Source organism: Exiguobacterium sp. s152 (genome assembly GCF_018618335.1).
GTDB lineage: Bacteria > Bacillota > Bacilli > Exiguobacteriales > Exiguobacteriaceae > Exiguobacterium > Exiguobacterium chiriqhucha.
Map to the genome: position 1 here is coordinate 170,961 of NZ_JACSLX010000002.1, position 56,767 is coordinate 227,727.

Genomic DNA, 56,767 nt, shown 5'->3' on the forward strand with positions numbered 1-56,767 from the left:
GGGCCTCGCTGTTCTTCATCCTGCTTCAAGTCGGCACGGGTGCGTGGATCGTCCTTGGGGGACACGCCACGTACGTCCCGCTTCTCCACGCCTTCTTGATTACCTGCTATTTCGGGATTATCTCGTACTTGGCATATCATGCGTATCGGAGTCAGAAACAGACGACCGAGGCCGCACGACAACAATCCATTTAATCACGTACAAAAAAAGGAGCGACGGCATCGCTCCTTTTTTTGATGCCTATTTACTGCGCGTCCTTGAACCGCTCGAGTGCCCGGGCACGCGCTTCCTTATGGTCGACGATTGGGTCGACGTATCCATCCCGCTCGGTCAAGTCAGGGAAATGAATCGCTTTTTTGTCGAGATTCGCGAGTTCGGGCACGTACTTCCGGATGAACGTCCCGTCCCCATCGAACTTCTCGGATTGCGTCGTCGGATTGAAGATACGGAAGTACGGCACTGCATCCGTCCCGACCGAAGCCGCCCATTGCCAACCCCCGATATTCGAGGCTGCTTCATAGTCGATCAGCTTCTGTTCGAAATAGCGTTCCCCTTTCCGCCAGTCTATCATCAGATGCTTCGACAAGAACGAGGCGACAATCATGCGAAGCCGGTTATGCATCCAGCCCGTCTCATTCAATTGCCGCATCGCCGCGTCGACGATCGGGTAGCCCGTCTTTCCGTCACACCACGCCTGGAAGTTCTCGTCATCGTTCTCCCAATCGAGATGCTTATACTTGTCGTTGAACGGACGGTCTTTCAGTCCCGGGAATTGGACCATGATCATATAGTAAAATTCGCGCCATAACAACTCATCGTAATATGTGTCGCGTCCGCTCGATTTCGGCGCCTTCAACACCGCTTCCGTCACGGTCCGGATGGAGAGCACCCCGGTCCGGAGATACGGAGACAGACGGCTCGTGCCGGCGATGGCCGGGATGTCGCGGTCTTCATCGTACGCATCGATCCGATTCGCGACGAAGTCGCTCAAACGACGTTTGGCTGCTGCTTCGCCAAGCGCTTTCCACGAACGCTCACAGCGATCGAACTGACGCTTCAATTCGACCGGGACTTCATGCCCTGTCGTCACGTGACGCTTCAACGCATTCACGTCGACCTCATACGGCGCGGGCGGCGCCTCGGCATAGGCTGCTTTTTTAAATGGCGTGTATACCTTATACGGATCGCCGTCTTTTTTCGTGAACGCATTCGGGGCGAACAAATGGCGGTCGAGCAGGCGGATGACTTTGACCGCTTCCCCGAGCGCCTGGATGACGGCGTCGTCCCGCTGTTTGAACGGTTCGACATACTCGGCGTTGAAGTAGAGCACATCGAGCTCACCGAGCACTTCGACGAACTGTTCTGCCGTATCGGCCACGATGACCCGAAGTCCGAGCCCGCGTTCTTCCAACTCGTCCATGAATTGACGCATCGTCGCGAAAAAGTAATCGTGGCGCGTCTCGAACGGCTCGCAATAGTTAGGGTTGAGCCAAAAAACGAACTCCATCTCATCGTCGGAATCAGCGTCTTTCAAGGCCCGGTGTAACATATGATTATCTGTCAATCGAAAATCCGATCGAAACCAGCATACTCGTCTCATCTCTCCCACTCCTATCTAAAAAAGAAGCATAGCGCGGCTATGCTTCTTTTCATTATACAAACTCAATCAATAAGTCGTCACTTTGGATTGTGTCGCCTTCTTTAATATGGACCGCTTTGACTTCTCCGTCTTGCGCGGCTTGGACCGTCGTCTCCATCTTCATCGCTTCCGTGACGAGGAGCTGTTCCCCGCGGTGGACACGGCTACCCGGTTCGACGAGCACTTTCAACACTGAACCTGGCATCGAAGCGCCGACTTGTTTCGGGTTCGCCCGGTCTACTTTCGGACGGCTCGTCGTCGCCGACTTCACGTTCACGTCTTTAATCTCGATTTCACGAGGGACGCCGTTCATCTCGTACGAGACGAGACGGATGCCGTCCTCGTTCGCCGCACTGATTTGAACGAGTTTGATGATGAGTGTCTTCCCGGTCTCGATTTCAACTTGAATCGTCTCCCCGACGTTCAATCCGTAGAAGAACGTCAACGTGTCAAGAACCGATACATCGCCATACGTCGTCGAATGCGTGACATAGTCTTCAAACACTTTCGGATACAATGCGTTCGAGAGCAATTCGAAGTCCGTCACCGGACGATCAAGTTTCTCGAACAGTTTCAACTGGGCCGCTTCAAAATCATACGGCTCAATCAACTTACCTGGACGTACGTCAAGCGGCTTCTCACCTTTAAGAATTGCTTGCTGGACATCGGTCGGGAACCCTCCTGGAGGCGTCCCGAGTTCGCCGCGCATCATCTCGACGACCGAATCCGGGAAGTCGAGTTGGTGACCGCGGTCAATCACATCTTGTTCGCTCAAGTTATGCTGGACCATGAATAGCGCCATGTCGCCGACGACTTTCGACGACGGTGTCACTTTGACGATATCCCCGAACAACATGTTGACACGGGCATACATCGACTTCACTTCGCTCCAACGGTCACCCAATCCGACCGCTTTCGCTTGTTGTTGCAAGTTCGAGTACTGTCCGCCCGGCATCTCATGCTCATAAACCGATGGGTTCGAAGCACGCATATCGCTTTCGAACGGCTCATAGTTATGACGCACGTCTTGCCAGTAGTCGCTGATGACCTCGTAATGCTTCACATCGATTTTCGGTTGACGCTCGTGATGGTCGAGCGCATAAATCAAGCTGCCGCCTGAAGGTTGTGACGTCATGCCTGACATCGAGCTCGCAGCCACGTCGACGATGTCGACGCCCGCATCCGTCGCCCGGGCATACGTGAAGATTCCGTTGCCGGAAGCGTCATGCGTGTGCAAGTGGATCGGCAAGTCGACGGCATCTTTCAAGGCTGAGACGAGCGCGTATGCCGACTCTGGCTTGAGCAGGCCGGCCATGTCTTTAATCGCAAGAATATGAGCCCCGCTCGCTTCGAGTTTCTTCGCCAAATCGACGTAGTACGGCAAGTGGTACTTCGGACGGTTGCCATCGTACAGGTCGCCCGTATAACAAACGGCCGCTTCCGCGACTTTTCCAGTCGGTAACGTCGCGTCGATCGCAAGTTGAATCGACTCGAGGTTGTTCAAGCTGTCGAAGATCCGGAACACGTCGACACCCGCATAGGCCGCCTCATGGACGAACTGTTCGATGACGTTGTCGGCATAGTTTTTATACCCGACCGCATTCGCGCCGCGAAGCAACATTTGAATCAAGACGTTCGGCATCTTCTCGCGGAGCCGCATGAGGCGAACCCATGGGTCTTCCGAGAGGAAACGATAGGCGACGTCGAACGTGGCCCCGCCCCATGCCTCGACCGAGAATAGCTCTGGCATGAGTTTACTCGTCGGTTCGGCGATATTGACGATGTCTTGTGTCCGCATCCGCGTCGCAAGAAGCGACTGGTGCGCGTCTCGCATCGTCGTATCCGTCAACAACAGTTCAGGTTGACGTTTGATCCAATCGGCAAGGCCGTCCGGACCGAGCTCCGTCAAAATCTGTTTCGTACCTGGTTTGGCTTCAGCCGGAAGGTCTTGCGGAATCCGGACCGAGCGGCTAATCGGCTTATCTTTCAATCCGACACCCGGGAATCCATTCACGGTGACGTCGCCGATATAGTTGAGCAACTTCGTTCCACGGTCTTTCCGTTTCGGGAAGACGAACAGTTCTGGCGTCTCGTCGATGAACGACGTGTTGTAGTCACCGCTGATGAAGTTCTGGTGCTTCATCACGTTAATCAAGAACGGAATGTTCGTCTTGATGCCGCGAATCCGGAACTCGTTCAAGTTACGGACCATTTTCGAAGCCGCTTGTTCGAACGTCATGCCGTGTGTCGACAGCTTCACGAGAAGCGAGTCATAATACGGTGAAATCTCGGCCCCGACGTAAGCGTTCCCGCCGTCGAGTCGGACCCCGAAGCCGCCCGGAGAGCGGTACGCCATAATTTTGCCTGTGTCCGGCATAAAGTTGTTGCCCGGGTCTTCTGACGTGACACGTGACTGGATCGCGTAACCGAGCAATTTGATGTCTTCTTGTTTCGGCATATGGATGACGTCGCCGTGGAGCGACTCGCCTTGCGCGATCATGAGCTGGGTCTGCACGATATCGAAGCCGGTCACCATCTCTGTGATCGTGTGCTCGACTTGGATACGCGGGTTGACCTCGATGAAGTAGAACGACTCGTCTTCCGTGACGAGGAACTCGACCGTCCCGGCGTTGATGTAGCCGACGTGGCGCATGAGCTTAACCGCCGCGTCACAAATCGCTTGGCGCGATTCCTCAGACAACGTCACACACGGTGCGACCTCGACGACTTTTTGGTGTCGGCGTTGGACCGAACAGTCACGTTCGAACAAGTGGATGATGTTGCCGTGGTCGTCCCCGAGGATTTGGACCTCGATGTGTTTCGGACGCTCCACTAATTTTTCTATGTACACTTCGTCTGAACCGAACGCTTGCTTCGCCTCTGACTTGGCACGTTCAATCAAATCTTTCATCTCAGCTTCCGTGCGGATGACACGCATCCCGCGGCCGCCGCCGCCCATCGCCGCTTTGACCATGAGTGGGAACCCATGCTCGTTCGCAAACTCGAGCGCGTCTTCGTATGATGTGAGCGGTCCGTTCGAACCTGGAATGACCGGGAGACCGGCCGCGATTGCGCTTTGACGGGCCCGAACTTTATCCCCGAACGCATGAAGATGCGATTCATTCGGACCGACGAAGATGATACCTTCTTCACGGCAACGACGTGCGAGCTCGATGTTCTCAGATAAGAAACCGTATCCTGGGTGAATCGCGTCAGCCCCCGACTGTTTCGCGATTCGAATCACGTCCTCGATATCGAGATAGGCGTCAATCGGCTTTTTATCGAGACCGATCAAATATGCCTCGTCCGCTTTAAAGCGGTGTAACGAGCCGCTGTCTTCTTGTGAATAGACGGCGACTGTGCGCATTCCTAGTTCAGTGGCTGCCCTAAATACACGAATGGCGATCTCTCCACGGTTGGCTACAAGTAATTTGCTAATTGGTTTCAACATAAATCCCCCCATTTAAGTAGTTCGAACCTTCTTACCTGACAACATGTAACGATGAACCTTGCACGTTTTCGGCTGATTTCTCACGAATCTCAGCCCGTCTTGTTGCTTCCCGGTGCCGGTTTCGCATCGAGATGCTACTGAGCACTCCGAGAATGCCCATCGTCATGATGAGTGACGTCCCGCCGTAACTGACGAGCGGGAGCGTGACCCCCGTCCCCGGGAACCAGCCCGACATCGCCCCGATATTGATCCCGGTTTGGACCATGATTTGGGCAGCGATGCCAAATGAGACGAACATCGCGAAGTGATTATCGCTATGATTGGCGATATTGACGGCGCGGAACGCGATGAAAAAGAGCAGGAAGAGGACGACGACGACACCGACAAAGCCGAGCTCTTCCGCGATGATGGACATGATGTAATCCGTCTCCGGTTCGGGCAGATACCCATATTTCTGATAACTGTTCCCGAGACCGACACCGGTCACTCCTCCGTGCACGATCGAGATGATCGACATGAGCAATTGGTGACCATAGCCTTCAGGGTCCATGAACGGATTGAAGACGACTTCGATTCGACTGCGCTGGTTTTCCGAGAAGATGGTCGTGAACATCAAATAGACGGCCCCGATCCCAGCGAGCACCGACGGGATGATGATTCGGAGCGGCGCCCCGACAGCGAGCCACATGAGGAACATGATGGCGCCGAGAACGAACAACCCCCCCATATCCGGTTGGCCGTTGATGGCAATCGCATACGGGAGAAAGAAGTAGATGACCGGAATCACGAAGAAGGCACCGGCTTGGGCCCGTAATCCTTTTTTCGTGATCGCGGCTCGGCCGAGTCGTCCCGGCAACCCTTTCAGTTCATTGTTCCACAGCTGGTGATAATAGTTCGCGAGCAATAAAATCAACACGAACTTGGCGATCTCGACCGGTTGCATCGTGAATCCGCCAATGATGAGCCACGCCCGCGCCCCGTTGAGCGGTATCATCGCCCACGTGATGAACAAGAGCACGACCGATACGAAATAGAGGCCGTACAAAATATTAGGTTTTCTAAAGTTCTCATAGCGGAACATCGTCGCAATCAAATAGACGACAATCCCGAGTCCGGCGTAGAAGAGTTGCCGATAGAACAAACCGCTGTTCGCGTAATCCCCGCGATTCCATACGCTCGCACTGTAAATCATGATCGAGCTGATTCCGACAAGCATGAGCACTGCAATGAACAACGAGAAATCAAAATACCGAAACCGAGTTTTCATGTTTTCACTTCCTTATGTACAACAATCACTGACCCATTATAAAAAAATACTCAAACAGCGCCGCTTGCACAGTTTGAGTATAAGGTTCATAAATCTGAAGCTTCCGCGAGGGCGGACAGCTTTTGTTCCAATGAATCGAGCAGTCCTTTACCTTCAATGTCTGAAATGAGTCCAAGACGGACCGCAAAATCAATTTGGCGTGATAGACCGAACATATGTGTATCAAGCACCTCTTCATAAAGCGGGCACTTCGGCATTTTTAGGTTTTCTAACTGCACTTCAATCAAACAACGGATTTTTTCTGCGTCTGCCTCTAATAGTTGAAGCGCTTGCTCCCGTTGGACTGCAGCCAAATTTGTCGCCACTACGACCCCTCCTCCGTACAATGACAGACTGTTTGTCATAACTCAACTGTACATTATATTTCATCATAATTCAATGAACAGTCTGGATTCGCGGCGAGTTTCTCGCAGTTTCCCTTTTTCTGAGAAAGAGCTGTATAATGTACAGTGTATTGTGAATAAAGGGGGCGTATCCATGATTTTTCCACTAGACGGAGCGGTTCGTCACGCGCTGACGATCGACCCGACCGTATGGATTTTTGATGACCGCAAGCGAAACGTCGAGGATCTCGACCGCGCGGTAGAAAGTGACAACGACGCATACTATGCCAAGATGGGGAAGGCATGGGATGACGGCTTGACGCAAGGGTCACGCGTCGACCATAACAAACCGATGTCTCGGGCTGATAAGGATGCGGCGCTGCGCGACTCGTTCGCGATGCCGTTCGCGCCATTCCTTCAAAATGCCGAACCGATCGCCACGGCGACGCACGTCAGTTTTTATGGGGAGACGGTGCTCACGTTGCCAATCGACGAGGCCAGAAGCGTTTACTTACAGTTCTCTCGAGACGGAAAAGTACTCGCGGACGGTCCGGTGTACGTCTTGCACAATCAACAAGTATGGCGCGGTGTCCATCACATCGCCGTGCGAACAGAGGCATGATAGAGAAGGCACAGCGCCTTCTCTTTTTTTAGACTTTTTACTTCATAAAGTGTAACATATAGGGTATCGAAAAACTTCAATCTCGAAAGGTCGTGACGCTTACGTACCCTTTATGGAAGAAAAACTTAATCATCGTCTGGATCGGTAGCTTTTTGACGGCGGCCTCGATGAGTCTAGTCCTACCGTTCCTCCCCTTGTTCATCGAAGAACTCGGGGTCACCGATCCCGACCAAGTCGTTACGTGGTCCGCGGTCGCATTCGGCGCCACTTTCCTCGTGGCTGCCATCGTCTCCCCGCTGTGGGGACGGCTCGCCGACCAAAAAGGCCGCAAATTGATGCTCATCCGCGCTAGTCTCGGTATGGCCGTCGTCATGACGCTCATCAGTTTCGTCCAAGACGTGTATCAGCTCGTCGGTTTACGGCTCTTAATGGGTGCCGTATCCGGATTTATCTCGGCGGGGATCACCCTCGTCGCTTCACAAACGCCTAAAGAGAAAAGTGGCTGGGCGCTCGGCACACTGTCGACCGGTGGCATCACCGGCGGACTCCTCGGTCCCTTGATTGGAGGACTCCTTGCAGACTTGATTGGGCTTCGACCCGTTTTTCTCTTGACCGGCAGTGCCTTATTCATCACGTTCCTCATCACACTCGTGTTCGTCAAAGAGGACTTTGTGCCGGTGGCGCGCGAGCGGCTTGATTCGACGCGATCGATGATCGCCTCGCTCCGTAACCCGCAACTCATATTTAGTCTGTTTCTGACGACGTTCTTAATCACGTTCTCGGCCCAATCGATTGGCCCGCTGTTGACGCTGTATGTCCGGGAATTGAACCCGTATACGACGTCGCTCGCCTTTATCGCAGGGATCGTCGCGTCAGCTCCTGGTGTGGCCGCCCTCATTTCCGCACAACGTCTCGGTCGGCTCTCCGACCGCTACGGGGCCGAACGCATCCTGTTCTGGGCGCTCATCGTCTATAGCGCCTTCTTGATTCCACAGGCGTTCGTGACGTCGACGACACAACTCGTCATCATGCGATTCGGTCTCGGCTTCGCCACAGCGGCGCTCATGCCGTCGGTACAGTCGTTACTCCGCCAACATACGCCGAGCCAGGCGACCGGCCGCATCTTCTCTTATAACCAATCGGCCCAGTTCATGGGCAACTTGCTCGGACCGTTGTTCGGTTCGCAAGTCGTCGCCCACTTCGGATTCTCGGCACTGTTTATCGTGACCGGTCTGATTATGCTGATGAACGCCTTCCTGGAAAAATCGAACGTGCAAGTGGCACTCCATCCGAATACGAAATAAACGCCGAGCGGCCGCTCGGCGTTTTTCGTTATAGTAAATCGGCAGCCAACCGGGCGAGCGACGAGCGCTCCCCTTTGATGAGTTGGACGTGTCCGAATACGTTTTGACCTTTGAAGCGTTCGACGGCGTACGTGAGACCGTTCGAATACTCGTCCAAATACGGATGGTCGATTTGATACGGGTCCCCGACGAGGACGATTTTCGAGTTCTCGCCGACCCGGGTCAGAATCGTCTTAATCTCATGTTTCGTCAAGTTTTGGGCCTCGTCGATGATAATGAACTGATCCGGCATGCTGCGACCACGGATATACGTGAGCGCCTCGAGCTGAATAGATTTGATGCCGGCCAAGATGTTCCCGAGTTCGTCTTTCGAGTTGGCGTTGAACAAGAACTCCAAGTTATCATAAATCGGCTGCATCCATGGCCGGAGCTTCTCTTCCATCTCACCGGGCAAATAACCGATGTCGTTCCCCATCGGGACGACCGGCCGGGCCACGACGAGCTTGTTGAAGCGACGTTCGTCTTCGACGAGCGACAGGCCTGCCGCGAGCGCGAGCAACGTCTTCCCGGTACCGGCCTTCCCGAGCAGTGTCACGAACGGAATATCGTCCCGCAACAACAAGTCGAGCGCCATCCGTTGCTGGACGTTACGGGGATGGATGCCCCACACGTGTTCGACGTCTAGCGAGAGCGGACGGAGGATCGGTTGCAACCCATCGACGACCGCGAGTGCGCTCGCTTTCGAGACGTTACTCTTTAAGACGACGAATGAGTTCGGATATAGCTGATTTTTTGAAACGGCTTCTAGCGGAAGCTGTCGGACTTTATAAAATTCATCGATGATGGCTTGATCGACTTCGATTTCACGATAGCCGGCGTATAAATTCGTCGTATCGACGATATGGTCGGTCAAGTAATCCTCGGCTTCAATGCCGATGGCGTCCGCTTTGACACGGACGAGTATATCTTTCGAGACGACCACGACTTTACGGGTCCGGTCGTGCTCGTATTGTTTCATCAGTCCAAGTGCCACGGTCAGGATACGATTGTCGTTCGTCATGACGTCGAACGGAAAATCGACGGTATGCTCGTGACCGATCTCGACGAACAATCGTCCGCCGTTCTCGAGCGGGACCCCGTCGTGCAGTTTACCGGTCGTCCGCAATTGATCGAGCACGCGGGCCGTTTCTCGGGCGTTGCGGCCGACTTCATCCATATTACGTTTTTTACCGTCAAGCTCTTCTAAAACGATGGCGGGAATGACGACATCGTGCTCATCGAATTGGAACAAGGATAGTGGGTCGTGTAAGAGTACGTTCGTATCGAGCACATACGTTTTTTTCATAGACTTTGCCGCCCCTCGAAAATTGTTGGTGATCAAGAATTCAAACTCTCCTTGACTTCACGGTCCAACTTTTCTGCTGCTTCGACATCGTACGTCTTGACGATGTCCGGTTGTCCATATGTCGCCCCATAAAAGGATATATTACGGACCTCCTCGACTTTCCCTTCAAAAAAGCGAAGGTGTAACGCCGGCTTCACGCTCGGCTCGAACTCGTGTACGTGTGACAGGGCGATGCTGTAGGCAAGTCCTCCTTCAAGAAAGATGAGACTCGCTGTCTTTTCCTGCGAGAGCAACGTGATCACATGCGAATTCTTCGTCAACGCCAAGCGAATCGTCCTCTCGTTCGGCGCTTGCACCCAGCTGATCGCATGGGTGATCGGCCACCGTTTCGGCTCATCAAACGTGACTAAAAACGTCAACGGCATCTCGTTCAATACGTCTTGTTGCGCCCTCGAAAGTTCGAACGCAGCTTTACTCGCCATAGACTCCCCTCCTCCCGAACGGGTATACGAAATGGATTCGCCCTTACAATCCTCTTTCCCTGCTTTTCCCTCCTGAAATCATGCTATAATCAACGAAGAGGAAGGTGAGACCATGCGCGTAAAGTGCTCTCTTTGTGACAAAATCGATACGATTGATTCGTGGTCGTTCGAAGCGAAACGACTTCGTAATAAACCTGCTAAAACGTATATGTGCCAGACGTGTCAAGAACGCATCACCGCGCGAACCGCGGAACGTGTCGCGACCGGCCAATTCCACCTATATCCATCGTTCCGGCAAAAACGGAGATGGTAATCAAAAATGGACGTATCGCCCGAGGGCGTTACGTCCATTTTTTAATGTGATTCGATGCCTTGTCGACGGTTCCACCAGAGGCGACCCCGGTAGATTGCCAAGACGACAGCCATGACAAGGAGAACTTCTGGAATCGGCCATGTGAAGAAGACGAGCGCCATCGTGCCTGCACCGAGTGCGAGCAACATATAGACGACGAGTGACTTCCACCACGTCAATTGTTTCGCAAAACCTAATTTAAACACAAGGATTGTCAATAAGATGACCGTGATGATTAACGCGTTGAACCCGACCGAGAAGTCGTTCGCGTCACTGCCGACGCCAAGTAGCGAGGCAATCCACGGCACATCGATTTGTGTGATGTCCATCGTTTGAGAAGCTTTCAAGCTGATAATCCCCCTTTATTTCCTACACAACCATTCTACACTATCCAAAACAAAAGGGAACGCCTAGGCGCTCCCTTTTTTCCGACTTATTCTTTACCAAGTTTACGACGCTTGTCAGCTTTCTCGCGCTCGTTCTTGTTCAAGACTTTTTTACGGAGACGGATCGACTCCGGCGTGATTTCACAGTACTCGTCATCGTTCAAGAACGTGAGGGACTCTTCGAGTGAGAAGACGCGTGGACGTTTCAAGACTTGTGTCGAGTCTTTTGATGAAGCACGCATGTTCGTCAACTGTTTCCCTTTGACGGCGTTGATGGCGAGGTCGACGTCACGGTTACATTCACCGATGATCATGCCCTCGTATACATCTGTACCTGGCTCGATGAAGATCGTTCCACGGTCTTCAAGTGCACCGATCGAGTAAGCCGTAGACTTACCAGGTTCGATACAAACCATGACACCACTGCGGCGTCCGCCGATGTCAGCAGCGATGAACGGACGGTACTCTTCGAACGTGTGGTTCAAGATTCCGTATCCGCGTGTCGCTGACAAGAACTCGTTACGATATCCGATGAGACCACGTGAAGGAACGATGAATTCCATACGTGTTTGACCGTTGTCGTTCGTGTTCATGTTGGCAAGTTCACCTTTACGGAGACCGATTGACTCCATGACTGAACCTGTGTACTCTTCTGGCACGTCGATGATGACGCGTTCGAACGGCTCGATTTTCGATCCATCTTCGTCTTCACGAATGATTACTTGTGGTTTCGAAACTTGAAGCTCGTAGCCTTCACGACGCATGTTCTCGATCAAGATCCCGAGGTGAAGCTCACCGCGTCCTGAAACGACCCATTGGTCAGGTGAATCTGTGTTCTCGACACGGAGTGAAACGTCCGTCTCAAGTTGTTTCATCAAACGCTCTTCGATTTTACGTGCCGTCACGAAATCGCCTTCGCGTCCTGCAAATGGAGAGTTGTTCGTCATGAAACGCATTTGAAGCGTCGGCTCATCGATACGGAGGAGCGGAAGTGGCTCTTCTTTACCGACTGGCGTGACCGTCTCACCAACGTTGATGTCTTCCATCCCGGCGATGGCAATCAAGTCACCAGCTTTGGCTTCTTCGATTTCAACACGCTTGAGGCCGAAGTAACCGAACAATTTAGTGACGCGCAATTGTTTGATTGATCCGTCTGTTTTGCAAAGTGAGACTGACTCGCCAACTTTGATTTTCCCACGGAAGACGCGACCGACACCGATCCGGCCAAGGTAGTTGTCATAGTCGAGCATCGTGACTTGGAACTGAAGCGGCTCATCCGAGTTATCGATTGGTGCCGGTGTGTTCTCAAGAATCGTGTCGAGCACGTACGTGATTGTATCTTCTTGCTTCTCTGGATCAGGATCGAACGAACTTGAACCGCTGACGGCAGACGTATAGACGACAGGGAATTCAAGTTGATCTTCATCTGCTCCAAGGTCGATCAACAAGTCGACAACTTCGTCGACGACGTCGAGTGGGCGTACCATCGGCTTGTCAATTTTGTTAACGACAACGATTGGACGGAGACCTTGGTCGAGTGCTTTCTTCAATACGAAACGCGTTTGCGGCATGCAGCCTTCACGTGCATCGACAACGAGGATAACGCCGTCAACCATGCGCATGATCCGCTCTACTTCACCACCGAAATCGGCGTGACCTGGTGTATCAACGATGTTGATGCGTGTATCTTTATAATCGATTGCCGTGTTTTTCGCGAGAATCGTGATTCCGCGTTCACGTTCGATGTCGTTCGAGTCCATGGCGCGTTCTGCGACCATTTCGTTTGTCCGGAATGTACCAGACTGTTTCAATAATTCATCGACGAGCGTTGTTTTACCGTGGTCAACGTGGGCGATGATGGCTACGTTCCGAAGGTTAGTTCTTACATTCATGTAGTTAGTCCTCTCTTATTTAAAAAAGTTTCATCTTTTATTCAACTTTAAGAGTATAGCACACGTCCCACCACCTTTGTCGAGTGTTATCAACTGTTAACGTTTTCAAACGCATCATTTTTGACTACAATGAAGAAGACCAGCGAAAGAAGGGGGAATCTCCATGCAACTCATGTTCGTTTTAATCGCGACCGCGGTCGTCGCCGGCTTCGTCGGTATCGGCATCGGTGTCGCTGAAGGAAGTGCCGCCATCATCATCGGCAGTCTCGCCTTGAGCGGTATCGCCACATTTTTTGGAATCAACTTGCGCCGCCGGGTCCTCTCGAACCGACGTCCATAACACAAGGCCCGGGCAAAACGCCCGGGCCTTCTCTATGATTTTGTCCTTTTTGCACCCACGCTTATAGGTCGCGCGTCAGACAGATGCGGTCACGCAGGGCGAGCCCGTCCTCTTCGATTGGCGGATACCCGTGGTCCGGGAAGTAGTCGCGCTCGATCGATTCAAAGCGGAAACCGGCTTGTTGATAGAAGCGCAACTGGACGATGCTCGAGTTGCCTGTACAGACGAGCATTTGCTTCGCCCCGCTGCTCTCGGCCCGACGAATCGCGTCTTGTAGCAGACGCTGCCCGATCGTCTGGTTCTGCCGTTCCGGTTTGACGGCAATATTGACGAGCTCGATTAACGTCTCATTGCGTCTGACGAGCATGTACGCTCCGACACGTTCCCCGCCGAGCGTGGCTTCATATGTCGTCCCTGCTTTGTATTGATCGCGGACCATCGCCTCATTCGGGTTGGCCAGGACGAGCAAGTCACGGACGCGGTCGTAAGACCCGTTGATTCCAATTTGCAAGTCTGGCTTCACTTCAGGTGTTGCGCCCTTTGCGATGACGTAATGCTTCACGACGTCTTTGACGAACGTCTCGCTCCCCGCAAGAACGGACGTCTTCCCGTCATAGCGGACTGGCTCCCCATAAATCGAGACGAGCCGTCCCCCGACTTCTTCGACGAGCAGTTTACCGGCAGCATAGTCCCACGGCATATTGCGCATCGTAATATACCCGTCGACTCGTCCCGCTGCGAGCCAGGCGAGTTCGAGTGAGGCGGCCCCATGCGCCCGCGTGCCGACCGAATCGCGCACAATTGGCGCGAGAACTTCTGGTGCGATTTGCTGGTTCGGCGTCACCCATGTCGCGTTCATACTGAGGAAAGCATCCCGGACATGGTGCTCTTTGATGATCGGGAGTTTTCGGCCGTTCAATGTCGTCCCGACTCCACGGCGTGCGACGAACAGCTCGTCCGCCATCACATCATAGACGAAACCGTACTCGATAACCCCATCGACCATGATGGCAATCGAAATGGCGAACATTCGCTTTTGATGGATGAAGTTTAATGTGCCGTCAATCGGGTCGACGAACCAGACCGTGCCCGACAAATCATCCGGTTCCGTCGAGATGCCCTCTTCCCCGATAATATGATGCTCGGGATACGACTCACGAATCCGGTCGACAATCAACTGTTCGACGGCCCGATCGATTTCCGTGACCAAATCACCTTTCCCCGTCTTGCGTTCGATTCGATAGCTCTCGTCAATCTGTAAGCGGATATACTCCCCTGCCTGTTTAATCAAGTCAATCGCGAACCATTCCAACATGTTTATCACCTCTATTATGTATTGTACCAAACAAAAACCAGTATCCGCATGGAATACTGGTTGAATGGGTGGTTGTGGGTCAGGCTTCGAGACGCAATAGTTCTTGGCGATATTTCTCTAACCGATGCTTGCTAGCCTGGACAGTGGCATCATCTTGTGACGCCATTGCATCGAAGAGCGTTGCCAATTCATAATCAATCTCTAAGCGCAGCACCGGAATCCGTTTTTCTGCGTCTTTTCTTTTGAATGCCTCGATCACTTGTTTCATGAGATGCCACACTCCTTTAGTTGGGCTACAAGTTACGGTTTAGTGAGTTGAATTGAGTATATCAGATGAGATTCAAAAAAGAAAGATAATTGTCTGACTATTTTGAATTTTTTATCTTAGTGAGTATATTCCCATTTCAACTGAGCCTAAACCTGATTGAACTGTTAATGATATATACCCTATTTATAAGAGAAATAACAAAAAAAGCATGAGAAAACGGTTACGTCCTCCCATGCTTTCCAGCAGTTACAACTTTATAATCTTTGCATTTGATTTTAGGGCCGCTTGGACCGTACGATAGGTAGAGTATCCGGTCTGCTCATCGTGAACGGCACTCAGCTGTTTCTCTTCTGACTTCGACGTCACGATTTGTTTGAACGACCGATACGCGTCCAAAAACGATTCCCGGTCGACACCGCCTTCATTGGCCAAGGCGACTTGGTTATAGAACTCGACGACTTCAATCAGTTCATCTGTCGTCCAGTCCGGATTGATCGGATAGTTGATTTGCATATTCTTCACCTCGACAACCATTGTATCAACAAAAAAAACTATTGCAAGTTGGGATAGAAATCACTATAGTTTTTTTGTTGCATTGTTTTTGAATCGAAATGTTCAGATTGCCCAAAGCTTGAAACCAAACCGACAACCCATATACACACTGTTATCAAGGAGGACTTACTATTGAAACTTAAAGGTGCTACACAGCTCGAGACACCGCTCTTTGACACGTTGCTCACGCACGTGGATACGAACCCGATCGCGTTCCATATCCCTGGCCATAAAGGCGGAAAAGGGATGGACCCTCAATTCCGTGACTTCATCGGCGAAAACGCCTTGAAAATCGATTTGATCAACATCGCCCCGCTCGATGATCTCCATCATCCGAAAGCGTCGATTGCCGAGGCCGAGCGCCTCGCTGCCGAGGCGTTCCGTGCCGACGAGACGTTCTTCTCGGTCCAAGGGACGTCGAGTGCCATCATGGCGATGATCATGGGCGTCGTCGGTCCGAACGAGAAAATCATCGTTCCCCGGAACGTGCATAAATCCGTCATGTCCGCCCTCATCTTGACCGGGGCCCACCCGGTCTTCATCCATCCGGAATATGATGAGACGTACGGGATTGCCCACGGGATCACAGCAAGCGCCGTCGAACGCGCCCTCGAGATGCACCCGGACACGAAAGCCGTCCTCGTCATCAACCCGACCTACTTCGGCATCGCCGGTGACTTAGAGCGTATCGTCGCCGTCGCCCATGCGCAAGACGTACCGGTCCTCGTTGATGAGGCACACGGTGTCCACTTGCCGTTCCACGACGAGCTCCCGCTCTCGGCGATGCAAGCCGGAGCGGACGTCGCGGCCACGAGCGTACACAAGCTCGGCGGCTCGATGACGGGAAGTTCGATTTTGAACGTCCGTCGCGGTCTCGTCTCCCCGGAACGGATTCACGCAATGTTGTCGATGATTACGACGACGTCGACGTCTTACCTCCTCCTCGCGTCGCTCGACGCGGCCCGTCGTCAATTGGCGACGAAAGGAGAAGCGATGAACGAACGTGCCCTCACGCTCGCACGTACGGCTCGTACGGCCATCGACAATATGCCGCACTTATCGGTATATGGTCACGCCGAACTCCATTCAGAGTCGACGTACGCGCTCGACGAGACGAAAATCCTCGTCTCTGTCCGTGAGCTCGGGATCACCGGCTTTGAAGTCGAGAAGTATTTGCGTGAGACGCATCGCATCGAAGTCGAGATGTCAGATTTGTTGAACGTACTGTTCATCGTGACGAGCGCCGACGACGAATCGACTATTCAAGCGTTGATTGACGGCATGCGTGACGTCGTATCGGTTTACGATCAGTCAGGAAACGATTCACTATCGATCATGCTCCCTGAGATTCCACCGCTTGCACTCAGCCCGCGTGACGCGTTCTACGAGGAGACGGAGACGATTCCGCTCGAGAACGCCGTCGGACGCATCTCGGCCGAGTTCATCATGGTGTATCCACCAGGAATCCCGATCATCATCCCGGGAGAACTCATCACGACTTCGACGCTCGACTATATCATGGCGAACATCGAGGCCGGTCTTCCCGTCCAAGGACTTGAAGATGAATCGCTTCAAATGATTAAAGTCATCCAACAGACAAAAGCCATCCGTTAAGACGAAAGCGAGCCGGTCCATATGGACCGGCTCGCTTTGTGTCATCAAAAGAAAAGGTAGCTTATGATGATCGAATTGCTTCCCCTACGTACCATTATAAGAAAACGCTTACATTTTTTCAAGGGTAGAATTTGGCGATTGTTCTTGTTCTTGCCCACTTTCGTCCAGACAGAGTCGTAAAAACTCGGCGACGTAATCTGTATCACGCAACGCGATCCCGAGCATCGGATACAGTTGTCTCGGTTCTTCGAGCGCATGGATGTCAAGAAGGGCAGACTGCCCGGTCTGCATACAGACGACGAGCACTTTTCCCATGAATTGATGCGTATACACAAAGCCGAAATCATAACGTGACGTCTCGGTCTCGATTCCCGTGAAGCGGACACGGCTCGTCTCAGAGACGGTATATAACAATTCTTCATCGAACGCCATCATCGTTCCCTCCTTTCTCACTTCATTCCTTATTTTCCTTTATACTGAACGTATGAAACCTAAGGAGGGTCCCAATGAACATACGAAAAGCTAATGAGCGCGATGGTATCGACTTGGTTCGGCTCATGCGGCAGCTATGGCCCGATGCGCCCGAAGACGAATTGACGTTGGAGGTCCGCCTCGGCATCCGCTCCGGCAAGATGCACTATTTTATCGCGGAGACGGATGAGGCGGTCGGCTTTTGCCAGCTTAGCTTCCGTCATGACTACGTCCCCGGAACGACCTCTTCCCCGTCCGCCTTTTTAGAAGGAATTTACGTCGTTGCATCCGTGCGACAGCAAGACGTGGCGACACTGCTCGTCGAAGCCGCCTCCGCCTACGCCCGGTCGAAAGGATGCGACGAGCTCGCCTCCGATACGGAAGTCGAGAACGACGGCAGCCAACGGTTCCATGAACGCATCGGCTTCCGAGAAGTCGAACGGACCGTCCATTACGTGAAAAAGCTCTCTCGCGAGTAAGCGAGAGAGCTTTTGACTTATTTAACGACGTGGATTGGCATACCCATTGCGATTTCTGCCGCTTCCATTGCCATCTCACCGAGTGATGGGTGAGCGTGGATTGTAAGCGCGATATCTTCTGCAGTCATGCCTGCTTCGATAGCGAGACCAAGCTCGGCAATCATATCTGAAGCGCCAGTTCCCGCGATCTGAGCACCGATCAAGAGACCGTCCTCTTTACGCGTGATGAGCTTCATGAAGCCGTCTGGCTCGTCAAGAGCGAGGGCACGGCCGTTCGCTGCGAATGGGAATTTCGATACAGTGATCTCAAGTCCTTCTTCTTTTGCGAGTGGCTCTGTGTAACCGACTGTTGCAAGTTCAGGGTCAGTGAAGACAACCGCTGGGATTGCTGAGTAGTCGAGGTACGCTGGCTTACCGGCAGCTGCCTCCGCTGCGACTTTCGCTTCGTAAGAAGCTTTGTGCGCGAGCGGTGGTCCAGGTACGATGTCGCCGATTGCGTAGATATTTTCGTTCGACGTTTTGCACTGGTCGTCGATTTCGATGATGCCGCGGTCGCTGACTTTGACTTCCGCGTTTTCGAGACCGATGTCGCCAGTGTTTGGACGACGGCCGACTGTGACGAGGACGTAGTCCGCTTCAACAGACTGCTCTTCGCCGTTCACTTCAAACTTAACTGTTACGCCGTCTTCTGTTTCCTCGACGCCTTTTGCAAGAGCGTTCGTGTGAATCGTGACGTTGCCTTTTTGTTTGAGTTTCTTTTTGACGATTTGCGTCATTTGCGGCTCGAAGCCAGACAAGATGTCGCTTGCGCCTTCAACGACGACGACTTCTGTATCGAAGTTCGCGTACGCTGTGCCGAGCTCCATACCGATGTAGCCGCCGCCGATGACGACGAGTTTCTTCGGTACTTCAGGAAGAGCCAATGCGCCAGTTGAAGAAAGGACGCGTTTTGACCATTTGAACGATGGAATCTCGATAGGTGTTGAACCAGTCGCGATGATCGCTTTTTTGAACTTGTAAGGAGTCGAGCTATCTTCTGTGATGACACGTACTGTGTCTTCAGATGCGAAGAAAGCTTCACCTTGAACGATTTCAATCTTGTTACCTTTCAAAAGGCCTTTGACGCCGCCAGTCAATTTGTTGACGACCGACTGTTTCCAGTCTTGGACTTTTGTGAAGTCGACTGACACGTTGTCAGACGTTATTCCCATTGAAGAGTGACCTTTAGCGTGCTGGAAGTTGTGACCAGCAGTGATCAATGCTTTCGATGGGATACAACCGACGTTCAAGCAGACGCCACCAAAGTTTCCTTTTTCGACGATCGTGACTTTAAGGCCGAGTTGTGCGCCACGGATGGCTGCGACGTATCCACCAGGACCGGCGCCGATGACAAGCAAATCAGTTTCTTGTGCGAATTCTCCTACTACCATGTTCTTATCCCTCCATCATTAGAAGTGCTGGATCTTGAAGCAAGCGTTTCACCATGTTGAGTGCGTTTTGAGCTGTTGCACCGTCGATGAGGCGGTGGTCAAAGCTGAATGAAAGCGCGAGGACTGGAGCCGCGACGATTTCACCGTCTTTAACGACAGCTTTTTCAGCGATGCGACCGATACCGAGAATTGCAACTTCTGGGTGGTTGATGACAGGTGTGAACCATTGTCCACCAGCTGAACCGATGTTCGTGATTGTGATCGATCCGCCTTTCATGTCGTCCCCAGCAAGTTTGCCTTCACGTGCTTTACCGGCAAGCTCATTGATGTTTGTAGCGAGTGCATAGATTGATTTACGGTCCGCTTCTTTGACGACAGGAACAACGAGACCGTTGTCCGTATCAGCAGCGATACCGATGTTGTAGTAGTTTTTGTAGACGATTTCTTCGTTGACATCGTCGATTGACGCGTTGATCGCTGGGTAAGCTTTCGCTGCAGCAGTCAATGCTTTAACGACGAACGGCAAGTACGTGAGTTTCACGCCTTGGTCAGCAGCCACTTGTTTGAACTCTTTACGGAGTGCGACGAGTTTCGTAACGTCGACTTCGTCCATGAGTGTAACGTGTGGAGCTGTGTGCTTCGAGTTAACCATTGCTTTCGAGATTGCTTTACGGATACCACGGATTTTCTCACGCGTTTCGAGTTCAGGGGTTGCTGACTCGTAAGGTTTGATTTCCGTTTTCGCAGCCGCTGCTGGAGCTACAGATTCTGTTTTCTCTGTTGTAGCTTCTGCTGTTGGTGCTTCTCCGTTTGCGAATGCATCGATGTCTTCTTTCAAGACGCGGCCGTTGTCGCCAGAACCTTGGACTTCACGGATGTCGACGCCTTTTTCACGAGCGTATTTGCGGATTGAAGGCATTGCGATGACGCGCTCCGATTTGTGAAGTTGAACTTCACGCGGGCCGTCTTCTTTCACGTCTTCTTTCACATCTTCAGTCTTCTCTTCAGCTTTAGGCTGTTCAGGAGCTGCTTCTTCTTCACCGGCTGGTGCGTCACCTTCGATATCGAACGTGATGAGGACGTCGCCGACGACCGCAACTGTACCTTCAGAGACTTTGACTTCTTTAACTGTTCCATCAACTGGAGCTGGAATCTCAACGACGGCTTTGTCGTTTTGTACTTCAAGAAGAATGTCATCTTCTTTTACTGTATCCCCTGCTTTTACGAACCACTTGACGATTTCACCTTCGTGAATTCCTTCACCGATGTCTGGTAATTTAAATTCAAATACTGCCACTGGTTTTTCCTCCCATCAATTAATCATGTAAACACAATGAGGGAGACAATTCTCCCTCATCGTTAAATGAACACGATCAGAAGTTGATAACTTCCTTAACTTTTGCAACGACATCTTTATGGTCAGGTAACCATGCGTCTTCACCTTGTGCGAAAGCGAAGACTGTGTCTGGTGCAGTTACACGAAGCACTGGTGCCTCGAGGTGAAGAATTGCGCGTTCTTGAATTTCAGTTACGACGTTAGCCGCAATACCTGCTTGACGTTGTGCTTCTTGAACGACGATCGCACGGCCAGTCTTTTTAACAGACTCGACGATTGTATCGATATCAAGTGGGCTCACTGTCATAAGGTCGATGACTTCGACGTTGATGTTTTCTTTTTCGAGCTCTTCTGCCGCTTTGAGTGACGTGTGGACCATTGCACCGTAAGTGATGATCGAAACGTCAGTTCCTTCGCGTTTCACGTCTGCTTTTCCAAGCTCGATCGTGTATTCGCCTTCTGGAACTTCGCCACGGAATGAACGGTAAAGCTTCATGTGCTCGAGGAACACGACTGGGTCGTTGTCACGGATTGCTGAGATCAAAAGACCTTTTGCATCGTATGGCGTTGACGGGATGACGACTTTAAGACCAGGTGTCTGAGCCATCAAGCCTTCAAGGCTATCCGCGTGAAGTTCTGGTGTTTTAACACCGCCACCGAATGGTGAACGGATTGTGATTGGCTGGCTGTAAGCCCCGCCTGAACGGTAACGCATACGCGCCATTTGAGCTGCGATCGAGTCGAACACTTCGAATACGAATCCGAAGAATTGAACTTCCATGATCGGACGGAAGCCTGTAAGACCGAGACCGATGGCAAGACCACCGATACCAGACTCAGCAAGCGGCGTGTCGAAGACACGGTCTTCGCCGAGCTCGTCTTGGAGACCTTCCGTTGCACGGAAAACCCCACCGTTTTTACCAACGTCTTCTCCGAAAAGAAGTACTTTCTCGTCGCGCTTCATTTCAACGCGCATCGCATCAGTAATCGCTTGGATCATTGTCATTTGAGCCATAACTTACTTCGACTCCTTTGCTGTATATTCTTCAAGCTGCTCTTTCAAGTTTGAAGGAAGTGTTTCGAACATGTTGTTGATGAAGTCCGAAACTTTTTGTTTTGGTTCTTTGTCAGCGAGGCTGATCGCTTCTTTCACGTCTGCTTTCGCTTGTTCGATGACTTCGTTCTCCATGTCTTCGCTCCAAAGCTTCTTGCCTTCGAGGAAGAGGCGGAAACGAACGAGTGGATCTTTCTCTTGGTACTCTGTGTCGAGTTCTTTTGTACGGTAACGCGTTGGGTCATCCCCTGCGAGCGTATGTGGTCCGTAACGGTATGTGAGTGCTTCGATAAGCGTCGGAGTTCCGTCAAGTGCGTCTTTACGCGCTTGTTGTGTTGCGGCGAGGACAGCAAGAACGTCCATTCCGTCAACTTGGATTCCGTTGATTCCCGCTGCGACAGCTTTTTGCGCGATCGTTTTAGCTGCAGTTTGCTTCTCAACAGGTGTCGAGATGGCAAAGCGGTTGTTTTGAACGACGAAGATGGCTGGTGATTTGAATGCACCTGCGAAGTTCAATCCTTCGTAGAAGTCACCTTGTGATGAACCACCGTCACCCGTGTAAGTAATGGCGACGTTTGTGTTGCCGTTGCGTTTGAGGCCCATTGCCACACCCGCAGTTTGAATGATTTGTGCCCCGATGATGATTTGCGGCATCAAGACGTTAACGTCTTCAGGAATACGGTTACCTGCGACGTGACCACGTGAGAACAAGAACGCTTGATAAAGCGGAAGTCCGTGGAATACGAGTTGCGGGATATCACGGTAGCCTGGAAGAATCCAGTCTTGTTTGTCGAGCGCATATTGCGTCCCGATCATCGTTGCTTCTTGACCAGCCACTGGCGCGTAGAAACCTAGGCGTCCTTGACGGTTGAGCGAGATGGCACGTTGGTCCCAGATTCGTGTGTAGACCATGCGGCGCATAAGCTCCTGAAGTTGCTCGTCCGTTACATCTGGCATTGCGTCTTGGTTGACGACCTCGCCCTTCTCGTCGAGAATACGGAACGTTTGGAAGTTTTCTTCCACGTTTTGAAGTACCTGAACGTTGTTCATTCGTTTCACCTCATCCTTTCAACTATGAGACAATTGTCTTTTTTGTGATCAAACACTACCTCAAATCTTAAGTGTATCTGTCCAAAAAAGCAATCTGTATTAACGTGATTCAGGAAAGTTACACTTATCCTGCCGTTTCCTAGTCAGTATAAAACGGGTTGTTATAATAACGCAAAAAATATGCTCACTCTATAAAAACGCTTACATCAACACATCTTTTCCCTTATTTCGCCTCTGTATCATTTTCATTTCACCTTCTGTACCATCTAAGCGAAATGACTAATAAATATGATATAATTGGTCATATCGCAATGAGAAAGGAAGTTTTGCATGTTAACGATGAAAGATGTGATTCGTGAAGGAGACGAGCGGCTCCGCGCCCGCTCAATCGAAGTGCCGGTCCCACCGACGGCAGAAGACCTCGCGCTACTCGACGAGATGGAGACGTTCCTCGTCAACAGCCAAGATCCAGAGATGAGCGCGAAGTATGAACTTCGGGGCGGTGTCGGCATCGCCGCACCACAACTCGGCGTCAATCGCCGCTTTTTCACGGTCCTGCTCCATGAAGAAGAAGAGACGTTCAAACTATCCATCTTCAATCCGAAGATTACGAGCCACTCGGTCGAACAGACGTACTTGAATGGCGGTGAAGGCTGTCTATCTGTCGACCGTGTCGTCAAAGGCAACGTGCCCCGATACCGACGCATCACGATTGAAGGGTTCGACCGTGACGGCGCCCCGATTAAATTGCGGCTCCGCGGTATGCGCGCCATCGTCTGTCAACATGAGCTCGACCATTTAGATGGGGTGCTCTTTTACGACCGCATCAACACGACCAACCCGTTAGAGACCTACGGTGAGCCGATTTGAGGTGACGAGCTTGAAGAAAAAGGCACTGTTGTTAGTATTCCCATTTCTGTTTCTTTTAATCGGGGGATGTGTCCGAATCGAATATGATGCGACCGTCCACTACGACCAATCGGTCACGTTAGAGACGACGTATGCTTTCCGCGACCATCCGGTCATGAAGCTGCTCAATTTGCGGCTCGATTGGGATACATGGAAACAACAGGCGAATGAGAACGGGTATGCGACACGTGACTACTCGAGTCAAGACGACTATGAAGGCATGGTGCTCAAGAAGACGTTCGACAACGTCGATGATCTCCAAAACATTAAAGAGGAGTGGAAGACCGGTCCGGCCGGTATCCTCGTCCCACCTGATATGAAGTTTGATGTCGAAAAAGAGGATGGGATTTGGTTTGATTCATACGTCATGAACACGAACCTCGACCTGCGGCTCGAACGCGTCGATTTGCCAGGTCTGAATTTAAGCGGCTCCCCGAAACAACTGGCCGAACGCTATGTTCGACAAGCCGATATCCGGTTCAATCTGACCGTGCCGACCGGGGTGTTCGTCGAAGACGGCACCGGACTCGATGTACGGTCGATGAAACATGTCGAGTGGCAAGTGTACGGTGGCCGTCAAAATAATATGACACTCGTCGCCCACGTGCCGAACGTCAAGGCGTGGATTATCACAGGCGTCATCATCGTCGTCCTTGGCCTAGTCGCTTTCTTTGTTTGGCGAAAATATCGTCAAAACGTCGGTAATCCAGACAAGACGTCGATTCGTTCTCGCATCTTCGGCGGCTTCATCCTCGTCTTGACGCTCGCGTTGATGATCGTGACGATTCGAGACGAGTTGACGACGGAACGGAAATCTGAGGCGATTCGCCAGGCGGCGCAGACGGACGAGTTCATCCCGACGTTCGCCGTTCACGGCTTGCTCGGGACCGACCGCACATTCCTCCGCTTCTCGCAGTATATGGAACAGCGCGGGCTGGCGAAAGATGGAGCCCTCTGTACCGTGACGGTGAAAGGCGCGGTCGATTGCGTCATCAACGACTATAGTTCGAACCGACCGATTGTCCGGATTGAATATGAGGATGCCGAGGCATCGCTCAACAATCAGACCAAGTGGTTAAACCTTGCCATCGAACGCTATAAACAGGAACGAAACCGTTCGTTCGACCGGATGTATTTGATCGGTCACAGCATGGGCGGTGTGGCGGCAGCGAACTATATCTTGAATCAAGACGAATACATCGTCGATAAGTTCGTGACGTATGATAGTCCGTTCGCCGGAACACGACTTGCCAACTTCGGTCTGTCCGCCAGTAATTTCGGGATCAATACCGGCAGTCCTGCCATCCGGGATTTGTCCCCGAGTTCTGACGGGTTGCAGGCGTTCCAAGAAAAACTTGAGACGTGGCCACGCTCCGTCCAAGTGTTCTCCTTCTCGGGACGCGGCGGCGAGTTCAACTTGATTGAGCCAGCGAGTTCGCTCTTGCTAGAAGAATATACGAACAACATCGAGACGGAAACCGTCCCATACGATCATTTCTCGCTCCACCGGAAGACAGACGTCCTCCGCGACACGGGCAGATTCCTTTATGAGTTTACGAACGAGTTCAATCCCGTCGAAACGAATTGATGCAAAACCCGCTTTCACGTGTGAAGGCGGGTTTTGTTCGTCATCATGCTTTTGATGTCTCGTCCGCTCAGCAACCAACAAAGCCCAACTTCAATCGAAGGTGGGCTTGTGTCAGTAAGTCATTGTCCAAGTAAGTTTCTGAAGCCAATAAATCACATACTTTCCGATTGGCAAATCGGTCTGAATCTCATCATAGGCGAGCGTATACGTTCCTTGCTCGTTGTTCCAGAGACGCTTGAAGTATCCATCGATCTCGCGGATGAACTCTGTCTCCTCGGTCGTGACGACTTCGACATCAGCTTCCAAGTTGTAATCGTTCATGTTGCGGGTCGTATAGTTTCCTGACCCTATGACGACGACGCGACGGTCCCCTTCCACGTACAGCATCTTCGGATGATACTGCTCTTCACTGACATCATACCACCTAATCTCGATTTGTTCCGGGTTCACTGTGTTCAACTCCGCGGCGACTGGCAAGTTCGGCAACCCCGACTTGTCGCGCCCGAACGCGTTCGTGTTCGGGTCAAGAATCAGTTTGACGAACACGCCGCGCTCGGCGGCCTCATGAATGGCTTGAATGATGTTGCGGTCGGCCAAATAAAACATGCCGATCCAAATCGTCTCGCCTGATTCCGCTTCTTCCATCGCATTGATGACCGCGTCCTGAATCTTGGATTCTGTGACGTAGCGGATTTGCATCGGGCCCTCCGACGGCTCGTCGCGCAGATTCGCGAGCTTCTCTTCGCTCGGGAAACGTTCGGCATCCCCTTTCGAGAACGTCGCGATCGCTTCTTCCCCTTCGAGAATGTCCGCTAAAATCGGACCATCGAGCCGCACCCCGACGTTCGAATGATAACCGCTCGCATCATGCGGGTTGGCCGATAAGACGAAACCGTCATTTTCGGTCACCATCACTTTGCGGTGGTTCGCTTTCACGTTCAACAGGCGTAAATACGACCGGATTGTGATGTCCGGGGCCGTTTTGACCATCGGGTTCGGCAACCAGCCGTTCTGACTGTCCCCGAACCATTGGAACCCGATGCGATAGAGCGTCGAGTATAAGATGTTCGGGTCGCGGAGCGCATCGAGGTTCGTGTAGACGATCTCCGCGCCCGCTTCCTTCAAGACGTCGAGATGATCGGACGCGTGTCCGTTATAGGTCGTATTGATTTCATCCGTGATTAAGACGACGTTCATGTCCGGATAGGCTTCCATCTGTTCGAGCAAAGCCGATGACAGACTGGCCGTGATGTCCGGATATTGCCGGTCTTCATTCGAATATGGGTTGAATAAGAAAAAGTCCATGACGATATATTCCCGCGCCTCGCGGATTGACCGCTCGACGTCTTGAAAGATCTCTTGCTCGTTCACTTCCGTGTCTTCCCCTTGATACGTCAAATCAAATAAAAAATCGATTTGGTCATCCGAAATCGCGACCGGTTCCGACGCACGCGACACGCCGTCCGGCAACGGTTTGACTTGATGGTATACCATCGTGATGAGGAAGAGTAAGGCGAATACGGCCAGGCCCCATTTCAGCCATCCTTTCTTCCGTTTCTTGCGTTCCATCTAGCACCATCTCCTTTATTATTGACCTCTAAAAAACGGGCTGTAGTCCCCTACAGCCCGCTCGTTCATACTTCCATGATAATCGGAAGAACCATTGGGTGTCTTCGTGTTTTTTGTGCCAAGTATGGCGTGAGTGTATCTGAGACGAGTTGTTTCAACTCCGACCATTTCATCTGCTTGTTCGACAAGCCTTGCTCGACCGTCTTCTTGAGCAAGCGCTCGCCGTCACGAATCAAGCTGCCCGATTCACGCATATAGACGAAGCCGCGTGAAATGATATCTGGACCTGAGACTAGTTTACGCGTCTTGCCGTCGATGCTGATGACGACGACGACGAGTCCGTCTTCTGAGAGGATGCGGCGATCGCGCAAAACGATATTGCCGATGTCCCCGATACCGTTCCCGTCGACGTACACGGCGTTGGCCGAGATTTTCCCGGTGATGGCAGCCGAGTCAGCGTCGACAGCTAGCACTTCACCATTGTCCATGATGAAGCTGTTCTCTTTCGGGATGCCGACCGATTCGGCGAGTTCGGCGTGTTTCACCAACATGCGATACTCCCCGTGAATCGGCATGAAGAATTTCGGGTTAAGCAAGCGAATCATGAGCAATTGTTCTTGTTGCGACCCGTGACCCGACGTGTGAATGTTCGTCAATTTTCCATAAACGACGTCCGCTCCGGCTTTATACAATTGGTCGATCGTCTTCCCGACCGAGATGGCGTTACCCGGAATCGGAGACGACGAGAAGATGACCGTGTCGCCAGGAATAATCGATACTTGACGGTGTGTCCCGTTGGCGATGCGGCTGAGCGCAGCCATCGGCTCACCTTGTGAACCGGTACAAAGAATCGCCACTTCATGCGGCTCGTAGTTTCGTAACTGATTGGCTTCAACGATCATGCCTTTCGGGACGTTGATGAAGCCGAGCTCTTGCCCGATCGTCATGACCTTGTCCATCGAACGGCCGAAGATGGCCAAATGGCGACCCGTCTCGGCACAAGCGTCGACGACTTGTTGTAGTCGATAAATGTTCGAGGCGAACGTCGCGAAGATGACGCGCCCTTCGGCTTTCCGGAACGTCTCACTGATCGTGCCGCCGACAACTTTTTCACTCATCGTGAAGCCTTCGACTTCTGCGTTCGTCGAATCGGACAAGAGGCAAAGCACGCCTTCTTTCCCGATGTCTGCCATCTTGGCGATGTCAGCCGGTTCGCCGACCGGTGTGAAGTCGAACTTAAAGTCACCGGTATGGACGATATTCCCTTGTGGCGTCTTCACGACGACACCGAGCGAGTTCGGAATCGAGTGAGTTGTGCGGAAGAACGAGATGCTCGTCTTTCTGAACTTGACGATGGCGTCCTCATCAATCTCATGCAGTTCCGCTTCCCGGAGCAAACCGTGCTCTTCGAGTTTCACTTTAATCAAGCCGAGCGCGAGTTTTGTCGCGTAAATCGGAAGCTTCACTTGTTTCAAGAGAAACGGGATTCCGCCGATGTGGTCTTCGTGACCGTGGGTGATGAACACCCCTTTGACTTTATCTTTGTTTTTAATCAAATATGAGTAATCAGGGATCACGTAGTCGATTCCAAGCAAGTCATCCTCCGGGAACATGACGCCCGCATCGATGACGATGATTTCATCTTGGAATTGAACAACGTACGTGTTCTTCCCGATTTCTCCGAGTCCGCCTAGTGCGAACACAGCTGTTTGGTGGTTCTTTACAAACTTCATTTAATCTCTCCTTACTACAAGTAGTTGATGTTCATCTATGTGAAACATAAGTGATTCTCGCAATATAATTACGTTCCGTAAGATTCTTTCTTCATTATAGCTTATATTGTGACAATATTTCACTATTGACGTAAGATTGAGGGCGGTTTCTCGATTTCGTGTTATGCTTTTTAGTATACAACTGACTTAATCAAGACAGAGAAAGCATGGTGAAGAAAAATGGAAGATAAGAAAGTAGTCTTTTTTGACATCGATGGCACGTTGCTCCATGAAGGGTCGTACATTCCCCCTTCGACGATCGCGGCCATTCAGCAGCTACGCCACAACGGCGTCGAGACGTTCATCGCGACAGGGCGTGGCCCGGCGATGCTGTCTGATATCCCCGAACAGCTCGGCATCGACAGCTTTGTCTGCTACAACGGACAAATCGTCGTCCACCAAGGCGAAGTCGTCTATCGGAACACGTTGCCGACCGACGCGCTCCGTCGCTTGACCGAACATGCCGGCTCAAACGACCATACGCTCGTCTATCTCGGACAACACCGTGGCGGTGCCACAAAAGCGAACGACCATGTCGTCGAACAGTCACTCGGAGAACTTGATATGCCGATTCCGACATATGATCCGAATTTCCATATCGAACAGGCCGTCTATCAGACGCTCCTATATTGCACGCCTGAAGAAGAACATCACTATTTGGACGCGTACGGCGAGTTTGATTTCATCCGCTGGCATCCGCACGCCATGGACGTCATCAATCGTGGCGCCAGTAAAGCCGACGGTATCCGTCACTTCATCGAGACGAACGGCTATCGGCTTGAGAACACGTACGCGTTCGGCGACGCCTTGAACGATTTGGCGATGCTTCAATACGTCGGAACGGGCATCGCAATGGGCAATGCCCGGGTCGAAGCGAAAGAAGTCGCCGACTTCGTGACGAAATCGATTCTCGAAGATGGAATCGAGTACGGCTTAAAATCAATGAAGCTCATTTAATGAAAAACGAGAGGCGCGCGCCTCTCGTTTTTTATCTGGACCGAAGTGTGCGTTCGAGTCGATCCAAGTCCGTATCTTTCCCGATGATGATCAAGATGTCCTCTGGCAAAATCATCTCGTCGGCTTGCGGTGAGATGATGACGTCATCGTTGCGGCGGACCGCGACGATGTTGACGCCGTATTTGGCGCGAAGGTCCAAATCGATGAGCGACTTGTTCGACAGTTTGTCCGACGCCTTGATTTCAACGATCGAGTGCTCGTTCGAGAGCTCGAGGTAGTCAAGGATGCTTTGGCTCATCAATCCGTTCGCAATCCGGATGCCCATGTCGCGCTCTGGGTGGACGATGTTATCGGCCCCGATGCGGCGCAGCACTTTCTCGTGATAATCATTCGTCGCCTTGACCGTGATGATTTGAACACCGAGCTCTTTTAAAATGAGTGTCGTCAAAATCGAGGCTTGAATGTTTTCACCGATGGCCACGATCACGTGTTCAAAGTTGCGAATGCCGAGACTTTTCAATACGTTCTCGTCGGTCGTGTCCGCGATGACCGCATGCGTCGCCAATCCCATAAACTCGTTGACGCGTTCTTCATCCGCATCGATCGCCAACACGTCATAACCGTTCGCCGACAATTCACGAACAATCGAGCCGCCAAACCGTCCTAATCCGATGACTGCAAATTCACCTGTCATAATTTCATACATCCCTTTCCTACGCTGTTTCTGTTCCCGATTCTTCGTACAGTGTAACCGATTCCCCTCAAAAAAACTATATAAAAAAAGACCGGAATATCCGGTCTTTACGCTTTACCACTCGAACGCTTTCCGCGTACATAGTCATTGTCGAACAAGAACAGGCGTAACAAGAGATACAGCGCCGGTACGAGCAAGAGCAATCCGAGGATGAAGACGACGACGAGGGCGATGGCCATCGACTCGTTGACGACACTTCCGTTGATGTCGATGTACGGATAAAGAATGTACGGCAAGTGCGTATATCCGTATCCGAACCAGGCCATAAAGAACTGACCCATGACCATCAAGAACGCGAGGCCGTAGTTTCGTCTCATGTAGACGAGTGCAACGGCTACAGCGAAGAAAATGAAACTTGCAGCGAACCACCACCAGTTGCCCGCTAAGATGCTCTCATAATGCCAAGCTGCCTGCGACTTCAACCCGAAGAAGACGAGGCCCGACGCGACAATCGTCGGAACGCTCCAGAACAAGGCCCATTTTCGAACGAGTGGGACCGCCTGAGCGTCACGCGCCTTATCGGCATAGAATAAGAGGAACATGGCACTGATATAGAGCACCGACACGATTGCCAAGGTGACGACGGTCCAAGAATAGAAGTTGGTGAACAACTTCATGCCGTCAAAGACGACGTCCGACTCGGTCTCATTGATGAACCCGCCTTGGCTGACCGTAAGAACGGTAGACATCGAGGCCGGGATTAACAGCCCAGTCGCCCCATATAAGAACATATAGAACGTGCTCTCTTTTGAGCCGTAGTTGGCAAACGCGTAGAAACTACCGCGAATCGCCAACAGAATCAACACGACCGAGGCCGGTACGAGAAGCGCCGTCCCGTAATAGTAAGCCGTGTCTGGGAAAAACCCGACGATCCCGACGAAGAAGAAGACGAAGAACACGTTTGTCACTTCCCACGTCGGCGATAAATACCGTGCAATCAGACGGTTGATCTTTTGGTCCCGCTTCGTGTACTTACTATAGAAAGCGAAGAAGCCGGCACCGAAATCAATCGATGCGACGATGAGGTAGCCGTACAAAAACGTCCATAGTACGGCAATCCCTAATTCTTGAATCTGCATGTCATACCCTCCGATCACACTTCATCCGCGAACATCGCTTCACCGCGATGCTCCGATTGTTTTAGTTCTTTCCCTACTGGGTTGTCCTTGAACAGACGAGTCAAGACGAGTACCGTGACCACGCCAAGAACTGCATACAGGATCGCAAAGGCGATAAGCATCCATCCTACGTTTGCCGATGTCGTCGCCGCCTCACTCGTGCGCATCAAATCGTAAAGCGCCCACGGCTGACGACCGAACTCTGCGAAGAACCAACCAAACTCGATGGCCATCATCGCGAGCGGACCGCCTGCGGCGATGGCGATGAGCATCGGTTTACTGAATTGAGGCAGTCGCTTGATATACCGTCCGAGCACGAACAAGAACGAAATCAATGCCAGCAACATCCCGATCCCGACCATCGCATCAAACAGGTAGTGGATGAATAGTGGAGGTTGATCTTCTTTCGCAAATTCATCAAGACCGGTCACCTCATAGTTCGGCACACCGCCCGCTAAAATTGACAAGGCGTACGGAATCTTCAAGGCGCCACGTACTTCGTAACCGCCCTGTCCATCTTCCTCGAGCCATCCGCCTAGAATCAGCTCGGCTTCCGAGGAGGTTTCAAAATGCCACTCCGCAGCCGCCAATTTGTCTGGCTGATACTTCGCCAAGTATTTACCTGAGAAGTCGCCGACGAGAGCAGTCGCAATCGCAAAGATGAGCGCGACGGTCATCGTCAAACGAAGACCTTTTTTATGATACTCGATTGACAACTTGTCGAGCTGGTTCCGTCGTTGACGGAGCAACTGGACAGCGGCGATGGCGGCTAAAATGAACGCCGATGTCAGAATGGCCGACGTCAAGACGTGCGCCATTTTGGTCGGCATCGCTGGGCTGAACATCGCCTCGATTGGACTCACGTTGGCGAGTCGACCGTCGACAATATCAAATCCGACCGGCTGGTTCATGAAGCTATTGACGGTCGTAATGAAGAACCCTGAGAACAAGGCACCTACCGCGACTGGAATCCCGACGAGCATATGGTGCCACGGGTTTTTAAATCGATCCCACGTGTACAAATAAATCCCGAGGAAGATCGCTTCAAAGAAGAAGGCGAACGTTTCCATGAACAGTGGAAGTGCGATCGTTTGACCGGCGACCCGCATAAGGTTCGGCCAAAGTAAAGACAGCTGGAGCCCGATTGCCGTACCTGTCACGACACCGACCGCTACTGTGACGACGTAGCCCCGTGACCAACGACGGGCCATCAAGGTGTATTTCGGATCTTTCTTTTTAATACCTAGAAACTCTGCCAATAAAATGAGTAATGGAACCCCGACGCCGATTGTGGCAAATATCACGTGGAAACCCAACGTGAGTGCCGTTAACGCCCGGCTCATCAGGACAGGATCTTGAAACATCTATTGATTACCTCCTATCTCTCTCTAGCGCGTAAAACCAATGTCTATCGCGCAACATCACAGATGATTTCCCTTGGATACCCTTATCATAATGATTTTATATAGCGCTGTAATGTCTCAATGCTTGAGTTCGCAAAATGTTCACATTTGAGCAAGCTTAACAATATCGACGCTTTACAACTCTTACTTTTTTCCCGAAATTTTAACGGTTCACGCACAATTCTACACATTTCATACAAAAAAGCGGACACCATCGTGTCCGCTCGCTTCATTTAATGATGGCCGTTCTAAAGAAATGATCGAACAGCTCGATGGCGACATCAATGGCCCGCTCATCCGGATTGAGCGTCGATTGGTGTAGTCCCGACCCCATATCGTTCACGCCGAGCCAGACCATAAAGCCTGGTACTTGTTTCAGCATGTATCCGAAATCTTCACCGGTCATGGCCGGTACGCACGTCTTGTATGAGTATCCGACTTCCTCGACCACTTCTTCGAATTGGAACAAATAACGCTCGTCGTTGACGACCTCATGATAACGATTGCCGAACTCGAGGTCGATGTGGACGTTATACGTCATCTCCACCCCGGCGATGATTTGACGGATGCGTCGTTCGAGCACAACCATCTCCTTGTCCGACAAGGCCCGAATCGTACCGTCGAGCTTCGCCGTGTCCGCGATGATGTTCTCTTTCGTCCCAGCCATCACTTTCCCGATCGAGATGACCGCGCTGCCCATCGGGTCGATGTTCCGTGAGACGATTGTTTGCAGCTGCATAATCAATGCGGCCTGGACGATGACGGCATCAATTCCTGCGTGTGGGAAGGCACCATGCCCGCCTTTCCCATGAATCGTCAGATGCAACTCGCGCGCACTCGCGAACAATACACCTGGACGTGATGCGATCGTGCCGACAGGATATTCTGGTGCGACGTGAAGTCCGAACATCGCATCGGGACGGAAATGATAGAACAGTTCCGACATGGCCATCGGCTCAGCTCCGCCCGGACCTTCTTCGGCTGGTTGGAAGAAGATGACGAGGTGATGGTCGAGCGGCTCTTCGACGGCTCGCTTAATCAACCCGAGAGCGATTGCCATATGAACGTCATGGCCACAGGCGTGCATCATCCCTTCATGAACCGAGGCAAACTCAAGGCCGGTCTCTTCGGTGATTGGTAAGCCGTCCATGTCGGCCCGGTAACCAATCGTCTTTTCGCCGACAAGCCCGTCGATGCGGACAAACAAACCGGTACGCCAATGCGAGATGTGCACTCTCGGTGAGTTTAAGGATCGAATCAGTTCTTCAAGCGTCGCCTGTGTCTTGAACTCTTCATAGCCTCGTTCTGGAATCAAATGTAATTGCCGTCTTGCCTCAATTGCCCAACTCATTCCACACTCTCCTTCGTCACTTCATCAACAATCTCCCAAAACGCCTTCACTTGCGCCAACTTAAGCATCGACTCGGTCGATAACATCCACGTATCCCGGACAAGCGGAATCCCGTCCGACGACGTGAGCGGAATCTTATTGATCGCCTCGACATCACGAATCGTCGACTCAGGTAAAATCGCAAATCCGATTCCGTGTAACGCCATCTGTTTGCACGTCTCGATTTGGTCGACGACGAGCGTCGTGAGCGGCGGACTCGAGAAGCGCTCTTGCCACCACTCCAAAATTTCCTGATAATACGTCGAGTCGCTCTTGAATTGAATGAACGAACGCTCGTTATTTTTTAATTGTTTCAAATCGGTCATCCGCAAGTCGACCAGGTGAAGCGAATCTGAGAACAATTTCATCTTCTCGCCGCGCCAATCCGGATTCCCGCGAATGATGCCGATATGGAAATTTTCCTCTAGCATATAGCGCATCATCTCGCTTGACCAGCCCGTGACGAGTTTGACTCGAACCGATGGATACCGCTCGACGAATCGCTTCAAAACACGCGGTAGCCAATACTGACCCATGATGGATGCGACGGCGATTTTTAATGTACCGTACACCTCACCTTGTTGCGCTGTCAACTCCCCACGCAGCTCCTGCTCCTCGCTATACATCTTCTTCGCGAAGTCGATGATTTTTTCACCGTCCGGCGTGAGCGCGAGGCCCCGTGTCGAACGGACAAAAATTTTCTTGCCCCACTGATGCTCGATTGTGACGAGGCGCTGACTGAGTGCGGGCTGGGAGACGAACAAGCGCTCCGCCGCTTTCCGCATATTCAACTCTTCGGCGAGGACGATTAACACTTCCACTTCTGATACTTGCATGACGTCACCTATTTCTCTATCGTTTCAAAGATTGTATACTGGATACGTTATTGCTTCACTGTATCATATCATGTTTGTCGATTAGTTTTGAATCGTCAGGAGGAAATCAGATGCAACGTCATCATTTTGCCTTTATTGTCGCCACCATCGCGACGCTTGGCAGTCTTTATTTCTCGGAAATCATGCTGTACGTGCCATGCAAGTTATGCTGGTTCCAACGCATATTTATGTATCCGCTCGCCATCTATTACTTGACGGTACTGCTCTCTAACCGTGCTGTGAACAAATTGTTCGTCGGTCTCATGGCCGGGGCGGGTTGGGCAATCGCCCTCTATCACGTCATTCTCGAACGCATCCCGAACGGCGACGCGTTCTGCAGTAACGACTGTTTGATTCGTTGGGTGAACTACTTCGGATTCCTCACGATCCCGCTGCTCAGCTTGATCGCGTTCACGCTCATCTTGTTCATCCAATTCGTGCCGACACGCTCGAAGCGCTAATGAATCATTCGTCAAAATGGAACCGGTCTATGGATCGGTTCTTTTGTTTTATTTACGATTGCTTTGGCCGGCACCCTCCGTTCCTGGGGCGATGCGGATGCCTCCGCATCGTGAATCGCGCTTTACGGGGTCATCCTTGCATCGCTCTCCCCTAGGAGTTCGATTGCCGGCTTTTGACATCGATTAATCTGTAGCATAGTGAAGTCCCTTCGATCCGGCCCGTGGCGCCCTGACTCATGCAGGAAAGCAATCCGACGAAGACCTCGCAGTGCCGGATTCGGCGCGAGGAGGCTTCGGGATTGCCTGCTGAAAGCATGGGCGCCTAACGGGACGGTTCGAAAGCTACCACATAAAAAAAGAACCAGCCGGGGGCTGGTTCTTAAGATCACTGCCACCACTCGTCATAGAGCGAAGCTGGCATATGGTGCTTATGGCGCGACCGTTTGAAGATTGTCTCAATCCGTTCAGCGATGGCTGGATCGACTGACTTCCCTTCGAGATAGTCATCAAGTTGATCATACGTCATCCCGAGAGCGACCTCGTCCGGGAGTCCCGGTTTGTCATCTTCCAAATCAGCCGTCGGCACTTTGTAAATCAAGCTCTCATGCGCTTCAAGTTCATGGAGCAACGCTTTCCCTTGGCGCTTGTTCAATCCTGTGAGCGGCGTCAAGTCGGCCGCCCCGTCCCCGTGCTTCGTGTAAAAACCAGTGACGTATTCGGCCGCATGGTCCGTGCCGACGACGAGGGCACCGTACGTGGCTGCGATGTCGTATTGCACTTTCATCCGCTCGCGCGCTTTCGTGTTCCCTTTATGGAAGTCGCCAAGTTCGAGTCCCGTCGCTTCATGGAACGAGTTGGCTGAGGCATCGACGGCCGGTTTCACGTTGACCGTGAACGTTTTGTCCGGTCGAATGAAGTCGAGGGCACGTTTGGCGTCGGCCTCGTCATGTTGCTCGCCATAGGGCAGACGGACGGCGTAGAATGTAAAGTCCGCACTTGTTTCCTCACGCAATTCTTCCATCGCCAGCTGGCAGAGCTTGCCGGCGAGCGTTGAGTCTTGTCCTCCCGAGATGCCGAGGACGAGCCCTTTCGCGCCTGCTCGTTTGACATAAGCCTTTAAAAAATCGATTCGGCGACGAATCTCTTCGGCTGGGTTGATGGATGGTTTGACGTGTGTTGTCTCAATAATATGTTGCTGCATTCTCAACTTCCTCCCTATCTGATATCGGTTTGCCTAATTGTCTGACAATCTATGAATGCCGTCAACTTGTTTCATTCCCGAAACAAAACGACGGAAACCTAAGTTTCCGTCGTCCGGTTATTGAATGCGGAACGATGCGACGTCGCCGCCGATCGGTGTCATCTCCAAGAATAATGCTTTTCCTGCCGGTAGTTCTTCATCCATTAAGACACCAAATGTGAAGCTGCCACTTGTCACTTCGGCCGCACCTTGGGCATATAGATTATGACCGTCCGACACGCTCCATTCGAACTCTTCGACGTCCGTGTATCCAGAAACATCGATCGCGTTACCGTTCAATTTGATGGCCACATCGCGGAACGAACCGTCCGTTTGCGCGGGTTGGTCGCTCGGCTCTTCAACGGGTTCTTCTGTCGTTTCTTCCGTCGTTTCTTCGGCCGGCTCTTCCGGTGTTTCTTCAGTCGGCACCTCGGAAGCTTCAACGGTCAGCGACTGTTGATCGGTGACCGCCATCTCAGGTGCACCTTCGACTTGGGCCAGACCGACGAAGTCCACCGTGTACTCACCCGCTTCGAGCGTGAGTGGGAATACTTCATCGAACACTTTCTTCTCATCTGGTGCCCACGTCTCTTCGATAATCGATTCTGTGAACATATATTCACTGCCATAGTCGAAGATGGTCGTATCCCCGTTCATTACCGTCATCTGAAAGCGTTGCGACGAATTGAACGTCACGTTGACGGGCTCCTCGTTCGGATTCGTCATCGATACCGTCGCCGACAACTGTTTGGACTCGGCATCGTAGCTCACGTCCGTCTCGAGTGTCAATAAGGCAGGCGGTGTCGACGCGTTACCGTCCACATCGCTCGGGTTCGCTTCTTCTTTGCTGCAAGCCGCGACGACCAACATCATCGCCGTAACGATTGCCAATAACCAAGTTTTCTTCACGTATCCCACTCTCCTCCGAAAAATAAAAAAACGTCTATAGCACTAGTGTAAACGTTCGTGCAGACGTTTGTAATGGGTTTACGGATATTATTCACCTTTATTATGAAACTTGGACGTTTTCCACGTATTGCTGCCATCCTGTCATGAACAACGCGTCAGCGACGTCGATATCGGACCGAACTTGTGCAGAGATCGAGAACGTCTCGCTGTGAATCGACTCAAAGATGACCGTGATCATACCATCGACGACTTCCTTATAGGCTACGAGTTCTGGTGTTTCTGCAAAAAGCATCATGAGTGTGGCTCCTTTTCGGTTATAAGATATGTATAGTGTATCAACGATTATATTGAGAATAACGTCCCATCGTTCGACAGGCCAAAAGACCCGTTTACCCAACTGTCGAATTGCTGGTATCGATTGTTAGTCATTTGGATGAATTATCAAATTATTCGTGCAAAAAGAGAGACGAATCGCAATCCGATTCGTCTCTCTTCCTGTAACTGTAAAAAAATTAAATTCATGATTGTCGAATGATTTGTTACTTCGTTCGGTTTGAAATTTGTTGCCACACTGTCCCGAGTGCCGTTTCCCCGCTCGTAATCCGTTCTTTGGCAAGGCGTGCCTGCAACGACACCTCGAACTCACGATCGTCTTCGGCGATTTTGAGGGCGGGTACGGCCTGTTCATCTCCGCAGTCGAACAAGAATCGAGCGGCCCGCCACCGGACGAGCTTGCTCTTATCCTTGAGCGCCTCAATCATCGACGGTTGCGACTGCGGCAACGCCCAATCGGACACCGTGTCGCCGGCCGTACGCCGTACAATCGGTGACGAGTCGACGAGCGCCTGTTCGATATACGTGACATACTCTTCCCGATTCTCTTCGAACATGCCAATCATGACGACCGCTTGTCGACGGATGGCCATCACCTTGTCCTCGAGGGCGCGGCGGAAGTACACCATGTTGTCCGGGGTAATCTCGAGCTCGTCCAAGAACGCCAAACGTGCTTTCCAATCGTCTGATTGCAATTGGTTCGCATTGGCTTCATAGTCGGCTTCCCGGCCAAACGCCCGGGCGACGATGCGAGCGACCCGCTCTTCAGGATACGCCGCCTCGAGTTCTTCTTGCGCGACGACACTCACATCCTCGAGCTCACCGTAACGCGGGGCTTGTTCGACCCAGCGTCGGTCTTGGATGACGTTTTTCACTTGGGCCTGCACGTCAAGTGCGGCGTCGACGAACCGTTTTGACAGGCCGACCCGTTTTTCCGAATCGCCTTTGACGAGTTTCAATTGCATCGGCACATCGAGGACGAACTGGACCGAGACGTGCACCGGTTCGTAGTCCGCCGCCATTTGGCTTGCCTCGACTTCCGGCACGTCTTCCCCGAACGCGCGGCGAATCTCGTTCATGACGTCGTGCCAGTCATGTTTCGGATGGCGTTCGACGGCGAGGAAGTCGGAGACAGCGTAGACCGACTTGACCCCGCGTAAGCCGACGATGTCTTCAATGATCGGCGGCATATCACGGCTCGCCTTGTCATACGTGACACCACGGCCCGTGAACGCCGGTTCGACGATAATCTTCAAGTTATTTGGACTTGGAGTTGGTTCGATTGCTACTAATTTCATTCTCATCACCTCACTCTCAATCGTGACGAAAACGACAAAAAAACGCAAGCGAGTCGCTTGCGTCGTGAACAATCAAAATAGGGCGATGAACTGTTGGAGCGAATACTCTTCTCCTTCGACGATGAACGTATCATCTGCTGACACAGGCTCAAGGAAGAAGCGCTTCTCCCCATCGGTTTTGACGTATCCGAAGATATGGCTCGTTTGATAGAACAATTCCACAATCGTCACCCGGCCGAACGTCATCCCGTCATTGATGATTGCCCGGTCCTCCAACTCGCCGCCATTATACAGTTCAATATACGTTTGCATGTTTGTCGTCGCTCCCTTTGTGTTTGTTTTCACAATTCATTTCTATCAAACAATTAGGGCGACTTCAAGTTAATTTTTTGCGTGACGCTTCCAAAAATCAATCCAGTTATAATACTCGGATAACACTCGGTCGATTTGTTGCCGAGACTTTTCATCGTGTAATCCAGTATCATCAATCTTTTCTTTACAATGTGTGATAAAGATTTCATTTCCTGGTAAAACGTTAGCACGATTTGTGGCAAATACTTGACGGAGATGTATTTGACATCGCGCCGTCCCAAGCATACCCGGAGACGCCCCGGCAATCATGACCGGTTTCTCACGGAGCGGCGTGCCTGGTTCGAGCGACAGCCAATCGATTGCGTTCTTCAACACACCCGGGATGCTGTGGTTATATTCCGGGGTGACGACGAGCAGACCGTCCGCCTCACGCACGGCTCGTTTGAAGTTGCGTACGACTTCGGGTTCATCCGGGTCGATCAAGTCGTCGTTATAGAGCGGCATCTCAATCGAAGCGATCTCGACGTCGAACCAATCTTGCCCGAGCTCGATGATGGAATGGAGCAGCGCCGTGTTATATGACGCCTTACGAAGACTTCCTGATACGGCAACGAGTTTGAATTTAGACATCCTGTACCTCCTTGAGCCAATCATTGATGAGTTGCGCTTCTCGTTCTGGCTGTTCCATCATCCCCATATGGCTAGCCGGTACCGTCTGTTTCGTATGACGGTCCGCCCCTAGGAAAGCGCGTTCCGCATCCATGTTCGGATCACTAGATCCATAGAGGAAGAGACCGGGCAATTTCGTCGACCGGACCGTCTCCGTTTCATCGGCACGGTCGCGAATGGCCATCTGCGCGGAAATGATTCCTTCTTTTGACATCTCGTAGCCGATTTGCTTAGCGCGTTCAATCAACGCGGTGTCGGAATCAGCGGCAAACACACTCGGAATCATCGTGTCGATGAACGGATGTACCCCTTCTTCCATCACTCGTTCGATGGCTTCATTCCGCTTCGCTTTGGCAGGCTCTGGATCAGCCGCCGCTGTCGAATGAATCAATCCGAAACCAGATAGCGCATCCGGATGACGGCGGACGAGGTTGGTCGTGATGTAGCCCCCGAACGAATGACCGAGCACAATTGGACGCTTAAGATCGCGCAGTTTTATTTCAGAAAGCACCCAATCCGCAAACTGATCCATCGTCTCTGGTCCAGCCTCCGTCCCGGAATGTCCCGGTAATATCAGCGCGTATACGTCCGCGTCCATCAATGGGATAAGTTCCTCAAAATAGTCAGGTGATCCACACAATCCATGTAACAGCACAACTTGTCTCAACGTCATTCCTCCCTTTCATTCCATTCGTCTTTCAAGAGACGATACATCGTCAAATCCATGAAACGTCCGTGACTATACGCATAGTCATGGAGCAGCCCTTCCTCCGTAAAGCCGAGCTTTTGCACCAACCGGTTCGACCCTTCGTTCCCCGGGGCGACGAGCGCCGAGATGCGATGAAACTTGAACTCGTCAAACCCGTATCGAATGACGGCAGACGCCGCCTCGAACGCGACACCCTGGCGCCAATGGCTCGGCGCGACCTCGAAGCCGATTTCGGCCCGAAAATACTGCGGGGTCCAGTTGTGAAAGCCGATCGTCCCAATCAGTTCGTTCGTTTCGCGGTCACAGATCGCCCAGCGAATCGCTTTTCCTTGCTGAAACTGATCTTTGAAATAAGCGATGACGTTCTTCGCCTCGTAGACGGCCAGCAAAGGATCGGACCCGTAATAACGCATCACTTCCTCGGTCGAAAGAATCACATAGAGTGCCCTTGCGTCACGGGGTTCGAGTTCCCTTAAGATGAACCGACTCGTCACGAGCTCGGGAAAGCTTTTTTTCAACCCCCACATATGGAATCCGCCTTTCTGCTTCTTTTCCTCAATTATAACCATTTTCCCAAAAAAACCATCATCTCAATCCTCTAGAACCGCTCAAACATGGCGCACCCCGAATGGATTTGCTAAAATCAAATTATAGTGACTTCGAACTGAGGGGATAAATATGTCAAAACAGTTGTTCTATATTAAACAAGACCGAGAACTGCAACGTTTTACACTGCATGGCGTGACTTTAAACGATGTCACCGAGGCGTTATCACTCGCCCGCCCGATGATTATTTGTCGGACGGACATGAAAGGGATGAGACAGTCGTCCCGGACCCGGTTCCGCTATATCGAGGCGCACGAACTGTCGACGTTCTCGACCAAGTATTTAAATAACCAAACGAGTTTCACCGCCATCGACTTTCCTGACTATCATCTGCTTGAATCGTTATCGGATCACGAGATCGCTGAAATCTTGTTCCTCAGTCATATGGAACGTGGCTTAAAAGGACCTTTCCTGAACTCGATTCAAAACGAGATTGCCTTCTTCAACGAATCGAATGATCGTCATAGCAGCCTGTACATAAAAGACTGGTCGACGATCTCGCACTTCTTGCAGAGCGTGCTGCAAAGCAAGCTCGACCGCGACATTCGCAACATCAGTTTCGTCCCAATCCCGCTCCCGGTCATCGATGAGATTTTGGCGTTATCACCGCAAGGGTTGATTATCGATTTCGATCATACGAAGCGGAGCCTGTTCAATCGGCAAGTCTCGATTGCCTTCTATGTCGCCGGGCGTTACGAGGACATGTCGGTGCTCGAAGAAGACTTTGATGCGAAAAAAGAATCGATCGCGTTGAAAGGACAATTGACGTATCGCCGTCGTACGTGGGAGATTGAACGATTTTGAGTTCACCCGTGCAATAATCTTTATCGAACCTGAGCCAATCAGGTTCTTTTTTGTTATCCCGCTCATACGGATTACGTTTCAAATCCCATCACCAAGCGCCTGAGACACTATTTTTATAAATTGATAACAAATTGTCTTAATTTTTCGTTAAATTAACTCTTTTCTTTTATCGCGAGGAGGGTATACTAGGAATAACCTTCTGGAGGAATGGAAGGCAATATAGAGAAAGCGAGGTGAAAATCTATTCATCACGCGGATGAATAGATACACGAGATGGAACAACTGAAAGTACAGGGAATGTCTTCGTTCACCAAGTTTGCGACGAATGGAAAAATGCTGAAACTAAAAGATGCAGTAGCCGGCGAGCAACGGATTTCGCTTCAAGAAGCGACCGATATTCAAGTCTCAATGCTCGACGAGGACCATTCGCGCTTCACTATATTCGGTCAGTCACACCCACTTGTCGAACTGACCCTTCCTCACCATTCTTGTGAAGTGTTACATGCCTGGTTATTACACAAGTTAAAACGACAAAAAATCAAATTGGCTTCTAACGCCTAAACGAACAAAGCGCGTTCCTCTTATGAGGACGCGCTTTGTTCGTTTTTCCGATAAATCGTCACGCCGCCGTGTTTCGCTTCACCGACGACTTCAAATAGCCAGCCCTTGTCGACCAAGAGCGAACGGACCGTCAAAAAGTCGTCTTTCGGGACGATGAGTTCGTCGACCGTCCCGTCGAGAAGTTCTTGAATTTTTGGTTCCCACTCGTTCATTTCACTTCATCCCTCTCCGTCTGTTGTCGGTTTGCCCAGGCGAACAATCGTTCACTCGTCTGCATCACATTTTCCGGTACGAACACATCTTCCGGCACCTGAGGATGCGACGCGACCGGCTCATCGATGGCGAGCACGACCGTTTCACCGAGTGCCCGTTCCACATAATCGGCTACAAACGCGAGCCGTTCACCGTACGTTTTTGGCGCAGCGTCGTCGAGGGCAACCGCATAGGCCGCATCCACTTCGTTGTCCTTTAATAAGACTCGGCCCGAGTCGAGGATGGCGAACGGCGGGACCGCGTCTACATGAAACACTTCATAGGCTCGATACGCCGTCTCATCGCACGATAAGAGCGGCACGAAGCGGCGTTGTCCCGTCCACTTCTTGAGTTGGAACAACGTTCGCATCGCCGTGAATGACTTGGCCCCGGACGCATCTTTTTCGACCAAAATCGTCGGGGCGTCGGCCGCGTCCGCTCGAGTTTGGTCCATGAACAACCATGTTTCGACTTGTGAGACTAAAATCAATTTCGTTTCCTCCTTATTACTTCTGACCCTGCCACGATGACGAGCGCGACGAGCCACCCGCCGATGACGTCACTAAAATAGTGGACGTTCAAGATGACCCGGCTGAGCGAGACGGCCAACACCATCGCGACAAGCAAGCCGAACCCGATCAAGTTTTCATTGCGGCGGTACATCAAGATCGCCAGCATACCGTACAAGGCGAGTGATCCAGAGGCGTGACCGCTCGGGAAGCTATATGTCGTCGCGTCGAGCGCGGCATCGATTGACGGTCGGTCAACCTCGAACACGAGCTTCAACACTTGTGTCACGAGAAGCGTGGCAATGACGACAATCGGCAAACGGAACGCCTCAAAGCGGTTCCCTCGCCATAAGAAATAGAGCATGCCAATAAAGGATAGACCAATCAACACTTTCACACTGCCGAGCTCGGTCACATAAACGAACAATGGTCCAGCGAGCGGTTCAAGCGAAGCCGTGACGAAGCGGTCGACCGGTACAACCCAACCTAAAACGACGACCACCGAGAAGAGAATGAATCCAATCGTCCCGGTGATCGCCAGCTCTTGTGAGCGAGAAGTCATCAATACAACCCTTTCCGTTCCCGCATCTCGTCTTCGCCGAAGTCGGTCATGTCACGCAGACGGTGCGCCAACCGACCTGAGGCGTTCGCCGCGATGGCACCGACGAGGTCATCCATGAACGTATGGACTTGGCCGTCGTCCATTTTCGTGTCGAGCTGTTTGATGATCCCGATTTTCGCTTTGTCTAAGTATCCGAACGTCGTCACGGCAATCGAACCATATGTGTTGACGGCCCCGATCGCAATCGTCTCATCGACACCGAACAAACCTTCATCCGACGCCACGATCGACAAGAGCGGCTCCGACAATTGCCCGCGCTCGGCGAGCATGTCGAGTTCCGACCCGACGAGAATCGCGTGTTGGAGCTCGCGTTTATCTAACACGGCCTCGACCGAGTCCATGCAGTCTTTCAATGACAAGTGTGGCGAATACGGTGCTTGCATTTGATAGACGATTTCGGCGATCGATTCGATCGATACGCCTCGTTCAATCAAGCGAGCCCGTGCCGCGTCGCGTACATCGCGTGAGTGTGGTACATGTTTCATCATAGATGCGGGAACAATCCCGCTACACATCCTTTCATCTCGAGAAGAGCTTCTTGAAGTACTCAATGTCTATTATACTGAAAACTCGAAAAAAAGACTAAGCCCGCTTTGACTTCATTCAATAAATCGGTCATCATAAAAAAGTAGACCACTTTATAAAGGGGGAACTGGAATGAAGATTGGGGTAGTCTTATTTCCATCAAAACAAGTTCAAGACTTCGCCAACTCGTATCGGAAGCGATACGACACGAAGTATGCGTTGATCTCACCTCACGTGACGATCAAGGAACGCACTGAAATCGACGAGGCCGATTTGCCGAAAGTGCTCGAGTATCTCCAGCTAGTCGCAGACTCGACCAAACCGGTTCAATTGAAAATCGACGGGGTCCGCTCGTTCGCACCGACGAACAACGTCCTCTACTTAAAAGTATTGCCGACGCGCGAACTGTCGGCGCTTCACGACAAACTGCACGACGGTCTGCTCAAGCAGCCTCCGAAATACGAGTTTCTGCCGCATATCACCATCGGTCAAGACTTGACCGATGCCGAACTGTTCGACGTGCTCGAACGGATGCGAATGGAACAAGTGCATTTCGAGGAGACGATCAATCGCATGGCCGTCATGTATGAGCTCGAAAACGAAACATGGAACGTCTATGAGACGTTCCGGTTCCGCGGATAAGATTACACGCTCCGGTCGACGAAACGACCGGGGCTGTTTTGTTGTTCGGCTTCTAACCATTCTTCTTGACGGGGCCGGATTCGTTGGACACGTTGAATGCGTGTGACCGGCTCGATGTTCGCCCGTTCTGTTGGTTGAACTTGGCGATTTCCATATTGGACGACTGTGAAATCAATCTGATAAGGACCCATGATCCAACCTCCTTCACAAGTCCTTACCCGAAATTCTTCCCCGATAATACAAAAAAGAGCGTATCGCTACGCCCTTTCCCATCTTTATAAAATGTGATAACCGCTATCGACGTGGATGACTTCCCCTGTCACGCCGCTGCCCATGCTCGACAAGAGGAACAGGCCGGTCGAGGCCACTTCTTCTACCGAGACGTTGCGACGCAATGGCGCTTTTTGCTCGAGTTCAGACAAGATGCTGTTAAAGTCGCCGACTCCTTTAGCCGACAACGTCCGAATCGGGCCGGCCGAGATCGCATTGACGCGGACGCCGTGTGGGCCGTACTCGTTCGCCAAATATTTGACGCTCGAGTCGAGCGCCGCCTTGGCGACACCCATCAAGTTATAGTTCGGGACGACGCGCTCGCCGCCGAGATATGTGAGCGTGATGACCGATGCGTCTTCTGCGAAGTACGGTTTGGCCGCTTTGACGACAGCCGTCAAGCTGTATGCCGAAATATCGAGCGCTTGCGCGAACTGGCCGCGTGTCATCTCTGAGAATTCACCGCGGAGCGCTTCTTTGTCTGCGAATGCGATCGAGTGCGCAATCCCTTGAATCGGGCCTGCTTGTTCATGAATCGCCCGGAACGTCGTGTCGATGGCTTCGTCGTTCGTGACGTCACACTCTAAGAGCAAGGCTTCTCCGTTCAAGTCGGCTGCAAGCGACTCGAGTCCTGACTTGAAGCGTTCGCCCGCATATGTGAGCACGAGCTTCGCGCCTGCTGCGTCGAGCGTCTTCGCGATTCCCCAAGCGATCGAGCGTTTATTGGCGATTCCCATGACGACATACGTCTTATTCGTTAACGTTGGATAGATTGACATCGTAAACTCCCCTTTTTTAGTACCTGGTGATAATATCTGTTATCAGATTACAGAATGGTGTCTGTTTTGTCAACTAGCGCGTAACGTATTGCGATTTTTTTAACTTACGGTAAGATAAAATACGTAGAGAAAGGGTGAGACGACTTCATCATGAACCGCATTCAATCTTATTTTAAAAGTTTAGACACAACACTTTTGACAATCGTCTTTTTCTTGATGATCATCAGTTTAGGTGCCATCTATACGGCCCAACCGATGTTGCCGACGCGATTGCAACATATTAATTTCGCATTTGACCAAGGAATCCGCTACATCATTGGGTTCTTCGCCATGTTCGCCATCATGACCATCGAATATGAACAGTTGCGAAAAATACACTGGTATTTGTATGGCTTCGGGTTATTGCTACTAGCCGGTTTGATTCCGCTACGAGATACGACCCTCGTTCCGAACATTAACGGGGCGTACGGCTGGTATAACGTACCGGGCTTCAGTTTCCAGCCAGCCGAATTCATGAAGCTGTTCTTACTTATTTCCATGGCGACAATCGTCTATGACCATAATAAACGCTACGGTTCGTCCCAACAGGACACATGGCTATTAATGAAATTGGTGCTCCTCGCCATTCCGCCTCTCGCGCTGATTGTGACGCAACCAGACTTAGGCACAGGGCTCGTGTTGATCACGATGCTCGGAGCGATTATCATCGTGTCTGGTATCGGGTGGAAGTGGTTGCTCGGATTGTTCAGCGCCGCTGCCTTAACGATTGGTGGCTTCATGTATTTGTTCTTCTCGCATTTCGAGTTGTTACAAAGTTTCGTGCCAGGCCACGCCTTGAATCGATTCCAAGCTTGGATTTACCCGTATGAGTATTCCGATGACCTGGCGTTCCAGTTAATTAAATCGCTTCAAGCGATTGGATCTGGTCAAATGTTCGGGGCCGGCTATGGACAAGGGCTCGTCTATCTTCCTGAGTCGCAAACCGACTTCATCTTCGCCGTCATCGCCGAGCATTATGGCTTTATCGGAGCAGCGATTGTGATTATCGTTTTCTTCTTGTTCTTGTACCGAATGATCCATATCGCCCTCGAAGCGAGCAGTCCGTTCGGAAGCTACATCGTCACGGCCGTCATCGCCATGTTCACGTTCCAAATTTTCCAAAACATCGGGATGACGATCGGCGTCCTCCCGATCACCGGTCTGACGTTACCGTTCATCAGTTATGGTGGGACCGGGATCATCATGAACATGATCGCCATCGGGCTCGTCATGAACGTCGCCTCTAAATCAAAAACGTATATGTTCGACGACGACTAAACAATAGTCCCGCACTCATCCGAGTGCGGGACTATTGTTGTTACAGGATGAATTGGAAATCAGCCGGGTCAGCGGCTTGGATGATCAGCTTCTCGCCGGTCAATGGATGATGAAACGCCGCCGAAGCGCTATGGAGCGCATGACGGTCGAGGACGGTCTTACCGCCGTACATCGTATCCCCGAGCAACGGATGGCCGATATGGCGCAGATGGACCCGGATTTGATGCGTCCGACCGGTCTCAAGGGCAATCGATAGTGCCGTATATGCGCCATGCGGCTCCACTTCGAGAATATGTGTGACAGCATGCTGTCCGTCCGCTGTCACGATTCGCTCCATAATCGAATCGGGGGCGCGGCCGATTGGGGCATCGATCGTCTGTGGTTCAAGCGGCCCTTCGACTAACGCGAGATACGTCCGCGACAAGCCGCCAGTCTGTTGCAACTCGCTAAAGCGATGATGCACGTATGCATATTTTGCGAACAGGACGACCCCGCTTGTGTCACGGTCGAGCCGGTTGATGACGTGAATCGCCGACTGCAATCCAATCTGTTCATAATAGCCGAGCACGGCGTTGGCGAGTGTATCATCCGGATGGAGCCGGGACGGGATTGTCGCAATGCCTGCCGGTTTGTCGACCGCGAGCAAATAGTCATCCTCAAATAGGATCGTGAGCGGCCGCTTGGAACGGAACATCGTCTCGGCGGGCTGTTCGACCGGGAAGTGGACGGTCACTGCCTCCCCTGCTCGGATGTCATAGCGGACGGTGCGAGGCTTGCCATCGACGAGGATGAGGCCGCCTTGTTTGATTTGGGTCAACATCTTTCGTGAGATGCCACAGTCTGTCATTAAAAAGTCGCGCAACGGGACGGTTGTCTCCGCGACGCGACGCAATGTAAATCCGTACATCGGTTACTTCCCTTCTTCAATGAACGATTCGCGGACCCGTCGCCAAAATGGGAACGGCCGGAACCGGGCAAACGTCACTTTTTCTTTCGCGACCGCACAGCGGATGGAGCGCACGTTCGACCACGACAACGCTTCTTGATGATCGAACGCGAGTTCAAACTCGGTTTTCGTGTGCGGAGCAATCTTCACTTGATGATGTTTCGGCAATAAGAGCGGTGACCCGATCGTGCGGTATACCAAGTTATTGATGGACGCCATCTCCGTCACTTGAATCGCCTCGATGGACGGATGCACGATGGCCCCGCCGAGCGCTTTGTTATAGGCCGTCGACCCGGACGGCGTCGAGATACACAACCCGTCGCCCCGGAACGTCTCGAAGTAATCATCGCGAATCGATAAGTCACAGACGAGTGTGCGCTTATAGTTTTTAATCGTACATTCGTTCATGGCGAGCTGTCGATCGGTCGTCCCATCCTCGTAATCGATGAGTACCTCGACGAGCGGGTATGAAACCGGTTCGAACGACTCGCTTGTAATCATCTCCGTCAACTCATCGAGTTCATCCGGTTGCCAGTCGGCGTAAAATCCGAGATGGCCTGTGTGGATGCCGACGAGCAACGTCTGATCGAGCCGGTCGATATACTCGTGGAACGCCTGCAGCATCGTCCCGTCGCCTCCGACTGAGACGACAATGCGTGGCTCTTTCGAAACCGAATGCCCCGCTTCGGTCAATTTATTCGTCAACTCTTGCGCGATGTCAGCCGACCGCGCGTCTCCCCGTGCTACAATCGCAAACTGCATGCCGTGGCCCCCTAGTCTTGGTCCGTCTGGACGTTCATTTCTTTATCCCGGAACACTTGCTGTGCATCTTGAATCTCGACGCGAAGCTGGCTCATCTCGGCATCCAGCAAGAACGCCGCCTCGGCCGCTCGCCGCAGACGCTCTTGAACTTCGAGCGGCATATCCCCGTCGTATTTATAGTTGAGCGAATGCTCGATTGTTGCCCAGAAGTTCATCGCGAGCGTCCGTACTTGGACCTCGACGAGTGTCGGGAACTCGCCATGAATCGTTTGCACCGGGTACTCGAGAATCAAATGGTACGACCGATAGCCCGATTCCTTTTGGTTCGTGATATAGTTGCGTTCCTCGACGATTTTAAAGTCGGTCCGATGATGGAGCAGTTCGAGGACGTGGACGATATCGTCCACGAATTGGCACATGATGCGGAGTCCGGCGATATCTTGCATCTCCGTCGACAATTTGTCATAAGGAATCTGCTTTCGTTTCGCCTTCTCGAGGATGCTGCCGACCGGCTTCACTCTTCCGGTGACAAACTCAATGGGAGAATGGTCATTTTGAGATTTATATTGCTTTCGAATCGCCTTGAATTTCACTTTCAGTTCATCGACCGCGATTTGATACGGCACTAAATATTGATCCCAATCCATGGATTGCATATGCTGTCACCACTTTCGTTCGTATCGGAAAGCCCTGCTTTTTCCGTATGTATCCGATTGTATGGTATCATAAACCAACAATTGTTCATAGAATGGAGCGATGATTTATGACCCAAGAAGTGGAAATTGAATTTAAATCGATGTTGACAAAAGACGAGTACGAAATGTTGCTCGCCGCCTACGATTTGACAGACGAAGTGAAATGGCAAGCCAACGACTACTTTGACACGCCGACGTTCGAACTGAAGAACCATGGTGCCGCCCTTCGCATCCGTGAGAAAAAGAACGGCCAAGTGCTGACACTGAAGCAGCCGCATGAAGTCGGCTTGCTCGAGACGCACGCCGCCATCAACGAAGAGGAAGCCGAGAACTTGTTCAAATACGGCATCATCCACGATGATCAAATGACGGCCGCGCTCGCTCCATTCAACTTGTCTGGACCGCTCGAACACCTCGGCCGTCTCGAGACGAAACGGGCCGAAATCGCGACACCGGACGGCCTACTCGTCCTTGATGAAAGTCATTATTTGGAGATTCACGACTACGAAATAGAATTTGAAGTGACCGACGAGGCGAGAGGGAAAATCGCTTTCGAACAGCTCCTTCGCGAGCATGGCATTCCCCTTCGTCCCGCTAAAAATAAAATCGTTCGATTCATGGAAGAAAAGGTGCGTCGAAATCAAGGTTGAGCAGATACGTTGCCAACCTTTTTTTTTCGTTGCTACAATGAGCATACGATATATTTGATTTTTGTTTACGAGAGGAGGCGACACAATGGAACTAGAACAATGTAATGAGTCATCCTGTTCACTGGAAGAATCTCCTATCCAAGCAACCTATAAACCATTAGAGTTATTCTATTTCATGGACATTTCTGATCCAGATGGACTTCATGTGATGACGCTCATTAAAAAGCTCGAACTTGAATACGGGCATTTGATTCGTTTCCGTATGGTTTCGACGGTTCCTAGTTGTGTTGGCGGATGTCAAGAAGAGGTTCGCCTTCTCACGATGATTAAGGCTATGGAGTTACAAGGGAAACGTCATGCGATGCGTTTCTTACGCCATCTGCATATAAACGATATCTTTTTGAAGGATGGCTCTAGCGACAGCGATTTGTGGGAAATTGCCCGCTCGTTCGTCGATTACGGGCTCGACATCGAGGAGTTGGCGGCCGATATCCAATCCAATCAACTGCTCAGCGCTCTAGCTGTTGACCATGAGATCTTAAAAGATTGGGAAATTGAGTCACTTCCTGCTTTGACGTTCGTCACGCGTGACGAAGCACTCAAAATCGAAGGATTGTACCCGTACGACGTCTATCAGGCCGTCATGGCCGAACTGCTCGGTTACGTCCCAACCCGGGAGTCCGAGTGGAACGTCGAGAAAGTTTTGGGGCGCTACGATGCCTCGACCATCACCGAGCTCGCCTTCATCTTGGAGCTCGAGAAGCCGCTCATCGAGAGAGAACTGAAAAAACTGTCACTCCAGCAACGGTGCCGACCTGTCCCAGGTTGCAGCGGACAAGCTTGGGCGACGAATAAATGACACAACAAAACCCACGGCCGGGGAGCCGTGGGTTTTTTGCGATGTTCTCCGCGGGGACGGAAAACATCACGACCCGAGTATCTATACAGATCACAGGTTGGGAGAAAGTTTACGGTCAATAAAGGGGTTTGTGATTGATTTCACACTTATAATATACCGAGACGGCCGCCACGTGACAAGCACTTTGTTCATATTGTCACATAATGTTCACGCCATACTTCTTATTGAAATAATAACGTCTCCATTTCGTCGAGGACGGCCTCGAACTGATCGAGTGCTGCGAGCACCGGCGCTTTCGTCGTCATATCGACGCCGGCCGCCTTCAATACTTCAATCGGATAGTCGCTCGAACCGGCCTTCAAGAACTTGTCGATGTAACGACGGACAGCTGGTTCGCCTTCTTCCATGATCTGTTGCGATAACGCGGCCGATGCTGAGATCCCTGTCGCGTACTGATAGACGTAGTAATTGTAATAGAAGTGCGGGATACGGGCCCATTCAAACGCAATCTCACCATCGATAACGAGTTCGTCTCCGAAGTATCGCTTGTTGAGCTCGAGATACGTCTCATTCAAATACTCAGGTGTGAGCGAGACGCCTTCTTGGGCCGCTTTATGAATCATGTGCTCGAACTCGGCGAACATCGTCTGACGGAACAGTGTGCCCCGGAACGTTTCGAGCTGATTGTTCAACAGATAGAGCCGCTCCTGGCGGTCCGTGCGCGTCTTCAACAAATAATCGTTCAAGAGCGCCTCGTTCGTCGTCGAAGCCACTTCGGCCACGAAAATCGAGTAGTCCCCGTACGGATACGGCTGCGTCGCCCGCGTATAATGGCTATGGACCGAATGGCCGAACTCATGGGCGAGCGTGAACAAGTTGTTGACGTTGTCCTGCCAGTTCATCAAGATGAACGGTTGCGTGTCGTACGCGCCTGATGAATAGGCGCCACTACGCTTGCCACGTGTCTCACGAACGTCGACCCAACGTGAAGCAAGTCCGTCTTTGACGATTTGGACGTACTCGTCTCCGAGCGGCGCGAGCCCCTCGACCATCAAGTCTTTCGCTTCGTCATAAGGAATTTTCATGTCCACGTCTTTGACGAGCGGCGTATACAAGTCGTACATATGCAACTCGTCCACACCAAGTGCCCGTTTCCGGAGCGCGACATAACGGTGCAACAAGTCGAGACGTTCGTTCACCGCCTCCACGAGCCCGTCGTATACGGATTCTGGGATGGCATTATGATGAAGCGCCGCTTGGCGGGCGCTCTCGAACTTGCGGACCGTCGCATAGAAGTTGTCTTTTTTCACGCTACCTGACAACGTCGAGGCGAACGTGTTCAAATATTGCTCGTACGTCCCGTACATCGCCTTGAATGCGCCTTCGCGGACGCTGCGGTCACTTGATTCGAGGAACGTGATATAGCGGCCATGCGTCAATTCGACGTCTTCGCCTTTCTCGTTCTTCACTTTCGGGAACTTCAAGTCGGCGTTGTTGAGCATGCCGAACGTCGAGCTCGACTGCCCGAGGACGTCACCGGCTTGGGCGAGAATCGCCTCTTCCGCTTCCGTCAACACGTGCGGACGTTCTTGTGCCAACTCGTCGAACGCGTGGCGATAGACGTTGAGTGACTCGTGCTCACTCATGAACGCCTCGATTTGGCTTTCATCGATGGCGAGCAGCTCTGGCGTCATGAACGCGAGCTGAGCCGAGATTTGGGCAGCGAGCGAACCGGCACGGTCGTTCAGTGCCTGATAATGGCTGTTCGACGTATCCTCGTCGTAGCGCATATGGGCGTATGTATACAGTTTATGCAATTGACGCGAAATGTCGTCGCGTAGTTGCAGACCTGCGAATAAAGAAGCCGCGGATTCTCCGAGTTTCCCTTTGAACTCGACCAAGGCCGGTACGCTTGCTTTTAGCGCCTCAAAATCTTGTTCCCAAGCTTGATCGTCTGCATAAATCGTCTCTAAGTTCCACGTCTCCTCGACGGGTACTTGTTGTCGTGTAAGTACTTCTGACATATGTCCACTTCCTTTTCTTAGTTTGTATACGATTTCGCCATGAATCGCTGAAACCCTTGAAAGTATCGAAAATCGTGAAACAACGCCGTGTCTAACGTCTTAGGCACGTGCCAATCGCGCACCGCCTCCGTCACGTCGAATACGTTCAACAGCTGTCTCCATTGTACTTCAAACGCTTGCAGAAAGTCGCTTGTCGGGGTCATGTCGAACTGGCGGCACGTCTTCTCGATGCTCCAATTGATGGAGTCTCCGGGGCAATCCCGTCGATTCAAGTAGAGCACCGTCTGGAACATGAACGGATGGACATGGACCCCCCACAGTGACGGCAAAGGCAAATAACAGTAGCTCGGTAACAACGAGGGCAACATCCCGAGCGGATACAGTCGGTTCAAGATGAGGCGGCGATACTGTGGCGTCGGATAAGGTGGCGTCATCCGCCTCCGCCGAATGACTTGGGTCCAACGATGGGCATCGAAGCCATAATATGCCGCGAACGGCGAGACATCGAACGAGGTCGCGACCTGCCATTGCCCGACGCCCGCTCGGATGGAGACCGGAAAGCCGACGAAGCGGTATAACGCCTGTCCGGTCGGGACGACCAGGCTATGTCGTCGCGCCAGTTCGACCCGCATCCACGGTTTGAACGTTGTCACACCCCCGGGCTGCAGCCCGCTCGCCAGCCAGACGACGTCAAGTCCATTGTCGCGATAATGTTTCGTCCGGTCGACGTAAGACTCGATTGAGAGCGTGGACGCCTGGATTTCGACGACGAGCCGTGTATCGTCGCGTACTGCCACTAAATCGGCACGACGTGCGCCGATGACGACTTCTTGTTCGACTTCATACCCTTGCCCTTGAAGCCATTGCCGCACTCCCCATTTGTCTTCATGGTGTCCGGTCGACTCGCCGCATCCGCAAGGATTGACGTGGGCGAAATGGAGACGCCGTTTCACACCTTGCCTGACGATGACCCGTTCCCCGCATTCTGGGCACGAAAAAGGAGCAAACGGTTCAATCCGCCCCCGACTGAGCGTAAGGGCATCCACATACCCTCCAGTTCGACCGATGGCAAATCGCATTCCGCTTCCCCCTCATAATAGTGGTGAAAACATTCGGGCCAATGATTCGACGAGTTTGATGAAGTAGGATCGTTCCGAGAACGCCCGAATCTCCAACTCGTGTGACCCTTCAAAGTCTTTATACAAATCTTGTTTGAGCTGATGGACGGAGTTCGTGTTATACAAGAGCGCGTTCACCTCGAAATTGAGGTGGAAACTTCTGAAGTCCATATTCGCCGTTCCGATTGTCGCCAACCCATCGTCGACGACGATGACTTTCGAGTGCATGAACCCTTCCTCATACAAGTAAATCTTGACGCCGGCACTGAGTAGCTCCTCAAAATATGAGCGGCTCGCATAAAAGACGATTTTATGGTCCGGATAGCTCGGAAGCACGATACGGACATCGATGCCTGATAACGAAGCGGTCTTGAGCGCGCTCATGATGTCCTCGTCTGGAATCAAGTACGGGGACGAGATGTATACCGACTTCTTCGCCGCATTGATCAGCGCGAAATAAATCGATTTCATCGTCTCGTACGGCTCATCCGGTCCGCTCGCCACAATCTGTACGCCGCCGCTCGCACTTCGCACCGTCTCGAGCGGCTCTAGATAGAACGGCGTGAATAGACGCTCACCCGTCATGTAGTACCAGTCCTGCAAGAAGATGAGCTGGAGTTCCGACACACCTTCCCCTCTGACGTATAGATGCGTATCACGCCAAAAACCGAACTTCGAATGCTCGCCCAAATATTCATCTCCGACATTCAACCCGCCAGTGAACGCCTCTGTTCCATCGATGACGACGATTTTCCGATGGTTCCGATAGTTCGTCTTACTCGAAACGAGCGGCAGGACGACCGGGAAGAACGCTTTGACATGGACGCCTGCTTGGCGCATCTCGTCAAAGAACGTCCCGCTCGTATGAATCGAGCCGACCGCGTCATATAGAAAGCGCACCTCGACCCCGGCCTTCGCCTTCTGAATCAAAATCCGTTGAATTTCCCGAGAAATACGATCTTCCCGGAAAATATAATATTCGAGATGGATGTGGCGGGTCGCCCCTTTCAAAGCGGGCAACAGTTTCGAGAACTTCTGTTGTCCGTTCGTCAGCACTTGAGTATACGTGTTTGACGAAACGGGTAATTGATTCAGAGACGACGTCAAATGGAGCAACTTCTCATAATCGTCATGGGAGAACATGAGCGACGGCGACAACGTCATCGCCTTCTGTCGATAAGCGAGGTACGTCTCTTCGTCCAACATGGCCTTCTCTTTGAACATGCGCTTCCGGCGATAGTTCTGTCCGAACACAAAATAGGCGAACAGCCCGACGACCGGGAAGCCGAGCATGACGATGGCCCAAATGAGCGTCCGCTGCGGATTTCGATTCTCGAGCAGGATGACGAGCAGGATGCTGAACGTCGTCAAAAAGACGAGCACCGAGAACAACCCGATCACTTGCGAGCTCCAGTAATACGATAATACGGCAATGAGACCTGCGAGCAAAATCAGGGATAAAAGTACTTGTATGCGTCGCAACATATTATAAACTGACCTCGTTTCTATCTTGTATTATCATAATTAT

At 51.8% G+C, this 56,767-nt stretch carries 60 protein-coding genes (1 of these 60 running past the window's edge); 17 read left to right on the top strand and 43 right to left on the bottom strand.

Annotated features, from left to right (window positions below):
- Positions 1-194: the final stretch of a COX15/CtaA family protein gene (locus tag KNP72_RS04900; RefSeq protein WP_058763310.1), read on the top strand. It extends 709 nt beyond the left edge of the window; the window shows 194 of its 903 coding nt (coding positions 710-903); its start codon lies beyond the left edge, outside the window; the stop codon is at positions 192-194.
- A 50-nt stretch (positions 195-244) separates the two neighbouring features.
- On the opposite strand, the gene KNP72_RS04905 is transcribed toward KNP72_RS04900, so the two are convergent.
- The 4 genes from KNP72_RS04905 to KNP72_RS04920 form a co-directional block, all read right to left on the bottom strand.
- On the bottom strand, positions 245-1,600 hold the full coding sequence (locus tag KNP72_RS04905; RefSeq protein ID WP_214832364.1) for a cryptochrome/photolyase family protein: 1,356 nt from the start codon (positions 1,598-1,600) through the stop codon (positions 245-247).
- Positions 1,601-1,652: 52 nt separating this feature from the next.
- Entirely contained in the window at positions 1,653-5,090 is a 3,438-nt protein-coding gene (locus KNP72_RS04910) for a pyruvate carboxylase (protein WP_214832366.1), read from the bottom strand.
- 31 nt (positions 5,091-5,121) lie between these two features.
- Positions 5,122-6,357: an FtsW/RodA/SpoVE family cell cycle protein gene (locus KNP72_RS04915; protein ID WP_214832368.1), complete on the bottom strand. Its 1,236-nt coding sequence runs from the start codon at positions 6,355-6,357 to the stop codon at positions 5,122-5,124.
- Between the two features lie 86 nt (positions 6,358-6,443).
- Complete coding sequence (locus tag KNP72_RS04920) at positions 6,444-6,722, bottom strand: Fpa/YlaN family protein (protein WP_021067011.1); 279 nt, start codon at positions 6,720-6,722, stop codon at positions 6,444-6,446.
- 172 nt (positions 6,723-6,894) lie between these two features.
- Between KNP72_RS04920 and KNP72_RS04925 the strand changes: the two genes are divergently transcribed.
- Positions 6,895-7,362 carry a hypothetical protein gene (locus KNP72_RS04925; protein ID WP_021067010.1) on the top strand — a complete coding sequence of 156 codons (468 nt, stop codon included), beginning with the start codon at positions 6,895-6,897 and terminating at the stop codon, positions 7,360-7,362.
- 92 nt (positions 7,363-7,454) lie between these two features.
- Positions 7,455-8,666, top strand: coding sequence for a multidrug efflux MFS transporter (locus tag KNP72_RS04930; RefSeq protein WP_353048443.1), 1,212 nt, complete (start codon positions 7,455-7,457; stop codon positions 8,664-8,666).
- A gap of 28 nt (positions 8,667-8,694) precedes the next feature.
- On the opposite strand, the gene KNP72_RS04935 is transcribed toward KNP72_RS04930, so the two are convergent.
- A complete protein-coding gene (locus KNP72_RS04935) occupies positions 8,695-10,011 on the bottom strand; it encodes a PhoH family protein (protein ID WP_021067008.1) in 1,317 nt (438 codons plus the stop codon).
- Positions 10,012-10,043: 32 nt separating this feature from the next.
- Positions 10,044-10,493, bottom strand: a complete 450-nt coding sequence (locus KNP72_RS04940; protein WP_214719499.1) for a PNPOx family protein — start codon at positions 10,491-10,493, stop codon at positions 10,044-10,046.
- A gap of 112 nt (positions 10,494-10,605) precedes the next feature.
- Here KNP72_RS04940 and KNP72_RS04945 point away from each other — a divergent pair, with 112 nt between their 5' ends.
- Entirely contained in the window at positions 10,606-10,806 is a 201-nt protein-coding gene (locus tag KNP72_RS04945) for a YlaI family protein (protein WP_128122984.1), read from the top strand.
- Between the two features lie 41 nt (positions 10,807-10,847).
- Here KNP72_RS04945 and KNP72_RS04950 read toward each other — a convergent pair whose 3' ends face one another.
- Both KNP72_RS04950 and typA read right to left on the bottom strand, forming a co-directional pair.
- Entirely contained in the window at positions 10,848-11,174 is a 327-nt protein-coding gene (locus KNP72_RS04950) for a YlaH-like family protein (RefSeq protein ID WP_021067005.1), read from the bottom strand.
- A 104-nt stretch (positions 11,175-11,278) separates the two neighbouring features.
- Positions 11,279-13,123, bottom strand: a complete 1,845-nt coding sequence (gene typA / locus KNP72_RS04955; protein WP_214752305.1) for a translational GTPase TypA — start codon at positions 13,121-13,123, stop codon at positions 11,279-11,281.
- Positions 13,124-13,286: 163 nt separating this feature from the next.
- Here typA and KNP72_RS04960 point away from each other — a divergent pair, with 163 nt between their 5' ends.
- Complete coding sequence (locus KNP72_RS04960; protein ID WP_021067003.1) at positions 13,287-13,463, top strand: hypothetical protein; 177 nt, start codon at positions 13,287-13,289, stop codon at positions 13,461-13,463.
- A gap of 61 nt (positions 13,464-13,524) precedes the next feature.
- Here the strand turns inward: KNP72_RS04960 and KNP72_RS04965 are convergent, their stop codons facing one another.
- The 3 genes from KNP72_RS04965 to KNP72_RS04975 all read right to left on the bottom strand — a co-directional run bounded on the left by KNP72_RS04965 (position 13,525) and on the right by KNP72_RS04975 (position 15,559).
- The gene (locus KNP72_RS04965) at positions 13,525-14,778 is read right to left on the bottom strand and encodes an inositol monophosphatase family protein (RefSeq protein ID WP_214719500.1); all 1,254 of its coding nucleotides are present in this window, start codon (positions 14,776-14,778) and stop codon (positions 13,525-13,527) included.
- Positions 14,779-14,857: 79 nt separating this feature from the next.
- Complete coding sequence (locus KNP72_RS04970; protein ID WP_015881266.1) at positions 14,858-15,046, bottom strand: hypothetical protein; 189 nt, start codon at positions 15,044-15,046, stop codon at positions 14,858-14,860.
- 246 nt (positions 15,047-15,292) lie between these two features.
- Entirely contained in the window at positions 15,293-15,559 is a 267-nt protein-coding gene (locus tag KNP72_RS04975) for a UPF0223 family protein (RefSeq protein WP_021067001.1), read from the bottom strand.
- A gap of 171 nt (positions 15,560-15,730) precedes the next feature.
- Between KNP72_RS04975 and KNP72_RS04980 the strand changes: the two genes are divergently transcribed.
- Positions 15,731-17,212, top strand: a complete 1,482-nt coding sequence (locus KNP72_RS04980; protein ID WP_029595757.1) for an aminotransferase class I/II-fold pyridoxal phosphate-dependent enzyme — start codon at positions 15,731-15,733, stop codon at positions 17,210-17,212.
- Positions 17,213-17,320: 108 nt separating this feature from the next.
- Here KNP72_RS04980 and KNP72_RS04985 read toward each other — a convergent pair whose 3' ends face one another.
- Positions 17,321-17,644: a DUF3055 domain-containing protein gene (locus KNP72_RS04985; protein WP_214832370.1), complete on the bottom strand. Its 324-nt coding sequence runs from the start codon at positions 17,642-17,644 to the stop codon at positions 17,321-17,323.
- 74 nt (positions 17,645-17,718) lie between these two features.
- On the opposite strand from KNP72_RS04985, the gene aac(6') reads away from it, so the two are divergent.
- Positions 17,719-18,162 (top strand): aminoglycoside 6'-N-acetyltransferase, encoded by a 444-nt coding sequence (gene aac(6') / locus KNP72_RS04990; RefSeq protein ID WP_214719502.1) that lies wholly within the window; start codon positions 17,719-17,721, stop codon positions 18,160-18,162.
- A 17-nt stretch (positions 18,163-18,179) separates the two neighbouring features.
- Here the strand turns inward: aac(6') and lpdA are convergent, their stop codons facing one another.
- From lpdA to pdhA, 4 genes are all read right to left on the bottom strand, one after another.
- Complete coding sequence (lpdA, locus tag KNP72_RS04995; RefSeq protein WP_214719503.1) at positions 18,180-19,592, bottom strand: dihydrolipoyl dehydrogenase; 1,413 nt, start codon at positions 19,590-19,592, stop codon at positions 18,180-18,182.
- Between the two features lie 4 nt (positions 19,593-19,596).
- A complete protein-coding gene (locus KNP72_RS05000) occupies positions 19,597-20,889 on the bottom strand; it encodes a dihydrolipoamide acetyltransferase family protein (protein WP_021066996.1) in 1,293 nt (430 codons plus the stop codon).
- A 76-nt stretch (positions 20,890-20,965) separates the two neighbouring features.
- Positions 20,966-21,943, bottom strand: coding sequence for an alpha-ketoacid dehydrogenase subunit beta (locus tag KNP72_RS05005; RefSeq protein ID WP_021066995.1), 978 nt, complete (start codon positions 21,941-21,943; stop codon positions 20,966-20,968).
- Positions 21,944-21,946: 3 nt separating this feature from the next.
- On the bottom strand, positions 21,947-23,032 hold the full coding sequence (gene pdhA / locus KNP72_RS05010) for a pyruvate dehydrogenase (acetyl-transferring) E1 component subunit alpha (protein ID WP_021066994.1): 1,086 nt from the start codon (positions 23,030-23,032) through the stop codon (positions 21,947-21,949).
- A 330-nt stretch (positions 23,033-23,362) separates the two neighbouring features.
- Between pdhA and def the strand changes: the two genes are divergently transcribed.
- Together def and KNP72_RS05020 are read left to right on the top strand one after the other, a co-directional pair.
- A complete protein-coding gene (gene def, locus KNP72_RS05015; RefSeq protein ID WP_021066993.1) occupies positions 23,363-23,902 on the top strand; it encodes a peptide deformylase in 540 nt (179 codons plus the stop codon).
- Position 23,903: 1 nt separating this feature from the next.
- Complete coding sequence (locus tag KNP72_RS05020; protein ID WP_214719573.1) at positions 23,904-25,529, top strand: alpha/beta hydrolase; 1,626 nt, start codon at positions 23,904-23,906, stop codon at positions 25,527-25,529.
- Positions 25,530-25,640: 111 nt separating this feature from the next.
- On the opposite strand, the gene KNP72_RS05025 is transcribed toward KNP72_RS05020, so the two are convergent.
- Together KNP72_RS05025 and rnjA are read right to left on the bottom strand one after the other, a co-directional pair.
- Complete coding sequence (locus KNP72_RS05025) at positions 25,641-27,098, bottom strand: phospholipase D family protein (protein ID WP_214719505.1); 1,458 nt, start codon at positions 27,096-27,098, stop codon at positions 25,641-25,643.
- Between the two features lie 65 nt (positions 27,099-27,163).
- Positions 27,164-28,831: a ribonuclease J1 gene (gene rnjA / locus KNP72_RS05030; protein ID WP_021066990.1), complete on the bottom strand. Its 1,668-nt coding sequence runs from the start codon at positions 28,829-28,831 to the stop codon at positions 27,164-27,166.
- 219 nt (positions 28,832-29,050) lie between these two features.
- Here rnjA and KNP72_RS05035 point away from each other — a divergent pair, with 219 nt between their 5' ends.
- Positions 29,051-29,827, top strand: a complete 777-nt coding sequence (locus KNP72_RS05035; protein ID WP_214719506.1) for a Cof-type HAD-IIB family hydrolase — start codon at positions 29,051-29,053, stop codon at positions 29,825-29,827.
- Between the two features lie 31 nt (positions 29,828-29,858).
- Here the strand turns inward: KNP72_RS05035 and KNP72_RS05040 are convergent, their stop codons facing one another.
- From KNP72_RS05040 to KNP72_RS05060, 5 genes are all read right to left on the bottom strand, one after another.
- Positions 29,859-30,521: a potassium channel family protein gene (locus KNP72_RS05040; RefSeq protein ID WP_029595762.1), complete on the bottom strand. Its 663-nt coding sequence runs from the start codon at positions 30,519-30,521 to the stop codon at positions 29,859-29,861.
- Positions 30,522-30,628: 107 nt separating this feature from the next.
- Positions 30,629-31,660: a cytochrome d ubiquinol oxidase subunit II gene (locus KNP72_RS05045; RefSeq protein ID WP_214832371.1), complete on the bottom strand. Its 1,032-nt coding sequence runs from the start codon at positions 31,658-31,660 to the stop codon at positions 30,629-30,631.
- A gap of 14 nt (positions 31,661-31,674) precedes the next feature.
- Positions 31,675-33,063, bottom strand: a complete 1,389-nt coding sequence (locus KNP72_RS05050; protein WP_214719508.1) for a cytochrome ubiquinol oxidase subunit I — start codon at positions 33,061-33,063, stop codon at positions 31,675-31,677.
- 268 nt (positions 33,064-33,331) lie between these two features.
- Positions 33,332-34,453, bottom strand: a complete 1,122-nt coding sequence (locus KNP72_RS05055) for an N-acetyldiaminopimelate deacetylase (RefSeq protein ID WP_214832372.1) — start codon at positions 34,451-34,453, stop codon at positions 33,332-33,334.
- Complete coding sequence (locus KNP72_RS05060; protein ID WP_214832373.1) at positions 34,450-35,328, bottom strand: transcriptional regulator CcpC; 879 nt, start codon at positions 35,326-35,328, stop codon at positions 34,450-34,452. The genes KNP72_RS05055 and KNP72_RS05060 overlap by 4 nt, the downstream gene beginning before the upstream one ends.
- Before the next feature lie 110 nt (positions 35,329-35,438).
- Between KNP72_RS05060 and KNP72_RS05065 the strand changes: the two genes are divergently transcribed.
- Positions 35,439-35,828: a disulfide bond formation protein B gene (locus KNP72_RS05065; protein WP_214832374.1), complete on the top strand. Its 390-nt coding sequence runs from the start codon at positions 35,439-35,441 to the stop codon at positions 35,826-35,828.
- 385 nt (positions 35,829-36,213) lie between these two features.
- On the opposite strand, the gene nadE is transcribed toward KNP72_RS05065, so the two are convergent.
- From nadE to KNP72_RS05105, 8 genes are all read right to left on the bottom strand, one after another.
- Positions 36,214-37,029 carry an ammonia-dependent NAD(+) synthetase gene (nadE, locus tag KNP72_RS05070; RefSeq protein ID WP_029595764.1) on the bottom strand — a complete coding sequence of 272 codons (816 nt, stop codon included), beginning with the start codon at positions 37,027-37,029 and terminating at the stop codon, positions 36,214-36,216.
- A 117-nt stretch (positions 37,030-37,146) separates the two neighbouring features.
- A complete protein-coding gene (locus KNP72_RS05075; protein WP_353048444.1) occupies positions 37,147-37,977 on the bottom strand; it encodes a BsuPI-related putative proteinase inhibitor in 831 nt (276 codons plus the stop codon).
- Between the two features lie 100 nt (positions 37,978-38,077).
- Positions 38,078-38,272: a hypothetical protein gene (locus KNP72_RS05080; protein ID WP_021066980.1), complete on the bottom strand. Its 195-nt coding sequence runs from the start codon at positions 38,270-38,272 to the stop codon at positions 38,078-38,080.
- Positions 38,273-38,516: 244 nt separating this feature from the next.
- On the bottom strand, positions 38,517-39,608 hold the full coding sequence (locus tag KNP72_RS05085) for a virulence factor (protein WP_029595766.1): 1,092 nt from the start codon (positions 39,606-39,608) through the stop codon (positions 38,517-38,519).
- 72 nt (positions 39,609-39,680) lie between these two features.
- Positions 39,681-39,920, bottom strand: coding sequence for a hypothetical protein (locus tag KNP72_RS05090; protein ID WP_214832621.1), 240 nt, complete (start codon positions 39,918-39,920; stop codon positions 39,681-39,683).
- Between the two features lie 69 nt (positions 39,921-39,989).
- Positions 39,990-40,550: an NADPH-dependent FMN reductase gene (locus KNP72_RS05095; RefSeq protein WP_214832375.1), complete on the bottom strand. Its 561-nt coding sequence runs from the start codon at positions 40,548-40,550 to the stop codon at positions 39,990-39,992.
- Positions 40,543-41,256 carry an alpha/beta fold hydrolase gene (locus KNP72_RS05100; RefSeq protein ID WP_214832377.1) on the bottom strand — a complete coding sequence of 238 codons (714 nt, stop codon included), beginning with the start codon at positions 41,254-41,256 and terminating at the stop codon, positions 40,543-40,545. Before KNP72_RS05100 ends, KNP72_RS05095 begins: the two co-directional genes overlap by 8 nt.
- Before the next feature lie 2 nt (positions 41,257-41,258).
- Positions 41,259-41,825 (bottom strand): GNAT family N-acetyltransferase, encoded by a 567-nt coding sequence (locus KNP72_RS05105; protein ID WP_214719512.1) that lies wholly within the window; start codon positions 41,823-41,825, stop codon positions 41,259-41,261.
- Between the two features lie 151 nt (positions 41,826-41,976).
- Between KNP72_RS05105 and KNP72_RS05110 the strand changes: the two genes are divergently transcribed.
- Both KNP72_RS05110 and KNP72_RS05115 read left to right on the top strand, forming a co-directional pair.
- A complete protein-coding gene (locus tag KNP72_RS05110) occupies positions 41,977-42,708 on the top strand; it encodes a hypothetical protein (protein ID WP_021066974.1) in 732 nt (243 codons plus the stop codon).
- 273 nt (positions 42,709-42,981) lie between these two features.
- Positions 42,982-43,269, top strand: a complete 288-nt coding sequence (locus tag KNP72_RS05115) for an FHA domain-containing protein (RefSeq protein ID WP_029595769.1) — start codon at positions 42,982-42,984, stop codon at positions 43,267-43,269.
- A gap of 20 nt (positions 43,270-43,289) precedes the next feature.
- Here KNP72_RS05115 and KNP72_RS05120 read toward each other — a convergent pair whose 3' ends face one another.
- The 4 genes from KNP72_RS05120 to KNP72_RS05135 are packed head-to-tail and all read right to left on the bottom strand — an operon-like array spanning position 43,290 to position 45,137.
- Positions 43,290-43,481: a hypothetical protein gene (locus tag KNP72_RS05120; RefSeq protein ID WP_058763287.1), complete on the bottom strand. Its 192-nt coding sequence runs from the start codon at positions 43,479-43,481 to the stop codon at positions 43,290-43,292.
- Positions 43,478-44,011: a hypothetical protein gene (locus KNP72_RS05125; protein WP_058763285.1), complete on the bottom strand. Its 534-nt coding sequence runs from the start codon at positions 44,009-44,011 to the stop codon at positions 43,478-43,480. The genes KNP72_RS05120 and KNP72_RS05125 overlap by 4 nt, the downstream gene beginning before the upstream one ends.
- On the bottom strand, positions 44,008-44,592 hold the full coding sequence (locus tag KNP72_RS05130) for a phosphatase PAP2 family protein (protein WP_214832378.1): 585 nt from the start codon (positions 44,590-44,592) through the stop codon (positions 44,008-44,010). Before KNP72_RS05130 ends, KNP72_RS05125 begins: the two co-directional genes overlap by 4 nt.
- On the bottom strand, positions 44,592-45,137 hold the full coding sequence (locus KNP72_RS05135) for a phosphatidylglycerophosphatase A family protein (RefSeq protein WP_029595773.1): 546 nt from the start codon (positions 45,135-45,137) through the stop codon (positions 44,592-44,594). The genes KNP72_RS05130 and KNP72_RS05135 overlap by 1 nt, the downstream gene beginning before the upstream one ends.
- Before the next feature lie 172 nt (positions 45,138-45,309).
- Here KNP72_RS05135 and KNP72_RS05140 point away from each other — a divergent pair, with 172 nt between their 5' ends.
- On the top strand, positions 45,310-45,819 hold the full coding sequence (locus KNP72_RS05140; protein ID WP_214719515.1) for a YjcG family protein: 510 nt from the start codon (positions 45,310-45,312) through the stop codon (positions 45,817-45,819).
- Positions 45,820-45,821: 2 nt separating this feature from the next.
- On the opposite strand, the gene KNP72_RS05145 is transcribed toward KNP72_RS05140, so the two are convergent.
- Positions 45,822-46,010 carry a hypothetical protein gene (locus KNP72_RS05145; protein WP_021066964.1) on the bottom strand — a complete coding sequence of 63 codons (189 nt, stop codon included), beginning with the start codon at positions 46,008-46,010 and terminating at the stop codon, positions 45,822-45,824.
- 84 nt (positions 46,011-46,094) lie between these two features.
- Complete coding sequence (fabI, locus tag KNP72_RS05150) at positions 46,095-46,868, bottom strand: enoyl-ACP reductase FabI (RefSeq protein ID WP_021066963.1); 774 nt, start codon at positions 46,866-46,868, stop codon at positions 46,095-46,097.
- 150 nt (positions 46,869-47,018) lie between these two features.
- Here fabI and KNP72_RS05155 point away from each other — a divergent pair, with 150 nt between their 5' ends.
- Positions 47,019-48,185: an FtsW/RodA/SpoVE family cell cycle protein gene (locus KNP72_RS05155; RefSeq protein ID WP_021066962.1), complete on the top strand. Its 1,167-nt coding sequence runs from the start codon at positions 47,019-47,021 to the stop codon at positions 48,183-48,185.
- A 40-nt stretch (positions 48,186-48,225) separates the two neighbouring features.
- Here the strand turns inward: KNP72_RS05155 and KNP72_RS05160 are convergent, their stop codons facing one another.
- The 3 genes from KNP72_RS05160 to yjbM are packed head-to-tail and all read right to left on the bottom strand — an operon-like array spanning position 48,226 to position 50,549.
- Complete coding sequence (locus tag KNP72_RS05160) at positions 48,226-49,092, bottom strand: RluA family pseudouridine synthase (protein WP_214719516.1); 867 nt, start codon at positions 49,090-49,092, stop codon at positions 48,226-48,228.
- A 3-nt stretch (positions 49,093-49,095) separates the two neighbouring features.
- On the bottom strand, positions 49,096-49,893 hold the full coding sequence (locus tag KNP72_RS05165; protein WP_021066960.1) for an NAD kinase: 798 nt from the start codon (positions 49,891-49,893) through the stop codon (positions 49,096-49,098).
- An 11-nt stretch (positions 49,894-49,904) separates the two neighbouring features.
- Entirely contained in the window at positions 49,905-50,549 is a 645-nt protein-coding gene (yjbM, locus tag KNP72_RS05170) for a GTP diphosphokinase (protein WP_021066959.1), read from the bottom strand.
- A 107-nt stretch (positions 50,550-50,656) separates the two neighbouring features.
- On the opposite strand from yjbM, the gene KNP72_RS05175 reads away from it, so the two are divergent.
- Entirely contained in the window at positions 50,657-51,238 is a 582-nt protein-coding gene (locus tag KNP72_RS05175) for a CYTH domain-containing protein (RefSeq protein ID WP_214713874.1), read from the top strand.
- An 85-nt stretch (positions 51,239-51,323) separates the two neighbouring features.
- The gene (locus KNP72_RS05180; RefSeq protein WP_214832379.1) at positions 51,324-52,097 is read left to right on the top strand and encodes a DsbA family protein; all 774 of its coding nucleotides are present in this window, start codon (positions 51,324-51,326) and stop codon (positions 52,095-52,097) included.
- A gap of 221 nt (positions 52,098-52,318) precedes the next feature.
- On the opposite strand, the gene pepF is transcribed toward KNP72_RS05180, so the two are convergent.
- The 3 genes from pepF to cls are packed head-to-tail and all read right to left on the bottom strand — an operon-like array spanning position 52,319 to position 56,724.
- Positions 52,319-54,121 carry an oligoendopeptidase F gene (gene pepF, locus KNP72_RS05185; RefSeq protein ID WP_214803142.1) on the bottom strand — a complete coding sequence of 601 codons (1,803 nt, stop codon included), beginning with the start codon at positions 54,119-54,121 and terminating at the stop codon, positions 52,319-52,321.
- A gap of 17 nt (positions 54,122-54,138) precedes the next feature.
- Positions 54,139-55,200, bottom strand: coding sequence for a competence protein CoiA (locus KNP72_RS05190; protein WP_214832380.1), 1,062 nt, complete (start codon positions 55,198-55,200; stop codon positions 54,139-54,141).
- A gap of 12 nt (positions 55,201-55,212) precedes the next feature.
- Complete coding sequence (gene cls, locus KNP72_RS05195; RefSeq protein ID WP_029595781.1) at positions 55,213-56,724, bottom strand: cardiolipin synthase; 1,512 nt, start codon at positions 56,722-56,724, stop codon at positions 55,213-55,215.
- Positions 56,725-56,767: the final 43 nt, after the last annotated feature.

Excerpts from the sequence above, each read along its gene's own strand:
- KNP72_RS05080 (WP_021066980.1), bottom strand. The coding sequence starts at position 38,272 with ATGATGCTTTTTGCAGAAACACCAGAACTCGTAGCCTATAAGGAAGTC.
- KNP72_RS04965 (WP_214719500.1), bottom strand. The coding sequence starts at position 14,778 with ATGTTGGAATGGTTCGCGATTGACTTGATTAAACAGGCAGGGGAGTAT.
- KNP72_RS04970 (WP_015881266.1), bottom strand. The coding sequence starts at position 15,046 with ATGAAACAAGTGATCGAGGCATTCAAAAGAAAAGACGCAGAAAAACGG.
- KNP72_RS04935 (WP_021067008.1), bottom strand. The coding sequence starts at position 10,011 with ATGAAAAAAACGTATGTGCTCGATACGAACGTACTCTTACACGACCCA.
- nadE (WP_029595764.1), bottom strand. The coding sequence starts at position 37,029 with ATGCAGCAACATATTATTGAGACAACACACGTCAAACCATCCATCAAC.
- KNP72_RS05025 (WP_214719505.1), bottom strand. The coding sequence starts at position 27,098 with ATGGAACGCAAGAAACGGAAGAAAGGATGGCTGAAATGGGGCCTGGCC.
- KNP72_RS05110 (WP_021066974.1), top strand. The coding sequence starts at position 41,977 with ATGTCAAAACAGTTGTTCTATATTAAACAAGACCGAGAACTGCAACGT.
- KNP72_RS05175 (WP_214713874.1), top strand. The coding sequence starts at position 50,657 with ATGACCCAAGAAGTGGAAATTGAATTTAAATCGATGTTGACAAAAGAC.
- KNP72_RS05105 (WP_214719512.1), bottom strand. The coding sequence starts at position 41,825 with ATGTGGGGGTTGAAAAAAAGCTTTCCCGAGCTCGTGACGAGTCGGTTC.
- KNP72_RS04945 (WP_128122984.1), top strand. The coding sequence starts at position 10,606 with ATGCGCGTAAAGTGCTCTCTTTGTGACAAAATCGATACGATTGATTCG.
- KNP72_RS05060 (WP_214832373.1), bottom strand. The coding sequence starts at position 35,328 with ATGCAAGTATCAGAAGTGGAAGTGTTAATCGTCCTCGCCGAAGAGTTG.
- KNP72_RS05165 (WP_021066960.1), bottom strand. The coding sequence starts at position 49,893 with ATGCAGTTTGCGATTGTAGCACGGGGAGACGCGCGGTCGGCTGACATC.
- KNP72_RS05055 (WP_214832372.1), bottom strand. The coding sequence starts at position 34,453 with ATGAGTTGGGCAATTGAGGCAAGACGGCAATTACATTTGATTCCAGAA.
- KNP72_RS05135 (WP_029595773.1), bottom strand. The coding sequence starts at position 45,137 with ATGAAACATGTACCACACTCACGCGATGTACGCGACGCGGCACGGGCT.
- KNP72_RS05155 (WP_021066962.1), top strand. The coding sequence starts at position 47,019 with ATGAACCGCATTCAATCTTATTTTAAAAGTTTAGACACAACACTTTTG.
- KNP72_RS05145 (WP_021066964.1), bottom strand. The coding sequence starts at position 46,010 with ATGGGTCCTTATCAGATTGATTTCACAGTCGTCCAATATGGAAATCGC.
- KNP72_RS05035 (WP_214719506.1), top strand. The coding sequence starts at position 29,051 with ATGGAAGATAAGAAAGTAGTCTTTTTTGACATCGATGGCACGTTGCTC.
- KNP72_RS05190 (WP_214832380.1), bottom strand. The coding sequence starts at position 55,200 with ATGCGATTTGCCATCGGTCGAACTGGAGGGTATGTGGATGCCCTTACG.
- KNP72_RS05045 (WP_214832371.1), bottom strand. The coding sequence starts at position 31,660 with ATGCAGATTCAAGAATTAGGGATTGCCGTACTATGGACGTTTTTGTAC.
- KNP72_RS05040 (WP_029595762.1), bottom strand. The coding sequence starts at position 30,521 with ATGACAGGTGAATTTGCAGTCATCGGATTAGGACGGTTTGGCGGCTCG.
- rnjA (WP_021066990.1), bottom strand. The coding sequence starts at position 28,831 with ATGAAGTTTGTAAAGAACCACCAAACAGCTGTGTTCGCACTAGGCGGA.
- KNP72_RS05095 (WP_214832375.1), bottom strand. The coding sequence starts at position 40,550 with ATGTCTAAATTCAAACTCGTTGCCGTATCAGGAAGTCTTCGTAAGGCG.
- cls (WP_029595781.1), bottom strand. The coding sequence starts at position 56,724 with ATGTTGCGACGCATACAAGTACTTTTATCCCTGATTTTGCTCGCAGGT.
- KNP72_RS04910 (WP_214832366.1), bottom strand. The coding sequence starts at position 5,090 with ATGTTGAAACCAATTAGCAAATTACTTGTAGCCAACCGTGGAGAGATC.
- KNP72_RS04960 (WP_021067003.1), top strand. The coding sequence starts at position 13,287 with ATGCAACTCATGTTCGTTTTAATCGCGACCGCGGTCGTCGCCGGCTTC.
- KNP72_RS05140 (WP_214719515.1), top strand. The coding sequence starts at position 45,310 with ATGAAGATTGGGGTAGTCTTATTTCCATCAAAACAAGTTCAAGACTTC.
- KNP72_RS05115 (WP_029595769.1), top strand. The coding sequence starts at position 42,982 with ATGGAACAACTGAAAGTACAGGGAATGTCTTCGTTCACCAAGTTTGCG.
- def (WP_021066993.1), top strand. The coding sequence starts at position 23,363 with ATGTTAACGATGAAAGATGTGATTCGTGAAGGAGACGAGCGGCTCCGC.
- KNP72_RS04985 (WP_214832370.1), bottom strand. The coding sequence starts at position 17,644 with ATGGCGTTCGATGAAGAATTGTTATATACCGTCTCTGAGACGAGCCGT.
- KNP72_RS05130 (WP_214832378.1), bottom strand. The coding sequence starts at position 44,592 with ATGACTTCTCGCTCACAAGAGCTGGCGATCACCGGGACGATTGGATTC.
- typA (WP_214752305.1), bottom strand. The coding sequence starts at position 13,123 with ATGAATGTAAGAACTAACCTTCGGAACGTAGCCATCATCGCCCACGTT.
- KNP72_RS04915 (WP_214832368.1), bottom strand. The coding sequence starts at position 6,357 with ATGAAAACTCGGTTTCGGTATTTTGATTTCTCGTTGTTCATTGCAGTG.
- KNP72_RS05065 (WP_214832374.1), top strand. The coding sequence starts at position 35,439 with ATGCAACGTCATCATTTTGCCTTTATTGTCGCCACCATCGCGACGCTT.
- KNP72_RS04950 (WP_021067005.1), bottom strand. The coding sequence starts at position 11,174 with ATGGACATCACACAAATCGATGTGCCGTGGATTGCCTCGCTACTTGGC.
- KNP72_RS05160 (WP_214719516.1), bottom strand. The coding sequence starts at position 49,092 with ATGTACGGATTTACATTGCGTCGCGTCGCGGAGACAACCGTCCCGTTG.
- KNP72_RS04905 (WP_214832364.1), bottom strand. The coding sequence starts at position 1,600 with ATGAGACGAGTATGCTGGTTTCGATCGGATTTTCGATTGACAGATAAT.
- KNP72_RS05050 (WP_214719508.1), bottom strand. The coding sequence starts at position 33,063 with ATGTTTCAAGATCCTGTCCTGATGAGCCGGGCGTTAACGGCACTCACG.
- fabI (WP_021066963.1), bottom strand. The coding sequence starts at position 46,868 with ATGTCAATCTATCCAACGTTAACGAATAAGACGTATGTCGTCATGGGA.
- KNP72_RS05085 (WP_029595766.1), bottom strand. The coding sequence starts at position 39,608 with ATGAAATTAGTAGCAATCGAACCAACTCCAAGTCCAAATAACTTGAAG.
- KNP72_RS04975 (WP_021067001.1), bottom strand. The coding sequence starts at position 15,559 with ATGCAAATCAACTATCCGATCAATCCGGACTGGACGACAGATGAACTG.
- KNP72_RS05120 (WP_058763287.1), bottom strand. The coding sequence starts at position 43,481 with ATGAACGAGTGGGAACCAAAAATTCAAGAACTTCTCGACGGGACGGTC.
- KNP72_RS05005 (WP_021066995.1), bottom strand. The coding sequence starts at position 21,943 with ATGGCTCAAATGACAATGATCCAAGCGATTACTGATGCGATGCGCGTT.
- yjbM (WP_021066959.1), bottom strand. The coding sequence starts at position 50,549 with ATGCAATCCATGGATTGGGATCAATATTTAGTGCCGTATCAAATCGCG.
- KNP72_RS04940 (WP_214719499.1), bottom strand. The coding sequence starts at position 10,493 with ATGGCGAGTAAAGCTGCGTTCGAACTTTCGAGGGCGCAACAAGACGTA.
- lpdA (WP_214719503.1), bottom strand. The coding sequence starts at position 19,592 with ATGGTAGTAGGAGAATTCGCACAAGAAACTGATTTGCTTGTCATCGGC.
- pdhA (WP_021066994.1), bottom strand. The coding sequence starts at position 23,032 with ATGAACAACGTTCAGGTACTTCAAAACGTGGAAGAAAACTTCCAAACG.
- KNP72_RS04925 (WP_021067010.1), top strand. The coding sequence starts at position 6,895 with ATGATTTTTCCACTAGACGGAGCGGTTCGTCACGCGCTGACGATCGAC.
- pepF (WP_214803142.1), bottom strand. The coding sequence starts at position 54,121 with ATGTCAGAAGTACTTACACGACAACAAGTACCCGTCGAGGAGACGTGG.
- KNP72_RS05090 (WP_214832621.1), bottom strand. The coding sequence starts at position 39,920 with ATGCAAACGTATATTGAACTGTATAATGGCGGCGAGTTGGAGGACCGG.
- KNP72_RS05180 (WP_214832379.1), top strand. The coding sequence starts at position 51,324 with ATGGAACTAGAACAATGTAATGAGTCATCCTGTTCACTGGAAGAATCT.